This is a genomic window from Streptomyces sp. NPDC060049 (assembly GCF_042736715.1).
In the GTDB taxonomy this organism is placed as follows: domain Bacteria; phylum Actinomycetota; class Actinomycetes; order Streptomycetales; family Streptomycetaceae; genus Streptomyces.
The window spans coordinates 1-55,023 of sequence record NZ_JBHWVV010000030.1; the positions used below are offsets into that span (position 1 = coordinate 1).

Sequence of the window (55,023 nt, forward strand, 5' to 3'; positions counted from 1 at the left end):
CGGGGCCCCCGCCGGTGCCCGGGCCGGGGGCGGCGGCGGGGCCCACCCCCCCCCCCCCCCCGCCCCCGTGGCCCGGGGGCCGGGGGCGCTTCGGCGTAGGCGGTACGGACGACTCCGGGGCCCGGGGCCGGGAAGGGCCCGGGCTTACGGCTTCGGGGTGGACGTCCCGGTCGGAGTCGGAGTCGGAGTCGGGGTCGGGGTCGGGGTCGGCTTCGCGGTGATCGTGAGCTCCAGGAAGAGTTCGACCTTCTCCGAGATCCGGACGCGCAGCGTGTACGTGCCCGGGGCCACGCCCGTCGTGGACAGCTGCGGCAGTGCGATCTTGCCGTCCGCCCCCGTCGCCGCCGGCTCCAGCTCCGTCAGCTTCTTGCCGTCCTTGTCCAGGAAGTACGGCGTCGTACCCGCCGTCGCCGGGTCCGCGGGGACCCACTTCCCGTCCTTGTCCTTGGTCCCGAGCCCGGCCGTGGCCTTCGCCCCGGCGACCGCGTCGCCCTTCGCCGTCGCCAGGAACTGCACGCCCGTGATCGGGGTCCCGGTCTCCGCCACGATCGGCTTTCCGGCGCCCGCGTCGCTACGGACCAGCAGGTCCGCCTCCACGGGTACCGGCGTGGCCGGGGTGACCTTGCCCGTGAGCCTCACGGTGGCCTCGCCCGCGGTGACGTAGCCCGTGCCGCGCAGGACGAACCCGCCCGCCTTGGGGCCCGCCTTGAGCTTCGGGACGCTCAGCAGACCCTGGGCGTCCGTGCGGACCACCGCGAAGTCCTTGCCGTCGGCCTCGAAGACGGTTCCGCCGGTGGTGTCCTCCTCGACCGACAGCACGACGGCCTGGTCGGCGGCCGGCTTGCCGTCGCTGAGCACCGCCTTGATCTGCGGGGTCCGGGCGAAGACGGTCCCGGCCTCGGCCGTGAGCTCGGTGGCGCCGACCACTTCCAGCTTGGCCAGGTGCGGGGCCGGCGGGGTCACCGGCGGTGTCACGGGCGGTGTCACCGGCGGTGTCACCGGCGGCGTAGTCACCGGCGGCTTGGGCGCGGGCGGGGTCGACGGCGTGGGCAGGACGGGCGGGTTCGGGGTCGGGTAGGTGCCGGCGGGCGGGTTCGGCACGGCGGCCGCGCCGTCTCCGGCCTGGTACTGCCGCATGTACCCGAGCACGGTGTTCACGTACTCGCGCGAGTTGTTGTAGCTGAGGACGGCCTTGTCCAGGTGGCTCGCGTCGGAGAGGTTCCGCCCGCCCGCGCAGAGGTAGAGGCCCGCGCCCAGCGCCGCGTCGTAGATGTTGTTCGGGTCGCGCTTGGCGTCGCCGTTGCCGTCGGCGCCCCACGTCGACCAGGTGGAGGGGATGAACTGCATCGGGCCGACCGCGCGGTCGTACACGGCGTCCGCGTCCCACTCGCCCTTGTCGGTGTCCCTGATCTCGGCGAAGCCGTTGCCGTCCAGGCGCGGCCCGCGGATCGGCTTCTCGGTGTACCCGTCCGCCTTGAGCCCGTAGCCGGAGGCGTGTACGGACTCGGTCCTGCCTATGCCCGCGAGCAGCTGCCAGGGCAGCTTGCAGCCGGGCAGCGCGGCGGCCACCGACACCTCGGCGCGCTTGTACGCGTCGAGGGCGGTCATGGGTATGCCGGCGACGGCCCCTTCGGGACTGGCCGCGCCCGGCGGCGGCGCCGGGTCCGCGACGAGGTCGGGCAGGTCCAGCCGGGCGTCACCGCGGTCGGTGGCCTGCGGGCTGTCGGGGGTCGGTTCGGCTTCCCCGGCGCCCGCGATCGGCGTGTTGGTCACGACCGCGGCGGTGGTCAGGCTGGCCGCGAGGGCGGCCGTGCACATGACTTTGCGCGAGGTGTTGACGAGGTGACGGTGAAGTGGCTTCACGGTGCGGCAATCCCCCCAAGGCGGGCGGCCGATCCGGGCCCCCGTAAAACGTGAAAACGTCACATCTGGCTACGCGTACGACCGAAGGGGCCGTGGAGGTTAACTGTCTATCAGGTCTTCGGACCCGACTCACCGTCCCCCCGGGAGATGTCGCCCACCATTCGTCTCGACTTCGCCGGTCACTTGTCCACAAATGAACCAAGGCCCCAAGTCCCCGCCGCATATACCCCAATGGCACACACTTGGCCGTTCTGCGCTCTTGGTCCCGCGGGGTGGTGACCAGCAGGAAGGACCGGCGGCGCGAGGCCCCTACGCGGAACGCGCCCGTTCCAGGTTCACCCTCACCACCTCGGTCGTCGGATGGCCCGCGCCCAGCACTCGCACGCAGCCTTCCAGCGTGCGCTCGAACAGCGGCACCGCGCGGGTCAGGTCCCCCGCCGACTCGTAGGCGCCCGCGAGGTTGTTGCGGGATACCAGCGTGTCCGGGTGGTCGGCGCCCAGCACCCGCTCGCAGTCGTCCAGAGCGCGCTCGAACAGCGGTACGGCGCGGGTCAGGTCTCTCGCCGACCTGTACGCGTACGCGAGGTTGTTGCGGGAGGTCAGTGTGTCGGGGTGGTCGGCGCCCAGCACCCGCTCGCGCTCTTCCAGGGTCCGCACATACAGGGGCACCGCCCGGCCCACGTCCCCGAACGACTCGTACGCGCCCGCGAGGTTGTTGCGGGAGGTCAGCGTGTGGGGGTGGTCGACACCCAGCACCCGCTCCAGGGTGGCGAGGGTGCGCTCGAACAGCGGCACCGCCCGGCCCAGGTCTCCCACGGTCTCGTACGCGCTCGCGAGGTTGTTGCGGGAGAGCAGCGTGTCGGGGTGGTCGGCGCCCAGCAGCCGCTCGCGGTCTTCCAGGGTCCGCTCGTACAGCAGCACCGCCCGGCCCAGGTCCCCTGCCGACAAGTACGCACCCGCCAGGTTGCTGCGGCAGACCAGCGTGTCCGGGTGGTCGGCGCCCAGCAGCCGCACCTGGCTGGCGAGGGTGCGCTCGTACAGCGATACCGCCCGGCCCAGATCCCCTGCCGACTGGTAAGCGTTCGCCAGGTTGTTGCTGGATTTCAGCGTGACCGGGTTGTCGGCGCCCAGCACCCGCTCCCAGGCCGCCAAGGCGCGCTGGAAACCCAGGAGTGCGGGGGAAAGTGCGCCTTGTCCCTCTAGGTAGGTGGCGGCGCGGTCGAGGACGTAGGCGATGTCGACAGTGTCCTGATCGGATGTCCGGTGGCTGGTGAGGGCGTCGATGTGCGGGAGGAGTTCCCGGCAGCGGGGCCAGCCCGCAGGCTGGTTGGCTTCGGCGGGGAAGGCGTGCGCGAGGAGGGCGGCCGCCCGGTCGCGGGCGATGTCGACGGCTTCGGGACGGCGGTGGGGGTCGTCGGGGTCGGGAGTGCGGGCGAGGGCCTGTACCAGGCGGTGCACGGTCAGCGTGCCGTCATGGTTGTCGGTGACCATGCTGTAGGCGACGAGCCTGCCGATCGCGGACACGAGTTCCGGCGCTTCGGCAGCGCCGCCCAGCAGGTAGCGGGGGATGCCGGCCGGGGCGTACCAGGCCAGGATCCTCAGGAGGTCTCCGGCGAGGGGTGTGTCGGCCAGGCGGTCGAGGGTCAGCCGCCAGATCCTCGCGACGGTGCGCTCGGAGTCGCCGCCTTCGGCGGTGGCGGCGAACATCGTGGCGGGCCACCGGGCCAGCATGTCGAGGTAGGCCCGGGGGCCGGTGCCGGTCTCCGCGCAGTACGCGGCGGCCTGCTCCACGGCGAGCGCCAGGTGCCCCAGCTCGGCGCACAGCACGTCGGCGCCCTCGGTGTCCCGCGGCCCGTGGTGGTTCAGGATCCGGGTGAACAGGGCGACGGACTCGGCCGGTTCGAAGACGTCCAGGCAGATGGTGGCGGCGTACCGGTGCCAGCCGGTCGCCCGCCGGGTCGTGACCAGGACCCGGCCCCGGCCCGCGAGCCGGTCGACGACCGCGCCGATGTCGTCGACCCGGTCGACGTTGTCCAGGACGACCAGCCAGTCGTCGTGCGCGGCGAGCCACTGCACCGCGCGCTCGGTCTGGAGCTCGGCCGGCAGCTCCCCCAGCCCCGGCTGGAGCGCACGGGCCAGGGCCGCCAACCCGGCATCGACCGCTTCCGGGCCGTCCGCGGTGATCCACCACCGCACGCGAGCGGTCGCCCGGTGCACGGCCCAGTACGCGGCCAGCGTGGACTTGCCGACCCCGCCCAGCCCGTGGACCGCGTGCAGCACCACTCCGCCCGCACCGTCGGCGAATGCCGCGTCCAACGCGTCCAGTGCCGCGCCGCGACCGACGAACCCCGCCGCTGCCGGGATGTTCGACACCCCCTGCGCCTCGGCGTCCAAGCGGATCGGCGCGTACGCCTCGGCCGGCAGCGCCCGCTCGGCGTTCACCACCACCGAGCCGACCACGCTGCCGCCCGCCGCGATCGCCCCCTGGGAGGCCGTCACTCCCGGCGGTGCCGCGGCGGCGACGGGCGAGCCGGCGGCGCGCCGGCGCCACGGGACCTTCACGGGCCGCGGTGGGCGCTCGCCCCGTCGACGTCCCCGCCCGCAGCGATCGACCCGCCGCTCGCGGAGACCCCGGGCCCGCCCGCCGGAGCGCCCGTACCCGTACCGGGCGCAGTGTCACGCGCTCGCGCGTTGCGGACGTTCCCGCCCGCCGCGACCGACCCGTCCTCCGCGGAAACCGGCACCGGCGCGGGCGCGGGTGCCGTGCTCGCCGCGTTCTGCGCGGTGAGCTTGAGCTGCCACAGCCCGACCCCGAGCGCGGCGACGCCTGCGACCGCCCCGGCGATGCCCCAGCCCTGATCGGACCCCTCCGGGTGCCCCACCGACACCCACACCACCAACCCGACCGCCGCGACGGCCCCGACGACCGCCAATGCCCACCAACACGCCCTCAGCCACCCTGTCATGGCTCCATGCTCGCCCCTACGGCATGATCAAATCCCGGGTTCCACCACACCGCGCACTCGGCGACGAGCTCGTCCCGTACGGGTCCCGGCCGCATCTACTCCACTCGCCATCTACTCCACTCGAAATCCCGAGAACGCAATGACCTTTCGAGTCAAGGAGTGTTCTGGTCCCAGGATTCGAATGTGTTCGTCGAGCGTTTCGCGCCATAGAGGCAGCGAAACGCCGGGAGCTTCTACGCATTCCACCAAGCGTGCTACTTGGCGACGCGTATGAAGGGTGTGGAGGTGGTCGAATCCCAGCACCCTTCTCCTGTCGTCGAAAAGTTTCCGTGCGCGCTCCAGAGCGTCTTCGTGAAACCCCATGGCCGACAGCCAGGCCACCTCCCGCCCGCGAGCGTAGAGAGTATCGGCGTGATCCGCTCCCAGTACGAAGGTGCGCCGCCGCACGAGTTCCTCGGTGAGGCCGAACGCTTCGGCGTATCTTCCGGATTTACCCGTCCACATCGCGATTCTGGCTTCGACATCCAGGGTGTCTATGTGATCGGGACCCAGCTTCGTTCGGAACCTTCCCAGGAGAGAACGACACTGATCCGCGGCATCAGCCGGACGCCCCAGCCTTCCGACGGCGTTCGCGATCTGCAGGTGGGTGTCGAGGGTGTCGGGGTGGTCCGTCCCCAGGTGTGATGCGCGAAGAGGTAGCAGTTCGCGCATCAACTCGAGGGCTTCGGCCGCCCGCCCTTGTTTCAATGTCAGGTACGCCAGCTTGGCGTGTGCGTCCAAGGTGTCCCGGTTGCCCCTCCCGAGAGACCTTTCGCGGGATTCCCAGATCGACCGCAACTCGATCACCGCCTGGTCGATACGACCCGTCTTTCCCAGGATGACCGCCTTCGCCACATCCGCTGCCGCCAGGCCGGCCCGTGCCGCCACCGCAAAGGCCCGTTCCGCGCGATCGTGACGGGAATCGAGAAGCGACACCATGCCCATGTCGAGCGCGTCGCGCGGTCTGGCTCCGTTCAGGATCAGATCCCACGACTCATCCGGAATCACTTCGAGGTTCAGAGTGTCCAGGAAGTAGTCGAAGGCCCGGAGACCGGTACTCGATTCGCCGATCAGCATGCTGGCGCCGGCATGCCCCAGAGGCCGGAGGGTCCACGCGAGCGCAGCCTCCAGCCCTTCCGGCCGCAGCTGAGATCCCCCTCTGTCCCTCAGGTAGATCTCGTGCAGCTGCGTCAGAAGAGCCACGGGTACGGCTTCGTGCATGCCGGCGCGACGCACGTCCACCGCGGCCAGCACGAGCGCCGCCCCTCGCGGATGAGCTCCTGGGGACCAGGCGTTCTTCCACGCTTCGAGGAGCTCCGGGCCGGCGGCCAAAACCTCGGCCACACCAAACGCGTCCGAAGCACTCAGCGCACGGCTGATGCGGCGGTCGCCCCGGTAGTGCTGGGCTCTTTCGCGCTCGGCCGGGGACCACCGGCGCGGAATGCGGATCTTCTTCGCCTGGCGAACCACGTCACGGCCATCACGCCAGACTTCGTAGTCGGTGCTGTCGATGACCGCTTCCGCGTGATCACCGAATCGGTCGTACTCGGGGGTTCGCATGGTGGCGACGATCGTCGATCCGCTTTCCAGCATGCGACTCAGGGCGGAGAGTGTCAGTCCTCCCGAGCCGAGGAACCGTTCCAGATCGTCGAGCCAGATCAGGTACTGCCTCCGCATGTTCAGCGTACCGATCAGGCTGGAAATGCCGTCCCGGTTCCGAGGACTCAGCAAGAAATGGTCCGGTGTCAGCAGTCGTGCGGCCTCGAACGCGGATCGTGTCTTCCCGGCTGTCGATTCTCCCACCAGGAGGATGAAGCCTCCGCTCCGGACCGCCGCGTGCAGCTCTGCCTCGATGTCGCGAGGGACGTAAGGGGGAGCGCTCCAGTATCTTGCCGCGCAATCTCCGTCTTCAGGCCGGTACGGATGGATTCCGACCAGCACCGGATCCTGAACATCCCGAACGCGGAGCAGAGTGCCACGGGAATTCTTCGTCAGGAGGCTGTTCGCGGCACGTTCCCGCTCATGGCGTCTATCGCTCAGCGCGGACTCGTTCCTCGCTGCGGCACCACCGCACAGGGCGAGAAATGTGGCGCCCACCATCCCGGCTTGCGCTGCCGGTAACCACAACCCCGCGACGAGCCCGGCCGCGCTGCCCATGATCGCGAATATCGTGAACTTGAGCCATAGGCCGCATCGAAACCAAAGGTTACGCACGTTCGCAGCCCCCTGTGCTCCACACGTCGTGGCCCCATGCCTACCTCCGGCCGGTGGTCGTTACACCACCGGCCACGGTCACGGGGCCGTCAGGGACGGCGGTACAGGGCTTCGATCTCCTTCGCGTAGTCCCGGGCGATGACGCCCCGCTTCAGTTTCAGCGACGGCGTCAAATGGCCCCGCGCCTCGGTGAAATCACCCGCCAGCACCGTGAACCGCCGTATCGACTCGGCCCTCGACACCAGCCGGTTCGCCTCGTCCACCGCCCGCTGGAGGTCCGCCCGCAGTTCTTCGTCCCCGACCAGCTCCCCGATCGGCACGCGCAGCTTCTTGCGCATCTGCCGCCAGTGCTGCAGGCCTTCGGGCTCCAGGGTGATCAGCGCGGTCACGTACGGCCGGTTGTCGCCGACGACCATGCACTGGCCGACCAGCGGGTGGGCCCGTAGCCAGTCCTCCAGCGGCGCGGGGGCGACGTTCTTGCCGCCGGAGGTGATGATCAGGTCCTTCTTGCGGCCCGTGATGGTCAGGTACCCGTCCGCGTCGAGTTCGCCGATGTCGCCCGTGGCCAGCCACTGGTCCCCGCCGACCGGCGGGCCGTTCCAGTACCCGGCGAACACGTGCGGTCCGCGCAGCAGCACCTCACCGTCGTCCGCGATCCGCACCGCCGTCCCCGGCAGCGGCCACCCCACCGTCCCGAGCCTCGGCCGCTGCGGCGGGGTGAGGGTCGCGGCAGCCGTCGTCTCCGTGAGCCCGTAGCCCTCGAAGACCTCGATGCCCGCGCCCGTGTAGAAGGCGGCGAGGCGCCGCCCGAGCGGGGAGCCACCGCTGAGGATGTACCGCACGCGCCCGCCCAGCGCCGCCCGGATGCGCCGGTAGACGAGCGGGTCGTACAGCGCCCGTGCCGCCCGCAGTCCGAGGCCCGGGGACTTGCCCTCGACGACTTCGCCGAAGGCCCGGGCGATCTTGGCGGCCCGGTCGAAGGAGGAGGCGCGCCCCATCCTCTCGGCCGTCGCCCGCGCGGTGTTGTAGACCTTCTCCAGGACGTAGGGGATCGCCAGCAGGAAGGTCGGCTTGAAGCCGGCGAGGTCCGCGAGCAGGTCCTCGCTGCGGATGCTCGGCGCGTGCCCCAGCTTGACCCGCGCCCGCAGGCACCCGACGGCCACCATCCGCCCGAAGACGTGGGACAGCGGCAGGAAGAGCAGGGTGGAGGCCGGGTCCTTGCTGACCGATTTGAAGACGGGGTGCAGCAGCTCCACCGCGTTGTCCACCTCGGCGAAGAAGTTGGCGTGCGTCAGCACGCACCCCTTGGGCTGCCCGGTGGTCCCGGAGGTGTAGATCAGCGTCGCGACCGACTCCGGCCCGCACCCGGCCAGCCGGTCGCGCACGACCTGGTCGGGCACGTGCCGGCCGGCCTTGACCAGCCGGGCCACCGCGCCGGTGTCGAATTCCCACAGGTGCCGCAGCCAGGGGAGGTTGGACCGTTCCGCGCTGATGATCCGGGCCTGCGCGGTGTCCTCGACCGCACACGCCACCGCTCCCGAGTCGTGGATGATCCAGCGCGCCTGGATCGCGGAGGAGGTCGGGTAGATCGGTACGGTGACCAGCCCGGCAGCCCAGCCGGCGAAGTCCAGGAGCGTCCACTCGTAGGTCGTCCTCGCCATGATGGCCAGCCGGTCGCCCGGCCGCAGGCCCTCGGCGATCAGCCCTTTCGCGACGGCGAGCACCTCGGCGGCGAACTCGGCCGCCGTGACGTCCCGCCAGGTCCCGTCGCGGTCTTTGCGTGCGAGGACCGACTCGTGGGGCGCCTCGCGGGCGTTGTCGAAGGGTATGTCGCCGAGGGAGCCCCGCTGCGGGGGCGCCACGAGTGCCGGTACCCACACCTCGCGCACCCGCCCGTCGATCACGGTCTTGCCGGGCTCGACGGGCTCGACGACTCTCACCAGGCTCGATTCGGCTGTCACGGCGTGCTCTCCTCGGTCGGACGCTGTGTTACCGCCGGTAATCTACTTAGCGGTAACTGCCCTTGAACACCCCTTCGACCGCTTTTTCACCGATGCTCCACGCTGCCCCCTCTCACCGCGGCCACCGGAGAAGCGGCTGGAGAGGGACCACCCGCCCGGCAGACTTGCCGCATGACCATTGCGGATCCCAAGGCCGACCTCCTCTTCTACCTCCAGTCCGCCCGCGACGCCCTGCTGTGGAAGCTCGACGGGCTCTCGGAGTACGACGCCCGCCGCCCCCTGACCCCGACCGGCACCAACCTCCTGGGCCTGGTGAAGCACGCGGCCGGTGTGGAGCTGGGCTACCTCGGCGACACCTTCGGCCGGCCGGCCGGGGAGCCGCTGCCCTGGCTCGAAGACGGCGCCGAGGCCAACGCGGACATGTGGGCCGCCGCCGACGAGTCGCGCGAGGACATCGTGGGGCTCTACCGCCGGGCGTGGGCGCACGCCGACGCGACGGTCGACGCGCTGGCACTGGAGACGGTCGGCACGGTGCCGTGGTGGCCGAAGGACCGGAACGAGGTGACCTTGCACCATGCCGTGGTGCGCGTGATCGCCGATACGCACCGCCACGCCGGGCACGCCGACATCCTCCGCGAACTCGTGGACGGCGCCGTCGGGATGAACGAGGGCAACGACAGCATGGGGCCGGGCGATCCGGCGTGGTGGGAGGACTACCGGAGCCGGCTGGAGCGGGTGGCCCGCGAGGCCGACAGGGACGACGCGTAGCTCATCAGGGGGAGGGGGACGGTTCGGGCAGGGCATTCGCGGTGCAGCGCGGCGTCCGGCACGGCGACCGACCCGGTCCCGCCATCGGGCTCCGGCCTGTCGCGTCCTGGGCGACCGGGCGGGATGCGGCGTCACGGAACGGGCGGGCAGTCGCCGCAGCGGCCCGGCTCCGGGCCGCGGAAGGCCCGGTCGCAGCCGTCGCAGTTCTGGAGCGGGTCCGGCCGCTTGACGGGCCGTACGGGCGTGGCGGCGGGGAGGTGGGGCGGGAGCCAGGCCTTCAGGCGGTAGCCGATGAGGCGCGCCGGATGTCGGAGGTCGTCGGGGATGTCCGAGGCCAGCACGAGGCGTACGGCCTCGGGCTCCGCCCCGCGCTCCAGCCACTCCGCGAGACCGGGCGCCAGCTGCCGCACGTCGCGGTCCGCGAGCAACAGCCGGGGATCTTCGCAGCGCAGCCGCGCGAGCAGCTCGCCGGCCTCCCGCAGCCGTGCCTGCGGCGGTTGTACGACGCCGAGCACGGCCCGGCACTCCGAGGCCGAAGCCTGCCCGCCCTCGGACCCCGCCGCGTGCGCGACCCCCGGCTGCGCGATCGACGCGGGGGCGGGCTCCGGGAACAGCTCCGCCAGGCGTACGAGCCCGGGTGCGGACCCGCGCTCCGAGGGCGACACCTGCACCGCCACGACCACCGGCTCCGCACCGGGTGCGGGCGCGGCCATCACCATCGCCTGCGGCTGCGGCTGCGGCTCAGGGGCGGGTGCGGGTTCGGGTTCGGGCGGGGCCACGGGCCCCAGGAAGGGGCCGGGAACCGTATCGGGGGTGTGCTCCGCCTCCGGCCCGGGCACGACCACGGGCGTCGGCGTCGGCACGGCCGTCGCCTCCGGGGTCGGGGTGCTGCGGGCGGAAGGCCGGTTGTAGGACACCGTTCGGGTGATCACCCGGCCGCTCGCCAGACGGACCCGGCTTCGCTCCAGGTACCCGTGCGACTCCAACTCCCGCAGTGCGTCGGAGATCCGCGCCTCGCCCTCCCGGAACCGGTCCGTCAGCCTCTTGATGCCGATGCGGGCGCCGGAGGGCAGCGACTGGATGTAAGCGGCGAGGCCGATCGCGACCAGCGACAGCGAGCGGTGCTGGGCCAGGTGGTTGCCGATCACCGTGTAGTGGTCGGCGTGCCTGACGTTGACGTGGATGACACCGGATAGGGGGGTCCCGGAGGGAACGCGGGACGAGGCGCACGGGGGCGCGCTAAAGTGCTGAAGAGCCATTGGGAAGGTTGTGCTTCCTGTGTGGTCAGGCCCTCGATCGGGATGCCAGTCCCGGCGGGGGCCGTCTCATGTCTGGTGTTGTGGGCCGAGCATATGCCCCGCAACCGTCCTGAAATCCAGCCCAGTTGGCACAGTTCACTCGTCTGAGTTACGGGGAGCCGGAGGGGTGGGGTGGTTGGATTTACCTCACGGGATTTAAGGGGTTTGACGTCCCGACCCACCGGATCCCGGTTCCCCGCGACCCGGTTCGCCGGGTCCGCCGGACCCTCCCGGCACGTCCAGTTCCGCCCACACCGACTTGCACGGCGGCAGCCCCCGGTCCACGCCCCAGCGGTCCGCGATCGCGTCCACCAGCACCAGCCCCCGCCCGGCCTCCGCGCTCCCACCCGCGTCGCGGATTCCCGGGACCCGGTCGCCGCGCGTGTCCACCACCTCGATCCGCAGCACGCCGCCGGCGAGGGCGAGCCCGAGGCGGAAGCCCCGCCCGGGCACCCGGCCGTGGGTCACCGCGTTGGCGGCCAGTTCGGCCACGATGAGCGCCGGCCCCTCGCAGCACAGGCCCCAGGAGGCGAGTTTCTCGACGGCGAGGCGCCGGGCCTGGCGGGCGCCGCTGGGCGTGGCGGCGAGCTGGGCGGAGAACTGCCCGGCGGAGTCACGGATCTGAAGGTTCACGTGACGGAGCGTGTCGGTCCCCGCGTACCGTGAGAAGCGGCAACGCCCGTACGTCCGGCTTCTGTCCGGCGGCTGTCCGGTGGTGTCCCGGCTGTCCGGCCCAGGCCCCGGGAACAGAGCGTTGAGGAATTCGGTACGGCGGAGGTGGGCGCGCGTGAGCGTGGACAGTGACGGTACGGAAGACGCGGGCTGGGACGTCGACCCCGAGGACGAGCAGGGCGTGGCCGTACTGGCCGCGCTCGGCCGCCAGCTCAAGGCCTGGCGCGAGGAGGCGGGCATCCGGGTCGCCGACTTCGGTACGGAGATCGGTTACGGCGAGGACCTCGTCCGCAAGGTCGAGACGGGCAAGCGCATCCCCCGCCCCGAGTACCTGGACAAGGCCGACGAGCTACTGCGGGCGGGCGGGAAGATCGCCGCGATGAAGGCGGACATGGAGCAGGTCCGCTACCCGAAGAAGGTGCGGGACTTGGCGAAGCTGGAGCGGCAGGCGGTCGAGATCGGCGTCTACAGCACACACGTCATACACGGACTGCTCCAGACGCCGGACCACGCGCGAGCCCTGTTCGAGATGCGGCAGCCCTCGTACTCGCAGGACGAGGTGGAGCGGTACACGGCCGCACGCGTGGCCCGCCAGTCCGTGTTCAGTCGGACACCCGCCCCTGCGATCAGCTTCGTCCACGAGGCATCGGCACTGTGCCGCCCCATCGGAGGCACAATGGTGTGGCGCCATCAGCTCGAACGGCTCTTGGAAATCGGCCAGTTGCGACATGTGTCTCTCCAGGTCATGCCGATCAGCCGAGAGGCACACGCCGGCATGGACGGCGGAATCGAGATCCTCAAGTTCGGGGACGGCACAGCCGTGGGGCGCTCCGAAGGAGCGTTCAACGGCCGCCCGGTCTGCGACCCGAAGCAGCTCCGAGTCCTTGAGCTGCGCTATGGCATCATCCGGGCTGAGGCTCTCCCGCCGCGGGAGTCGCGGGACTTCATCAAGGAACTGCTGGGAGAGACATGACCGACAATCCCGAGCTCGACTGGTTCAAGAGCAGCTACAGCAGCGGCAGCGAGGGCGACTCCTGCGTCGAGGTGGCCAACACTCCCGCCACGATCCACGTCCGCGACTCCAAGGACCTCCGGCAGCCCCACCTCGCCTTCGCCCCCCACGCCTGGGCCGGATTCGTCGCGCACGCCTCCGACAGCTGACGGCGGCGACCGGAGAGGCGGGTCGCCGAACGCCGCAGCCCCCGCCCGGACGGGGCAGGGGCTGCGGCGCGTGTGCGGGTACGGCGTCAGGCGGTGACGAGCACCTTCGCCGGGGCGGCGTCGGCGGCGGCCTCGGTCGGCGCCGGCTCGTCCAGCAGGGAGGAGGACGCGGTCGCGTAGGCGACCTTGTCCAGGATCCCCTCGCGGGCCGCGACGATGACGGGGACCAGCGCCTGCCCGGCCACGTTCGTGGCGGTCCGGATCATGTCCAGGATCGGGTCGATCGCCATCAGCAGGCCCACGCCCTCCAGCGGCAGGCCCAGCGTGGAGAGGGTCAGGGTCAGCATGACCGTGGCGCCGGTGAGACCGGCCGTGGCGGCCGAGCCGACGACCGAGACGAAGGCGATCAGCAGGTAGTCCGTGATGCCGAGCTGCACGTCGAAGATCTGCGCGATGAAGATCGCGGCGAGCGCCGGGTAGATCGCGGCGCAGCCGTCCATCTTCGTGGTCGCACCGAACGGGACGGCGAAGGAGGCGTACTCCTTCGGAACACCCAGCCGCTCGGTGACCTTCTGGGTGACCGGCATGGTGCCGACCGACGAGCGGGAGACGAAGGCCAGCTGGATGGCCGGCCAGGCGCCCTTGAAGAACTGGAGCGGGTTGACCTTGGCGACGGTCCACAGGAGCAGCGGGTAGACGCCGAACATCACGAGCGCGGAGCCGATGTACACGTCGGCCGTGAAGGTCGCGTACTTGCCGAGCAGGTCCCAGCCGTAAGTGGCGATCGCGGTCCCGATGAGGCCGACGGTGCCGAGCGGGGCGAGGCGGATGACCCACCACAGGGCCTTCTGGAGCAGTTCCAGCACGGACTCGGCGAGGTTCAGCACGGGCTGCGCCTTGCTGCCCAGCTGGAGGGCGGCGATACCGGCGACGGCGGCGAGGAAGACGATCTGCAGGACGTTCAGCTCGGTGAACGGCGTGATGATGTCCTTCGGCACGATGCCGGTCAGGAAGTCCAGCCAGGACCCGTGGCGCTTCGGCAGCTTGCCGTCCTGCGGGGTGAGGCCGGTGCCGGAGCCCGGGTTGGTGAGCAGGCCGATGGCGAGGCCGATGGCCACCGCGATCAGCGACGTGATCATGAACCAGAGCAGCGTGCGGGAGGCGAGCCGGGCGGCGTTGTTCACCTTCCGCAGGTTGGTGATCGACACCAGGATGGCGAAGAAGACGAGCGGCGCGACGGCCAGCTTCAGCAGCTGGACGAAGATGTCGCCGATCTGCTCCAGGGTGGTGCCGAGCCAGCTGATCTCCTGGCTGCGGGAGAGCCAGCCGAGCAGCACACCGAGCACGAGGCCGGTGACTATCTGGGCCCAGAAGGGGACTTTGAACGAGGACTTCGCCTGGGCGGGGGCCTGGGCGGCAGGGGTCTGCGGTGACGCGGACACGGACACTCTCCGGGTGGTTCTGCGGTTCTGCGGTGGGGTGGTGGTGCGGTGCGGCAGCACCCGGAAACGAAGAGCCGGGCGGGCGGGACCGCTGCTGTGCCAGGGCTGGTCGCGGGACTCAGCGACAACAGCAACAGGCCGCGGACACGCGGCGGCAGAGGTCGACGTGCAGGCGCGCCACGAGCGGAACGCTCGTGGTCATCAGGTGCGCGGCTGCGGTCGACATGGTGAACACGCTAACACTTCTCCTTTGGGATTCCCAAAGGGTCCCTTTGAGGTGACGCGGAACCGGGTCCCCGCCCCGCTCCCCCACCCGGCCCGCCATGCCCCCTGAAACGCCGAAAGCCCCGGCATCACGGGTGGTTGACCCGATGCTGGGGCGTTTCTGTGTGTGACGCGACCGATGGGACGCGGCCCGCTCCTACCGGCGGGCGCGCTCCTGACTGACGCGCTCCTACTGGCTGACGCGCGCGGCGTCGTCCGCGCCGTCCTCCTGGCTGCGGTTCACGGCGAGCTTCTCCTTGGCGTCCGCGACCCGACCGGAGATGGCCGCGGACATCTCGTCGCGCTGCTTGCGCAGCAGCACGAAGGAGAGCGGGGCGGAGATCACGATGGCGAGCAGCACGATCCAGGCGAAGTTGGCGTCGCCGAGACCGGCGGGCACCCACCGCAGTCGGACCAGACCGGCGACCAGGACGAGGCACCCGACGAAGATCCCCAGACGCATCGCGGTGTATCGGATCGTCGCGCTCGGCTTGAGGGACACGGTGACCCCTGCTCTCTTCTCGTCCGTTCGCCGCTCGTACGTCGGCTCGTGCCCGTCCAGTGAAGCACGTCCGCCCCGGCCTCCAGCCCCTCGGGGTCGCGCCCGCGGCAGCCCCGCAGGTCAGTACAGCGGCAGCACGAGGGTGATGTCGTCGCGGTCGTCGCCGGGGGCCACGCGGATGGCGCCGGGGACGCGGCCGACCTCCCGGTAGCCGCAGGCCTCGTAGAAGCGCTCCAGGCCCGTCCCGCCGCGGCAGCCGAGGCGGATCGCCTCGATGCCCTCGATCGTGCGGGCCGCGTCGGCCACGGCGGCCATCAGGGCGCGGCCGGCGCCGCGGCCCTGGAGGGCGGGGTCGACCATCACGGTGTAGACCCAGACCCAGTGCCGCTGCAGCCGGTGCTGGTTCGGGGCGATGACGGCGGCGGACCGGACCCGGCCGGCCGCGTCGCGCCCGACGAGCAGGCGGCTGCGCCCTTCGGCGGCGGCGGCGAGGTGCTTGTCCAGTTCGGGGCGGATGTCGTCCACGGTGACCGGCGGCACGAAGCCGACGGAGCCGCCCGCGTTGGACACGTCGGTCCACAGCGCGGCGAACTCCTCGATCAGCACGGGCTCGACGATCGGGTCCAGGGTGTAGGCGAGGGCGGCGAGGCCGGTGGGGCCGGTGCGGCCATCAAGGCCAGTAAGGGTCATTGGGAGAGATTAGCCATTACCCCGTGGGTCGGCAACGACCTTTCCCGACGGGACCGGGCCACGCGAGCAGGCCCCGGCCCCCTCACGGGGACCGGGGCCTGCTCACACCACTGCGACGCGACGAGCCGTCAGAGCCGCATCGCCTGCGGCGTCTCGCGCAGGTCCGCGTCCGGGCCGGGGTACTCGCGGATGATCTCGTAGCGCGTGTTGCGCTCGACCGGGCGGAAGCCCGCGTCGCGGATCAGCTCCAGCAGGTCCTCGCGGCCCAGCTTGTTCGGGGTGCCGTAGTTGTCCGCGTCGTGCGTGATCTTGTACTCGACGACCGAGCCGTCCATGTCGTCCGCGCCGTGCTGCAGCGCCAGCTGGGCGGTCTGCACGCCGTGCATCACCCAGAAGACCTTGACGTGCGGCACGTTGTCGAAGAGGAGGCGGGAGACCGCGAAGGTCTTCAGCGCCTCGGCGCCCGTCGCCATCGTCGTGCGCGCCTGGAGCTTGTTGCGGACCTTTCCGTCCTTCATGTCCACGAAGTCGTGCTGGTAGCGCAGCGGGATGAAGACCTGGAAGCCGCCGGTCTCGTCCTGCAGCTCGCGCAGCCGGAGCACGTGGTCCACGCGGTGGCGCGGCTCCTCGATGTGCCCGTAGAGCATGGTCGCCGGGGTCTTGAGACCCTTCTCGTGCGCGAGGCGGTGGATGCGCGACCAGTCTTCCCAGTGGGTGCGGTGGTCGACGATGTGCTGGCGGACCTCCCAGTCGAAGATCTCCGCGCCACCGCCGGTCAGCGACTCCAGGCCGGCTTCGATCAGCTCGTCCAGGATGTCGGAGGCCGACATGCCGGAGATCGTCTCGAAGTGGTGGATCTCCGTGGCCGTGAACGCCTTCAGCGAGACGTTCGGGAGCGCCTTCTTCAGCTCGGAGAGCGAGCGCGGGTAGTAGCGCCACGGAAGGCTGGGGTGCAGGCCGTTGACGATGTGCAGCTCGGTGAGGTTCTCGTTCTCCATGGCCTTGGCCAGGCGCACGGCCTCCTCGATGCGCATCGTGTACGCGTCCTTCTCGCCCGGCTTGCGCTGGAAGGAGCAGTAGGCGCACGACGCGGTGCACACGTTCGTCATGTTGAGGTGACGGTTGACGTTGAAGTGGACGACGTCACCGTTCTTGCGCGTGCGCACCTCGTGGGCGAGGCCGCCGAGCCAGGCCAGGTCGTCCGACTCGTAGAGGGCGATGCCGTCCTCACGGGTCAGCCGCTCGCCGGAGCGAACCTTGCCCTCCAGCTCACGCTTGAGCCCAGCGTCCATGCCCGGTCCTCTCCTCTGTCCTCATGTTTCCGCGCGTCCCGCGGGTACCCGCACCCCTTGGTCCAGGCGCCCCGCGACCGTCCCAACCGTACTCTCAGGCTTCCTCGGGCAGACCCCCGACCCGGTTCTCCCACTTGGTGGAGAGCACGATCGTGGTGCGCGTGCGCGAGACCCCCTTGGTGCCGGAGAGCCTGCGGATGATCTTCTCCAGCCCGTCCACGTCGTTGGCGCGCACCTTCAGCATGAAGGAGTCGTCACCGGCGATGAACCAGCAGTCCTCGATCTCCTGGAGGTCGCGCAGCCGCCGGGCCACGTCCTCGTGGTCCGCGGCGTCCGAGAGGGAGATGCCGATCAGCGCCGTGACGCCGAGGCCGAGCGAGGCCGCGTCGACGGTCGCGCGGTAGCCGGTGATGACTCCGGCCGTCTCCAGCCGGTTGATCCTGTCGGTGACGCTGGGGCCGGAGAGCCCCACGAGCCGGCCCAGCTCCGCGTACGAGGCACGTCCGTTCTCACGAAGTGCCTGGATGAGCTGCCTGTCCACCGCGTCCATATACCTGGAGCCTTCCATTATTCGGCGATCCCTCAAGTTTACGTATAGAATCAAAGGCGCATGGGGTCGACACCCTGTGAATCTTTCAACAGATCATTCGATGATCTGACAATCTTCAGGAGTGGTTCACCGTGTACACGATCGAGATGGCCTACGCGCACATGCGACAGCTCCAGGAGCTGGCCAACCGATCCCGCACCGACCAGCCCGCCGCCGCACACCGCGTCGACAAGACCCGCAAGCCGGGACGCGCCAAGAAGCGCTAGTCACCGCTCGCCTCCCGGGAGCGGGAGCCTCCCAGCTCCCCCTCCCACCGGCGGTACAGCCCGTGCGGCACCTTTGCCGCGTCGAGCACCCGCCCCGCGACGAAGTCCACCAGATCCTGGATGTGCGTCGCACCCGCGTAGAACGCCGGAGAGGCGGGCAGCACCACGGCGCCCGCCTCGTCCAGCGTCACCAGATGCTTCAGCGTCTGCCCGCTCAGCGGGGTCTCCCGTAGCGCGACCACCAGCCGGCGCCGTTCCTTGAGCGTCACGCTCGCCACCCGCTGGAGCAGGTCCTTCGACAGCCCGAGCGCCACGCCGGCCACACAGGCCGTGGACGCGGGCACGATCAGCATCCCCTTCACGGGGTACGAGCCGCTGCTCGGTCCGGCCGCCAGGTCGCCGGCGCCCCAGTAGCGGACCGCGTCCAGTTCCGGCCTCGGATACGTCGCCGGCTTCCCGTCCGCCCCGCGCTCCAGCCATTCGGCCAGATCCGCGCGCCAGTGCGCGTCGCGGAAGGCGATCCCCGTCTCGTCCAGCAGCGTCAGCCTCGATGCCCGGCTCACCACCAGGTCCACGCTCTCGCCCGCCGCCAGCAGCCCGCGGAGCACCGCCGCCGCGTACGGCGTCCCGGACGCCCCGGAAACCCCGACCACCCACGGGGTGCGCTTGCCCTCAGTCATACCTCCGAGACTATCCGGCCACCGCTCATGGGCACTGGCTAAGGTGTCCGCACGTTCAAGGGGTGGACACGAGAGAGCGGGGGGACGGGGCGTCATGAGCGGAAGCGGGAGCCACGACGGCAGCGGGACCGGGACGCGCGCGGGCACGTTCGGCCGGACCGGCCGGGCCAAGGCGGCGGCGAAGCTGATGCTGGGCTGGGTGGCCCTCCTGTGGCTGATCGAGGCCGTCGACCACGCAAGCGGCCACGCGCTCGACGGTTACGGAATCACCGCGCGGGAGGCCGACGGCCTGAGCGCGATACCCCTGGCCCCGTTCCTGCACTTCGGCTTCGACCACGTGGCGTCCAACACCGTCCCGCTGCTGGTGCTCGGCTTCGTCACCGCGCTGAGCGGCATCCGCCGCTTCCTGGCCGTCGCCGCCGCCATCATCGTCGCCGACGGGCTCGCGGTCTGGCTGATATCCCCGTCCCACAGCATCACGGCGGGCGCCTCGGGCCTGATCTTCGGCCTCTTCGGCTACCTGCTGGTCCGCGGCTTCGTGGAGCGCAGCCCGCTGGGCATCACGGTCGCCGTCGTCATAGCGGCGGTCTGGGGCACGACCTTCCTGGCCGGAGCCCTGCCGACGGACTCCGTGGTCAGCTGGCAGGCCCACCTCTTCGGCCTGCTGGCGGGCGCGGCCGTGGCCCTGCTGGCCAGGCCGCGGCCCGAGGTCGCGGGGATCTAGTGCTGTGACCGGGTTACGGGGACAGGCCCCGGAGCACCAGGTCGAGCAGGGCGCAGACGAAGAGGGCCATGCCGATGAAACCGTTCACCGTGAAGAAGGCGCGGTTCAGCCGGGACAGGTCGTGCGGCTTGACGATGGTGTGCTCGTAGAGGAAGGCCCCCGCGACGACCAGCAGACCGAACCAGAACGGCGGGCCGGCGTCCGTCGCGACGGCGTACCAGGCCAGCAGGGCCGTGGTCACGACGTGCGCGCCGCGGGCGCCCCACAGGGCGGCCGGGATGCCGAAGCGGGCCGGAACGGACTTGACGCCCTCCGCGCGGTCGGCGGCCACGTCCTGGCAGGCGAAGATCAGGTCGAAGCCGCCGATCCACACGCCCACCGCGAGCCCGAGGATCACCGCGTCCCACGACCATGCCCCGGTGACCGCGAGCCAGGCTCCGATCGGCCCCATGGCCTGCGCGAGGCCGAGGATCGCGTGCGGGAAGTTCGTGAACCGCTTCCCGTACGGGTACAGCACCATCGGTACGACGGCGACCGGCGCCAGCACCAGGCAGAGCGGGTTCAGCAGCGCCGCGGCGCCGAGGAAGACGACCAGCGCGATCCCGGCCCCGGTCCACGCCGACCGCACGGACACCGCCCCGGTGACAAGCTCCCGCCCCGCGGTACGCGGATTGCGGGCGTCGATCTCCCGGTCGATGATCCGGTTGGCGGCCATCGCGAAGGTCCGCAGCCCCACCATGCAGACGGTGACGAGCAGCAGCTCGGCCCAGTGCACGGTCCTGTCGAGCGTGAACATCGCGGTGAGCGCGGCGATGTAGGCGAAGGGCAGTGCGAAGACCGAGTGCTCGATCATCACGAGCCGCAGGAAGGCCTTGACCTTGCCGGTCGGCTGCGGCGCCGGGCCGGACGAGCCGATCAGTTCGTCCGCGGTCGTCATCATGCGAGGGTTCTCCGGAAGTCTTCGAGGTCGGCCAGGAGCTCCGCCGTGGGGAGCGGGCCGAGCTCCAGGGTCTGGGGGCCCGTGTCGTGGCCCTCGGGCGGGGTGACCCGGGCGGTCAGCAGCCAGCCGCCGGCTCCGGCCGGGCGGGCGTCGAGGTGCAGGAAGTTCCCGGCCTCGGCGGTGAACGGCCCGGCGGCCGAAAGGGCCCGCTCCAACTGCTCCGCGAAGTCGTCCGCCTCGGTGTCCCGTGCGCCGGGCAGCTCGAAGCCGTCGCCCTCGCCGTCCTCCTGGTCCAGCATCAGCGCCCAGACGTTGCCGGGGCCCGCGAACTCCTCGGGGCTCACGCCCGCCTGCTCGGCGGCCTCCCGGACGTCCGGGTCCGCGGGGTCGAGCCGCGGGCGGACCAGAGCCACGTACGTGGTGTCGTTGCCGATGAAGAGGGCCGGGCCGTCCATGCCGAGGGGGCTCACAGTCCGTACTCCTTCCAGCGCCGGTCCACCAGCGCCGCCGTGGCCGGGTCGGACTCCACCATGTCGGGCCAGCCCCCATCGCGGGTGTAGCCCTCCTCGGGAAGCTTCTTCGTGGCGTCGATGCCCGCCTTGCCGCCCCAGAACTGCTGGTACGAGGCGTGGTCCAGGTGGTCCACCGGGCCCTCGACCACCGTCAGGTCGCGGGAGTAGTCGGTGTTGCCGAGCGCCCGCCACGAGACCTCGTGGAGGTCGTGGACGTCGCAGTCCTTGTCGACCACGATGATCAGCTTGGTCAGCGACATCATGTGCGCGCCCCAGATCGCGTGCATGACCTTCTGCGCGTGCTTGGGGTACTTCTTGTCGATCGAGACGATCGCGCAGTTGTGGAAGCCGCCCGACTCGGGAAGGTGGTAGTCCACGATGTCCGGGACGATGATCTTGAGGAGAGGCAGGAAGAAGCGTTCCGTCGCACGCCCCAGCGGGCCGTCCTCGGTCGGCGGCCGGCCGACCACGATCGACTGGATCAGCGGACGCTTGCGCATCGTCACGCAGTCGATCTTCAGCGCGGGGAAGGGCTCCTGGGGGGTGTAGAAGCCGGTGTGGTCGCCGAACGGCCCCTCCGGCAGCGTCTCCCCCGGCTCCAGCCAGCCCTCGATGACGACTTCGGCGTTGGCCGGGACCTGGAGCGGGACCGTCTTGCAGTCCACCATCTCGATCCGCTTGCCCGCCACGAACCCGGCGAAGAGGTACTCGTCGATGTCGCCGGGCAGCGGCGCGGTCGACGCGTACGTCACGGCCGGCGGGCAGCCGAAGGCGATCGCGACCGGCAGCCGCTCGCCCCGCGCGGCGGCGACGGCGTAGTGGTTGCGGCTGTCCTTGTGGATCTGCCAGTGCATGCCGATGGTGCGCTTGTCGTGGCGCTGCAGGCGGTACAGGCCGAGGTTGCGCACGCCCGTCTCGGGGTGCTTGGTGTGCGTCAGGCCGAGGTTGAAGAAGGACCCGCCGTCCTTGGGCCAGGTGAAGAGCGCGGGCAGCTGGTCCAGGTCCACGTCGTCGCCGGTGAGGACGACCTCCTGGACGGGCGCGGAGTCGCCCTTCACCTTCTTCGGCGGCACGTGCACCATCGAGCCGAGCTTGCCGAAGGCCTCGCGGACGCCGATGAACCCCTGCGGGAGCTCCGGCTTCAGCAGGCCGCCGATCTTCTCGCTGATCTCGGCGTACGACTTGAGGCCGAGGGCCTTCAGCAGCCGCCGGTCGGTCCCGAAGACGTTCATGGCCAGCGGCATCGCCGAGCCCTTGACGTTCTCGAAGAGCAGTGCGGGTCCGCCGGCTTTGTTCACTCTGTCGACGATCTCCCCGACCTCTAGGTACGGGTCCACTTCGGCCTTGATGCGCTTGAGGTCGCCCTCCCGCTCCAGGGCCCGGAGCAGCGAGCGGAGATCGTCGTAAGCCATGCGGGCAATTGTGGCATCCCCGCTCAGAGCCCGAACCCCGGCGGGCCCTCTACCCTGGAAGAGTCCCCCGCGGCCCGGCCAGGTCCGCACCGTTCTCCTGGAGGTCGGTCCCACACCGTGCTGCGCTATCTGCCGTTCTTGCTGATCATCGCGCTGACCATCTACGCCTTCATCGACTGTCTGAACACGCCCGAGGAAGAGGTCAAGCACCTCCCCAAGGTCGTCTGGGTGCTCATCATCCTGCTCTTCTCGATCGTCGGCCCCGTGGTGTGGCTGTTCGCCGGCAAGAAGCGCGTCCCCGGCGCCGTCGGCGGCGGCCGGTCGCGGGCGGGCCGCGGCCAGTGGGTTGCGCCGGACGACAACCCGGAGTTCCTGAAGTCCCTGCGGGACGAGCAGGACGGGCGGGACGGCAAGGACGCCGCCAAGGACACCGACAAGGACTGAGAGCCCTTCTGAGAGCCCTTCTACGGGGCCACAGGGCTACGGAGCTACGGGGCTACGGGGCTACGGGGCCGCACCCGGCGGTCAGAGCGCCCACGGCAGGGGCCGGGTGCCTTCGGTGCCCGGGACCGAGACGAGGCCGTCCGCGCGCATGGCGACGTAGACCGTGGTGTCCTCCAGGGCGTGGACGTGGCGCGGGACGTCCGGGGGCAGGACCACGGCCTGGCCGGCGGCGACCTTCTCGGTGCGGCCGTCGCAGGTGACGTCCAGGGCGCCGGCGGTGACCGTCCACACCTGTTCGCGGCTGACGGAGTGTTCGGGGCCGGTGATCCCGGCGGCCATGACGGCGTACCAGGTGCTCAGTTCCGCGCTGCCCCGGCTGGGGGAGGCGAGGCCGGTCATGGTGGCGTTCGGGGTGGTGACGACGTGCTCGGGGGACGTGGTGATGACGCGCAAGGCGGGTCCTTCTCCGTCGGGCCGGCGGTGGGCCGGCGAGTAAAGGAGCTTTACTTGCGTGAGTAAAGCAGCTTGACCCACCCGTGTCACCATGTTTCCGTGACCCACCACCAAAGCGACGACGGCATCGAGCTCGGCTTCCTGCTCGGCCTCGGCTTCCAGCTGCTGCTCGGCGAGTTCACCCGCCGCCTCGAAGAGGCCGGCCACGACGACGGCCTGCGCCCCCTGCACGGCATGGCCTTCCAGGCCCTGGGGGCCCGGGGCGCCACCGCGACCGAGCTCGCCGAACGGCTGGGGGTGACCAAGCAGGCCGCCGGGCAGATCGTCGACGACCTGGAGCGGCGCGGCTACGTACGGCGCGAGCCGCACCCCGAGGGCGGCCGCCGCAAGCTGGTCGTACTGACCGGGGCGGCCCACGGCCACCTGCGCGCCGCCGGGCGGATCCTGCACGAGCTGGAAGCCGAACTGGGGCGGGGCAGCGTCGACCTCGGCACGCTGCGCGCCGAGCTCGGCCTCCTGGTCCGCGCGTTGAACGGCGACGGCCCCCTCCCGGCGCTGCGCCCCGTCTGGTGACCGGGCGACCGGCGCGGCCGCACGGGCGCGCGTCGGGCGCGGCCGGGAACGGGCCCGCAAACGCCGCGGGGGCCGGGCCGCCTCTCGGCCGGCCCGGCCCCCGCGCGTCGTACGACCCGGGTCAGACTCCCGCGTAGGAGTGCTTGCCGCTCAGCAGGATGTTCACGCCGTAGTAGTTCCAGATCCAGCAGGCGAACGCGAAGAGCGCGAGGTACGCGGCCTTGCGGCCCTTCCAGCCGGCGGTGGCGCGGGCGTGCAGGTAGCAGGCGTAGGCGACCCAGGTCACGAAGGACCAGACCTCCTTGGGGTCCCAGCCCCAGTAGCGGCCCCACGCGTCGCCGGCCCAGATCGCGCCCGCGATGATCGTGAAGGTCCACAGCGGGAAGACGGCCGCGTTGATGCGGTACGAGAACTTGTCGAGCGAGGCCGCCGACGGGAAGCGCTCCATGACGGAGGTGGCGAACCTGCCCGGCGTGCCGCCCCGCGCGAGCTTGGCCTCGTAGCTGTCGCGGAAGAGGTACAGGACCGCGCCGGCCGCGCCGATGTAGAAGACCGCGCCGCAGAAGATCGCGGTGGAGACGTGGATCCACAGCCAGTACGAGTGCAGGGCCGGGACCAGCTGGTCGCTGTCGGTGTAGAGGATCGTGGTGGCGATGCCCAGGTCCAGCAGGACCGTGGTGACCAGGAACAGGCCGAGCCAGCGGACGTTCTTCTTCAGCACGAGGAGCGCCAGGTACGCGCCGACGGCCACCGTGGAGAAGGTGATCGAGAACTCGTACATGTTGCCCCAGGGCGCCCGCTCCACCGACAGCGCGCGGGCGACGACCCCGCCCGCCGCGAGGAGGAAGCCCAGGGTGGTCAGCGAGACGGCGATCCGCCCGTACAGGTCGCCCTGGACGGTGCCGCCGGCCGCGCCGGGACCGTCGGGGACGTCACGGGTGCCGGCGGCGCTGCGCGTGACGACCTCGGGCTTGTCGAGGACGGCGGTGCCCCCCTTGCTCCGTACCTGGACGGCGGGGGCGTCGGCCCGCGCCTCGGAACGGGTGAGCGCGGCCGCCGTACGGGCCACCTTGCTGCGGCTGCCGAAGAGCCACTCGGTGATGTGGGCGAAGAAGGCGAGGGTGTAGACCGCCATGGACGCGTAGATCAGGTTGTTGCTGAGATGAGCCAGGTTCTCGTTGGCTGCGGCCGCGAGCTGCATCAGGCGCGCTCCCCTTCGACGTCGGCAGGTGTTTCGGCAAGTGGGGCTTCGACAGGTGGGGTGGGGGCCGGCGCCGCCGTGGGCGCCTGCTGGTGGAGCGCGCCGGCCAGCGCCGACAGCTCCTCGGGGAGCCTGGCGGACTCGCTGCGTCCCAGGCCCGCCATCTCGACGACGGTGACGCCGTCCTTGCCGGTCACCGCCCGGACCCAGATCCGGCGGCGCCGGATGAAGAGGGACCCCGCGAGGCCCGCGATGGCCGCGATCGCGCCGGCGAGCGCGAGGCCGCTGCCCGGCTGGTGGGTGACCGAGAAGGTCGCCCAGCGCTCGATGGACTCGAACTTCACGGTGCCCTGGCCGCCGGGCAGTTCCATGCTCTCCCCGGGCAGCATCCGCTTGGCGAGCGGCTTGCCGTCCTCGGTCTCGAACTGCTTCATCTTGGTGGTGTCCAGCTGGTACACGTTCTGCGGCAGGCCCGAGTCCACGCCGAGGCTGCCGTGCCACGCGTTGAGCGCGAGCGCCGGGAAGTCCAGCTCCGGGAACTGCGAGAACATCGTGCCCTGGCCGGCGCCCGCGAAGGTCGGGACGAACATCGCGGAGAAGCCGAGCTGCGTCGTCTTCCCGTCCTTGTCCTTGAAGCCGTCGGTGACCTTCACCGCTCCGGTGGAGGTGAGGTTTCCGTCCTGCGGCAGCATCGGCACCGCGTCCTTGTAGATCACCTTGCCGGTGGAGTCGGTCACCGAGATGACCGGCGCGTAGCCGTGGCCGAGCAGGTACACCTTGGAGCCGTCCACCTCCAGCGGCTTGTTGACCTGGATCTCGCGCTTCTGCGGCTCGCCGTCCGCGCCCTCGCTGAAGGTGACGTACGCCTTGAAGTCGCGCGGGGTGCCCTTCTGCGGGCCCGTGCGCTCGTACGTGGCGTCGAACTTGTCCAGCGTGAAGGAGAAGCGGGGCAGGTCGTCGGGGTCGAAGAGGCCGCCCGACTTGAAGTCGTCGTACTGCGTGAGCGTGTTGGAGAAGCCCTTGCCGCGCAGGACGAGCTTGCCGCCCTCGGACTTGAAGTACTGGCCCCAGGCGAAGGCGATCAGCATCACGATCAGCGCGACGTGGAAGACCAGGTTCCCGGCCTCGCGCAGATAGCCCTTCTCGGCGGACACCGAATCCCCGCCCGCCTCCGTACGGAAGCGGCGGCGGCCGAGCAGGGCCCGGCCGTACGAGAGCACCTCGTCCGGGGACTTGTCCGTGCGCCACGTCGTGTAGGCGGGCATCCGGTCCAGCCGCCTCGGCGCGCCGGGCGGGCGGCCGGTGAGCTGGCCCACGAACTGCCAGGAACGCGGCAGGATGCAGCCGATCAGCGAGATGAAGAGCAGCAGGTAGATCGCGGAGAACCACACCGAGCTGTAGACGTCGAACAGCTGGAGCTTCTCGGCGACGCCCACCCAGGAGGCGTGCTCCTTCTTCCAGGCGGCGACCTTCATCAGGTCGACCTGGTTCTGCGGGATCAGCGAGCCCGGAATGGACGCGAGGGACAGCAGGAAGAGCAGGATCAGCGCCACCCGCATGGAGGTGAGCTGCCGCCAGAACCAGCGGGCCCAGCCGAACACGCCGATGCCCACGGGGTCTGTGGGGGTGTCCTCCAGGGGGGCGGTGGACAGCTGCGCGCCGGCGGCCGCCTCGGCGGTGGCTTCCGCGGAGGCCCGGGCCTCGGCCCGTGCCTGCGCGTCGGTCCCCGCGTCGGTCCCGGCGGAATCGTTCGGCGCCTCGGAGGGCGCCTTGTCGGTCGTACTCATGTCCGTGTAGTCCTCAGATCCCCACCGTGAAGCCTCGGGTCCAGCTCTGCATGTCGCTGACGATGCTGCTCCACAATCCTGTGACGAGCAGCAGGCCGGTCACGATCAGCATGCCGCCGCCGATGCGCATCACCCACGCGTAGTGCTTCTTCACCCAGCCGAAGGCGCCGAGCGCCTTGCGGAACGCGAGCGCCGTGGCGATGAAGGGCAGCCCCAGTCCCAGGCAGAAGACCACGGTCAGCAGCGCGCCGCGGCCCGCGGTCGCCTGATCGATGGAGAGGGTGCCGACGGCTGCGAGGGTCGGGCCCATGCAGGGTGTCCAGCCGAGGCCGAAGAGCACTCCGAGCACGGGCGCGCCGATCAGGCCGACGGCCGGCTTCTTGTGGAAGCGGAACTCGCGCATCGTCAGGCCGGGGATCGCGCCCATGAAGAACAGGCCGAGCAGGATCACCAGGCCGCCCAGGACCCGGGAGATGACTTCCTTGTTCGCGTCGAGGGTCTGCCCGAAGTAGCCGAAGAGCGCACCGGTCGAGACGAAGACGGAGGTGAAGCCGAGCACGAAGAGGGTGGCGCCGCCCAGCATCCGGCCGCGCCGGGCCTCGGCCAGGTCGGCTCCGCCGACGCCGGTCACGTAGGAGAGGTAGCCGGGGACCAGCGGCAGCACGCAGGGCGAGAAGAAGGAGATCATCCCGGCGAACAGCGAGATCGGCAGCGCCAGCAGCAGGGCGCCGTTCAGGACGGTCGTGTTGACGCCGGTCTGCTCGGCCGCGAGCACGGCCTGGGAGAGGTCGGTGACCACGCGGTCACTGCTCCGCGAGGAGCGGGTCGATCATCGAGCGCAGGTGTTCGTCGTTGATGGCGACCAGGGTGCGCGCGGCGATCTTGCCGTCCTTGTCGAGGACGATCGTGGAGGGGATGGCGTTGGGGTTGAGCGTGCCCTTGGGGAAGCGGAGCATCAGCTTGCCGTCCGGGTCGAAGAGGCTCGGGTAGGTGATCCCGTAGGTCTCTTCGAAGGAGGTGGCGTTCTGCTTGGTGTTGTCCCGGGTGTTGATGCCGACGAAGGCGACGGGCTGCCCGGCGGCTTCCAGCTCCTTGGAGACCTTCGCGAAGTACTTGGCCTCGTCGCGGCACGGCGGGCACCAGGAACCCCAGACGTTGAGGACGACGACCTTGCCCTTGAGGGTGGTGGTGTCCAGCGTCTTGCCGTCGACGGTCTCGCCGTCGAGCTTGGGGGCGTCCTTGCGGTCGCCCTTGGCGACGGTGGAGATCCCGCCGGCCCCCGTCACGTAGTTGCCGCCGGCGGAAGAGGCGGACTTGCCGCCGCCGTCCCCGTCGCTGCACGCCGTGAGGGTCAGGGCGCCGGCGAGTGCCACCGCGGTCAGCAGGACGGCGCGGCCGCTGGTCGAGCGGCGGCTGAGACGAGGGGCACGCGCGCGGCTAAGGCTCATGTGAAAAGTTTCGCATGGGCGGTTCGCGGATCTTCCGCGCCCCCCGAGACTGTGCTAAGCCGCTGGTCAGATGGAACCGGGGACCGGTCGGGCGGCCACGAGGTACGTGCCCTGGCCACCGGTCGGCGGCCTGACGGCCCCCCGGGGGCCGGCGTACGGGCGGGCACGGGCGGCCGGACCCGGCCACCCGCACCGCCCGGACGGGGCCTACGCGCCGAACGCCTTGGACTTGCCCTTCACCGGCTTCGCCCCCGCGAGGAGGTGCGCGGGGACCAGGTCACGGGCCGGCTCGCTGTAGCCCACCGACACCAGCTTGTCGCCCTGGTACGTGAACGAGGTCAGCGAGGCCAGCGTGCACTGGCGGCGGCGCGGGTCGTGCCACAGCCGCCGCTTCTCCGCGAAGCTCCGTACGATCCAGATCGGCAGCTGGTGGCTGACCGCCACCGCCTCGTGGCCGCGGGCCGCGTCGCGGGCGGTCTCGATGGCGCTCACCATCCGCACGACCTGCTCGACGTACGGCTCGCCCCAGGACGGCTTGAACGGGTTCGTCAGGTGCTTCCAGTTCTCCGGCTTGCGCAGCGCGCCGTCGCCGACCCCGAAGGTCTTGCCCTCGAAGACGTTGCCCGCCTCGATGAGGCGGGTGTCGGTCGCCAGGTCCAGCCCGTGCGACTTCGCGATCGGCGCCGCCGTCTCCTGGGCCCGCTCCAGCGGGGACGCCACGACGTGCGTCACGTCCCGGCTCTCCAGGTGTTCGGCCACGCGGTCGGCCATGCGGCGGCCGAGCTCGGAGAGGTGGTAGCCGGCGCGGCGGCCGTAGAGCACGCCGTCCGGGTTCTCGACCTCGCCGTGGCGCACCACGTGGACGACGGTGATCTCGGAGCTGCCGTCGATACGGCCTCGGGTGCTCATGCGGTCGCCTCCGCGGCGGCTCGGGCGGCGGCCGGCAGGGCGGCCGCGATGCGCTCGATCGCCTTCTCGTCGTGCGCGGTGGACACGAACCACGACTCGAACGCCGACGGGGGCAGGTAGACGCCCTGCGACAGCATCGAGTGGAAGAAGCCGTTGAAGCGGAAGGACTCCTGCTTCTTGGCGTCGTCGTAGTTGCGGACCTCGTCCTCGGTGAAGAAGACGGAGAACATGTTGGAGGCGGTCTGCAGCCGGTGCGCGACCCCCTCCTTGGAGAGCGCGCCCGTCACCAGGCCCTGGATCTCCCGGGACACCGCGTCGACCTTCTCGTACGCCGCGTCGTCCAGCAGCCGCAGCTGCGCGAGGCCGGCGGCCGTCGCGATCGGGTTACCGGACAGCGTGCCCGCCTGGTAGACCGGGCCGACCGGCGCGAGGTGGCCCATCACGTCGGCGCGGCCGCCGAACGCCGCCGCCGGGAAGCCGCCGCCCATGACCTTGCCGAAGGTCATCAGGTCGGGCGCGACCCCGTCCACGCCGTACCAGCCGGCGCGGGAGGTACGGAAGCCCGTCATGACCTCGTCGGAGATGTACAGCGCGCCGTTCGCACGGCAGAGGTCGGCCAGCCCCTGGTTGAAGCCCTCGCCCGGGGTCACGACGCCCATGTTGCCGGGCGCCGCCTCGGTGATCACACAGGCGATCTCCCCGGGGTGCGCGGCGAAGGCCGCCCGGACCGCGTCCAGATCGTTATAGGGGAGCACGATCGTGTCCCCGGCCTGCGCGCCCGTCACGCCCGGGGTGTCCGGGAGCGCGAAGGTCGCGAGCCCGGAACCGGCTGCGGCCAGCAGCGCGTCGACGTGCCCGTGGTAGCAGCCGGCGAACTTCACGATCTTGGCGCGGCCGGTGAACCCGCGGGCGAGACGGATCGCGGACATGGTCGCCTCGGTGCCCGAGGACACCAGGCGCACCTGCTCCACGGGCGCGATCCGCGCGACGATCTCCTCGGCGAGCGCGACCTCGCCCTCGCCGGGAGTACCGAAGGACGTGCCGCGGACGACGGCGGCCTGGATGGCCTCCACCACGGCCGGGTGGGCGTGGCCGAGGATCATCGGCCCCCACGAGCAGACCAGGTCGACGTACTCGCGCCCGTCGGCATCGGTCAGGTACGGACCGGTACCGGACACCATGAACCTGGGCGTTCCGCCCACGGCGCGGAAGGCGCGCACGGGAGAGTTCACGCCGCCAGGCGTCACGAGGGACGCGCGGTCAAAGAGAGTCTGCGAGACTTTGGCTTCATACGGGTACGGGTAGCTCACACCAGCCATGGTCTCAGAGGCCGCGACTGACTTGCGGACGGGCGTTTCACCGCGCCGCCCCGGGGGAGGTCACTGCCATGATGATCAGGCTGCGTGGCGGGGGCCGCGGGGCCGGGGCAGGCAAGACCAGTCGGGTGGAGATATGCAACGCGGTGGTGGACCGGGCGAGGGCACGGACGACCTCGATCCGCAGCGCGCCCGCGAACGTCGCCGCGGCAAGCACCGCCGCCGCGCCACGGACGCGGCCGAGCCCGTCCCGGGCCCGCTGCAGGATCCCGACGGCCTCCCCAGAGGGCGTGGCATGGGCGTGACCTACAAGTACTTCGGCGCACCCGACGGTGCCACGGCCGCGCGCGTCCCGGTCACGATGCGGCCGGAGGAGCTGGGCGGCGACGAGCTCGGCATGGGCGGCATGTTCAGCAAGATCAAGCCGGAGACGGTCGCCGCGATGGTCCTGACCGGCATCGAGGGCATACCCCTGCACAAGGTGCCCCCACTGGAGCTGGTCGTCCTCCACCCCGACTACGCCGTCGTGAAACTCCCGATGACGGTCGTCGACCCGCTGCGCGACGTCGGCGAGGAATCGGTGGGCGCGGCCGCCTTCATCTGGTCCACGGTCCCCGACCGCGGCGGCCCGCGCGACGCGTTCAACGTCTACCAGCTGCTCCACGAATGGCAAGATTTCAGCCATCGTCTCCATGAGGCGGGCCACCAGCCGTACTGCCTGGTCTGGCCGTGAGCCGGCCTTTCGCCGACCGCGGCTAACGGCCGGTGGAGCGGCCTGCTCCCCGGCTCCCCGCAGCGTCGCCGGTCCGGTTGCGACCCATCAGCCACGCCCAGGTCGCGAACTCCTTCACCTCGACGGGGATCTGCTCGAACGACTCGGGCGGCAGTCCCGGCAACCCTGTAGCGACCACGTCCTGGTACAGGCTGTCGGAAAGCACCACGGCCACCTCCGACGCCGCCGACGCGGCCAGCTCGGACTTCAGGAGTGCCGAGTCGACCAACCTCGCGACCGAGGTCACCGCCCGTCCGACGTAGCCGTTGGCCGCCGTCCGCACGACGCCGACGTCGAACGCGACCCGCACCTTGATGCGCGTCGATTCCCGCAGCGGTTCGTTGATCCAGTGCACGGCCTCGGTGATCCCCTGGACCAACCGCGGCAGCACGGCCGGCACCGGCAGCCAGGGATCCACCAGGAGGAGACATCCGTCACCCTGGTTCTGACGGACCAACTGGCCCTCGTCCAGCAGGGCGTTCTCCCGCATGCGCTCAAGTGCTTCGACCAGCCACCGCTGCACCCGCTCCTGCTCGGGGAGGGTTCGTTGCCCGTATCCCTGGACGTCGACGAAAAGACAGAGCCGGGACAGGCCGTCCTGGTTCAAGGTGCTGCGTTCCACAACATTCCTTTCCGAGGCTTCTACTCCGGGGCGCCGAGGCTTCCGCTCCGGGGCGCCGATCCCGCAGTGAGCGGGACCTGTTCTGCACGGCTGTCCCTGCGCCCCGTGTGGGCGTCAGGCCGCCGACGTACCGGACCGGCGGGTCTTCCTTCGCTTACCGGCCTTCTGTCCGCTCCAGGCGGCGCCTCCGAAAAGGAGCGTCGCGAGCGCGGCACCGCCTCCGGCCATGGGGCCGTTCTGCGAGACGAAGAACTGCTGGGCAGCCACGAGGAATACGACGGATCCGGCGATTCCTCCCAGCACGGCGAGGAGGACGAATGCGCTGTCGATCGCGCGGTCCAACCTCTCCAGGCGGCGTCGCATCTCGGCGTACTCACGGCGAAAGTATTCCGGGTCCGCGAGTTGCGCGGCATAGGGATCATGGTTCGGCATGCGGTCTCCTGCGCGCGTCGCGAACTCTTTCTGCCCGGTCGGGACAGATTTGGATGGCCGAATCCGCGCCCCGGCTACCCGAGCTCCGCGATCAGTAATTTCCGCAGAGCATGGATATCGGCAAGGTCCTTGGGGCGCATCAACTCGGCTTTGTAGGCCAAGACGTCGTGGAGGTCGGCGAAGCGGACGCCCTCGATCACATCGGCACGGCTGACCAGTCGGTCGAACTGCCATTTTTGGGAGATCCATTGATCGAAGACCTCGATCTCACCGCCCCAGAACTGTATGGACGGCGAGCCCGTCGCCTTCCCGGTCGAGGGATCTCCCAGCTGGTGCGCTCTTTCCCAAGCCTCACCCCTGGCCAGGATGTCCAGGTCTCCCAGTTCTCTGCGGAGCCCGTAGACCATGAGGGGAGCACTGCCGAAGACGAGGAAGTCGTCGCGCTTGAGCCCGAGCGAATTCAGGCGTTCCAAGAGGGGATGGTCAAGGATGCCGGGCTTTCGACTCATTTCCGCCCCCTTGCCCCTTCATGGCGCTCTTCGGGACGATGACGTCGATTTCCCGTCGGCGATTTCCCGGAGCCGCGCCATTTCCGTGACGATGGAGACGTTCCTTCCGGTGTCGACGATTCCGGCATCCTTGAACCCTCGGATCACCTGGACCACCGATTCCCGGGACACTCCCACCAGGCTGGCAAGATCACGCTGACTGAAGCGGAGTTCCATCCCGCGCGATGTGCTGCTACCCAGCCCTTTTTCTATCAACTCGACGAGCGACTTCGCCAGGCGCTGCTCCACACCGAGGTAGGATTCGACGCTCTTCTGAGTCGCTTCGTCGAGCCGTTCGTCCGCGGCGACGAGCTGCGCGTGCATGGCACGGGGATTCTCGTAGAGAAAACGCAGCCAGGACATCGCCGGAATGTAGAGGGCCTCGACCTTCTCCACGGCCACGATGCTCGCGGACCTCGGCTTGCGGCGCACCGCGGCCATTTCGCCGATGATCTCCCCCGGCCCGCGCACCGCCACCGTCCGCGGCGGCCTCCCCACCTGAACCTTCACGTGCCCCACGCGCAGCAGCAGGGCGAAGTCCGTCTCCTCGCCCTCGCCGAACAGGATGCTGCCCGGCGGGTACCGGATCGCGTGACCTTGCTCGGCGAGAGTGGAGAGCTCCTCCTCCGTCAGGAGGGTCATGCCGCTCTCGAACGATGGGTTCATCACCTTCATGAGTGTAGTTCTCCACTCATGAAAGTCAACCGGCCTTCACTTGTACCTAGTTGGCAGACCCGAGCCACATCCGGCCGGCGGCCGCACCGAAGCCGCGACCATTCCCGCGACCGCCGCCGCGAGCTCCGCGGCGAGGGGCCGGGGCCCCGAAAATCCGCCGCCGCGACCCGCCGGGCAGTGGCATGCTGGGCCCGTGAACGGACCCGGCATTGAGCTCACCCTCGCCCCTGAACTGCACGTGTTCGCCGCGCCGGCCCGGCGCGGCGTACGCGTGGCGACCGCGACCGACGGCGTCTCCAGCCTCGGCCACGTCGTCGAATCGACCGGCATCCCGCTCACCGAGGTCGGCCGGATCCTCGTCGACGGCACCGAAACGCCCGTCTCCCACGTCCCGCTGGCCGGGGAATCCGTCGAGGTGTTCGCCGTCGACCGCCCCCAGCGCGTCCCCGGCGTCCCCGACGCGGCCCCGCTGCGCTTCCTCCTCGACGTCCACCTCGGAACCCTCGCCCGCCGCCTGCGCCTGCTCGGCGTCGACGCGGCCTACGAGAACGAGGACATCGGCGACCCGGCCCTCGCCACCCGCTCCGCCACCGAGCGGCGCGTCCTGCTCTCCCGCGACCGCGGACTGCTGCGCCGCCGCGAGCTGTTCGCCGGCGCGTACGTCTACAGCGACAACCCCGACGAGCAGGTCCGCGACGTCCTGGGCCGCTTCGCACCCGCCCTCGCGCCGTGGACACGCTGCACGGCGTGCAACGGCACCCTGCGCGCCGCCGACAAGGACAGCGTCGGCGACCGCCTGGAGCACGGCACGCAGCGCTCGTACGACGTCTTCGCGCAGTGCGTCGACTGCGAGCGCGTCTACTGGCGCGGCGCCCACCACGCCCGCCTGGAGAAGATCGTCGACGAGGCCCTCGCCGAGTTCGCCCCGGGCGCCGAGCACGCTCAGAAGGCGTAGCTGTCGCCCGTCTCCAGGGCCAGCACCACGTGCTCGTTGTTGGTGCGGTTCCGGTCGGCCGCGCCGCCGTCCCACCACGTGTCGACCCGTACCACCACCTCCCGCGCCGGCTCCCTCAGGTCCAGCACCAGCCCGAGGTGCCGACCGCGTCCGTGCGGCGGCAGCGCCCCCGTCTCGCACACCACCTCGCGGCGGCCGACCCGCGCACAGCCTCCCGCCGGCTCCTGCCGGTCCGCGAGGTCGACGGACAGCCGCAGCCGCAGGGTGGCGTTCGCCAGCGCGGCCGGACCCTCGTTCTCCGGGACCAGCAGGATCCGCAGCCGGCCCCGGGCCAGGGCGACCCTGCCGTGGTACGCCACGTCGGCCTCCGGGCCGCCGCCCGAGGCGTGGGCGATCCCGACGCCCCCGGTGCCACCGGCGCCTCCCGTCCCGCCGAGCAGCACCAGCAGCCCGGCCACCACCACACTCCGTACGGCACCTCGGCGCACCGCCACCACCTCCTGGCGCGGACGCTAGCCATCCCGCCCACCCTCCGGTCGGACCATCACACGAATGAGGGCGAGTCCACCCCTCCATCCGCGCGCACACGCCGTGCGCACACGCCGTGCCTGCCGGTGGTCACGGACGCCCCGAGCGGCCGGTGAGTACCGCCCGACCCCCGCCTATGCTGGCGAGTACTCACCCGTACGCACGCACGAGGAGCCAGCTCATGAGCACGGCCACGGCCCCGGCCGCCACCCGAACCGCCGTCGTCACCGGCGCGAGCAGCGGCATCGGCGCGGCCACCGCCCGCCGGCTCGCCGCGGCCGGCTACCACGTCGTCCTCACCGCCCGCCGCAAGGACCGCATCGAGGCCCTCGCCGCCGAGATCACCGCCGCCGGCCACGAAGCCACCGCCCACGCCCTCGACGTCACCGACCGCGCCGCCGTCGACGCCCTCGCCGCCTCGCTCCAGCGCTGCGACGTACTCGTCAACAACGCCGGCGGCGCCATCGGAGCCGAGCCCGTCGCCACCGGCGACCCCGCCGACTGGCGCACGATGTACGAGGTCAACGTCATCGGCACGCTCAACGTCACCCAGGCCCTGCTCCCGGCCCTGACCGACTCCGGCGACGGCACGGTGGTCGTCCTCTCCTCCACCGCCGGCCACTCCACCTACGAGGGCGGCGCCGGCTACGTCGCCGCCAAGAACGGCGCCCGCGTCCTGGCCGAGACCCTCCGCCTGGAGATCGTCGGACAGCCCGTCCGCGTCATCGAGATCGCCCCGGGCATGGTCAAGACCGAGGAGTTCGCCAAGACCCGCTTCCGCGGCGACGCCGACAAGGCGGAGAAGGTCTACGCCGGAGTGGCCGAGCCCCTCTCCGCCGACGACGTGGCCGACACCATCACCTGGGCGGTGACCCGCCCCAGCCACGTCAACATCGACCTCCTGGTGGTCCGCCCCCGCGCCCAGGCCTCGAACACGAAGGTCCACCGCGAGCTGTAGCCCGCGGGGGTGCTCGCGGGGGTGCTCCCACCGGGCCTCCCACGGGACCTCCCACCCGGCCCTTCCACCGGAGCTACGGAACCAGTCCGGCACTCCTCAGGTGCGGCATCAGGGCCGCCGGCTTCAGCCCGGCGGCCCTCGCCGCGTTCAGGGCCCGCTGCAGGTCCGCGCCGAGCGTCGGCGTGAAGTGCAGCAGCACGATGTCGCCGGCGCGCAGTTGCGGCGTCGCGGGCGTCTCGCCCCACGTCGTGAAGTCGTGCGTCCACGTGATCAGCGCCCTGACCCCGCACGCCTTGGCCGCCAGCCGCACGTCGTCGTTCACGGCCCCGTACGGCGGCCGCAGCAGCTTCGGCTCCCGCCCGAAGGTCGCGGCCAGCTGCTCCCCCGCCCCGCACACCTCCGCGTCCTTGCCTGCGGCGTCGAGCGTGGTCAGGTCGGCGTGGTTGACCGTGTGGTTCTCCACGCTCACCCGCCCCTGCTCGGCGAGGTCGGTGAAGTACCGGGCGTCGTACGAGGTCGCGCCCGGCAGGAGGAACAGCGAGACGGGAATCCGCCGGTCGACGAGGGCCTGCGCGACGGCGGTGTCGTGCACCCAGCCGTCGTCGATGGTGATGAACACGACCTTCTCGCCGGTCGGCACGTGCGACACGACGGGCGGCAGCCCGACCCCCCGCCCGTCGACCGAGCCGGCCCGCGCGGCCCCGGCCGCCCCGACGGCATCGGCGGTCCCCGCGGCCGCGAGAGTGAGCGACAACGACGCGAGCGCGGCAAGAAGCACGCGGGATCTCCCCATGCCGCACACCTTGGTCTAGACCAACTCTCCCCGTCAATCCCCTTGCTTGGGCAGTTTCTTCCGCCGAAAGTGGCTACACCTTGAGGGAGTTGGTGGTGACGAACCGCGAGAACTAGACCTTGATCGGCCAGACGACGAGGGTCTTGGCGGTGGCAGCAAGGGCCTTCCCGTCCGGGCTGAAGGCGACGCAGGTGACGGCGCCGTCGGCGCCGGTGGCGCGGACGGCTACGCTCCGCTTGGAGCCGGTGTCCCACAGGGCGACCGCGCCGTCCTTGAAACCCCCCGCGAGGGTGCCGCCCGGACCGAACGCTATGCAGGTGACGCCCGACGATGGGCCCGCGAGCGTTCCGGTGGCCGTGCGCGATCCGACGTCCCACAAGGTGATCAGCCCATCACTGCGGAGGTTCGCCAACGTCCTCCCGTCCGGACTGAACGACAAGGAGTGCACCGGCGAGTTGATGTGGGTCAGGGTGACGATCCTCGTGCGGGACGACGCGTCCCACAGTTGGAGCCGCCCGTCCGAGAGGGTGTTTCCGGGGTTGCCGTTGCCGCTGACGGTGGCCAGCACCCGGCCGTCGGGGCTGAACGCGACCTGGGCGACCCAGCTGGTGTCACCAGTGGGCAGGTTGGCGACGCTGTTCCGGCCGGCGAGGTCCCAGAGCCGAATGGCGGGAGCGTCGTACGTTGCCGCGAGCAGCCCGCCGCGCGGGTCGAAGGACACGGAGCCGAGCGAGCCGTTCCACAGCGCCGGGTCGATGTAGGGCAGGGTCGTCTCGGTGCCGTCCGCGACGTTCCACAAGCTGATCGTCCCGTCCCCGTTGGCAACGGCCAGGACGGCCCCGTCCTGCCGGAAGGACACGGAAAGTCCCGCGGTGAAGCGGGGGGCGAAAGCTGTGATCTCCTCCATCGGCTTCGTCCACGGGTTGACCGCCCGGTGCGCGAGGGTCTTGGCGGACGTCCAGGCCGCCGCATCCCAGAGCCTGACGAGGCCGCCCTCGCCCACACTCGCCAGCAACCTGCCGGACGGCGCGAAAGCCGCCGCGAGCGGTATGCCGTCGGCAGCCCCGTCGACCAGCGTCACCGGGCGGCCGATCTCACCGCCGGCGGCCTGCGAGCTCGAACCGGAGGCGGGGTGCGAACCCTGACCGCGCCTGCCACCCGACGGCGATCGCAGTACCAAGCCCACGGGGATCGCCGCCGCCGTCACCACGCCGAGCCCGGCCAGCACGACGGTGCGCCGACTCGGACGCCACTCGGCGGCGGGCTCATCGTCAGGGGCGTCGTGCGGCCCGGTGACCGGCGCCTCGAGCGTCCGGTCGGACGAGAGCACCTGCGCCGCCGTCTTCGCGTCGGGGCGTTCGTCGGGGTCCTTCGCCAGCAGCGCGAGGATCAGGTCGCCCAGGCGGCCGGCATGGAGCGGTGGAGCCGGCTGCTCCAGAACCACCGCGGACATGATCGCGGCCGCCGTCGCCCGGGCGAACGGCGAGACGCCCTCGGTCGTTTCGTACAGGGTGGCGCCGAGTGCGAAGAGGTCCCCGGCCGGCAGGTCCTTCCCACTGAGTCGCTCGGGGGACATGTACGGCAGGGTGCCGATGAGCACCGCTTGCGTGGTGGCGGTGTGCTCCTTGGCGATGCCGAAGTCGGTCAACAGCACAGCGCCGTCGTCGGCGAGCATGATGTTGGCCGGCTTGACGTCGCGGTGCACGATCTCGGCGGCGTGTGCGGCGCTCAGGGCCGCGAGTACGCCGGATGCGATCCGCCCGGCTTCGTCCGCGTGGAGTCTGCCGCGCGCGCGGATCTCCTGCGCGAGGGTGCGGCCGCGGACCAGCCGCATGACGAGCCACGGTTCCCCGGACGCTGTGACGACGTCGTAGACGGCGACGATGTTGGGGTGGTCACGCAGCCTGGCTGCGTGACGTGCCTCGCTCTCGGCCAGTTCCGCCGCTCGGGCGCGCTCCGCGTCGGTCGCGGACCGGTCGATCCGGACTCGCTTGATGGCCACCTCGACGCCGAGCTTCTCGTCGAAGGCGCGCCACACTTGGCCGAACCCGCCCTCCCCGAGCATGGACAGCAGCCGAAACCGGCCCCCGATCACACGTCCCGCTCCCGTCTGCTCGGCCACGGTCCCCCACTCATATGCGCCGAAAGACTCCATCGGCCTGCCCAGGCGGTCGGCAGGCCGATCAAGTACCGTAACACGATGGGCAGTTGGGGCTACACCGTCAGCCCTTGATGCAGATGACCTGCTTGAGCTTCGCGACGACCTCGACCAAGTCCGTCTGCTGGTCGATGACCTGCTCGATCGACTTGTACGCGCCCGGGATCTCGTCCACGACGCCGGAGTCCTTGCGGCACTCCACGCCCTTGGTCTGCTCGGCCAGGTCCCGCGCCGAGAAGCGCTTCTTGGCAGCTGTTCGGCTCATCTTCCGGCCGGCGCCGTGCGACGCCGAGTTGAAGGACTTCTCGTTGCCGAGGCCCTTCACGATGTACGAGCCCGTGCCCATCGAGCCGGGAATGATCCCGTAGTCCCCACTGCCAGCGCGGATCGCGCCCTTCCGCGTGACCAGCAGGTCCATTCCGTCGTACCGCTCCTCCGCCACGTAGTTGTGGTGGCAGCTGATCTCCTGCTCGAAGGAGACCTTCGCCTTGCGGAACTCCGTGCGGATCACTTCCTTGGACAGACTCATCATCACGGCACGGTTGTACTTGGCGTACTCCTGCGCCCAGAAGAGGTCCTCACGGTAGGCACGCATCTCGGGCGTCGCCGCGAGGAACACGGCGAGGTCCCGGTCGACCAGCCCCTGGTTGTGCGAGAGCCCTCGGGCCACTCCGATGTGGAAGTCGGCCAGCTCGTTGCCGATGTTCCGGGAACCCGAGTGCAGCATGATCCACACCGAACCGGACATATCGAGGCAGAGTTCCCAAAAGTGGTTGCCCCCACCCATTGTTCCCAATTGCCTCATAGCGCGCTCGTGCCGGAACTTTACCGCGTCCGCGAGGTAGTCGAAGCGCTTCCAGAGGTCCTCGTACCCATCGACCGAGAACCCGTACAGCCGCCCCGGATCCACCGCCTCGCGGTGCATCCCCGCCCCCACCGGGATCGCCCGCTCGATCTGCGAGCGCAGCCCCGACAGGTCCCCCGGCAGGTCGTTCGCCGTCAGGGAGGTCTTCACCGCCGACATGCCGCAGCCGATGTCGACACCCACCGCCGCCGGGCAGACCGCGTCCTTCATGGCGATGACCGAGCCGACCGTGGCGCCTTTGCCGTAGTGCACGTCCGGCATGACGGCCAAACCCTTGATCCACGGCAGGCCGGCGGTGTTCTGCAGCTGGCGCATCGCGCTGTCATCGACCGACGCCGGGTCGGTCCACATCCGGATGGGAACCTTCGCCCCGGGCACCTCTACGTACGACATTTTGGCCTCAACACCCCGTTAACCACAGAAAAGTCTGGATACGCAAAAAGCCTCGCTCATGGTCCCAAATACGACAGGAGACCGGCGCCAGCACCAGCGTGTGCGATAGACATTGTGTCCATCCGCGCCCCAGCCGCGGCAACGCATTTTCCCGAAGGGAGCCGGTGGAACGTGCAGCGCAAGACGGTACGTGCAGCCCTGCCAGGCATCGTGGTGCTCACCGCCCTCACCGTCGGCCTCACCGGGTGCACCGACGGCGGCGGAGCCGGGACCACCAGCGACGCGAAGGCGGGCGGAAACGCCGGTACGGTCGCACAGCCCGGCAAGTACCGCAGTCTGCCCATGCCGTGCAAGGCCGTCGACCCGAAGAAGGTCAAGGCGATGCTCCCCGTCGCCGACGCCCTCGCCCCCGAAGCCCGTGAGGCGCTGTACGCCGGCGCAGCCGACGCCTCGTACGACGCCGACCGGCGCGTCGGCTGCCGCTGGACCGCGCAGACGCCGACGGAGACCCGGCTGCTGTCGGTGGGCTTCGAGCGCGTGGTCTCCTACGACCGGGCCACCACCAGCGACGACGACAAGGCGCGGCAGGTCTACATCCGCCAGCTCACCGCGGCCCACCTCCCCGTCCCGGGCCCGGTCAGCACCCCGACACCCACGCCGACACCCACGCCGACGCCCTCGGCCGCGTCCTCTCCCTCGCCCACCGCGACAGCGGGCGGCACGGCCACCGGTCCCGGTGCGGGCGCCGGCCCCTCGCCGTCCTCCTCCGTCCCCGTCGAGCTCGGCTCCCGCGTACTGGAAGGGCTCGGCAACGAGGCGTTCGTCGACGACAAGCTCAGCGCCGCCGGCGCCACCGCCGCCCAGGCGCGGACGGTCCGCATTGTGTTCCGTACCTCGAATGTCATCGTCACCGTCGAGTACAGCGTCCAGCCCGCGCTCCCCGGTGCGGTCCCGTCCAGCGCGGAAACGCAGGACAGGGCACGGCAGTTGGCACAGGCTCTCGTCGAGCGGTTCGACGAGTAGCGGCCCGCACCCCAAGGGGGCGCACGGGCCCGTGGTGACGGCGCGCACAGCAGGCGGGCGCCGGGGCGGGCTACCGTTGCTCGGGTCCCGCGCCCGCCACGGGGCCGCTCGGCCGGCCCGCAAGCAGCCCCACAACGTCTGAAGGAATCATGCACCGATCAGCCTCGCGTCTCACCCGCGTCCTCGCCTGCGCAGCCGTTCCGGTGATCCTCACGGTCGCCGGCTGCTCGTCCGACTCGGGCAAGGACTCGGGCTCCGACAGCGGCAAGACGTCCGATTCGTCCTCGTCCGCCAAGCCCAACTCGAAGGGGTCCGCCGCGCCGGAGAAGGCCGTGTACTCCACGCTGCCTGAGCCGTGCAAGACGGTCGCCGCGAAGACCATCGAGACGATCGTCCCGAAGGCGAAGGACGGCAACGGCACGGCCGCCAAGTCGAACGACCTGGCCAGCCGCGCCAGCTGCTCCTGGAACGGCCTGGAAGAAGCCGGCCTGAAGGGCTCGCAGTACCGCTGGCTCTCGATCTCCCTCGTCCGCTACGACTCCCTCGCGTCGGTCGGCAACGGCAGCAAGCGCGCCGAGGTCGAGTACGCCAAGCAGGTCGAGAAGGCGAAGGTCGTCGAGGGTGCGGAGAACATGAAGCCGGAGGCGGCGGGCGGCATCGGCGACCAGGCCACGTCCTACACCTTCACCACCAAGAAGGACGGCGACTTCTCCAACACGACGGTCATCGCCCGCTCCCACAACGTGATCATCACCCTCGACTACAACGGCGCCGCCTACGAGGGCGCGGACGCTCCCGACCACGCGAAGCTGCTCGCGGACGCGATCGCGGCGGCGAAGGAGACCGTGGCGTCGGTCGAGGCCGCCAACCAGCCGAAGCAGCCGGAGCAGCCGCCCGCGCCGTCGAACTCCTAGGGCGCGTCCCCGGCCGAGAGGTGACCAAGAGGTGACCGGACCGCTGACGTCCGGTCACCCGTACGCGCGTACGCTGTGCCTGCCGTAGCTCGACTGGGGTACATGGGCACAAGGGAAGGGGATCGCGGGTGGCCGCGATGCAGCTGACTCGTACGCACCGGATATTGATCGGTGTCGTGGTCGCCGGAGCCGTCGTCATCGCCGGGATCGGCTTCGCCGGCTCGTACTCCGCGGTGCGCGCGCTCGCCCTGCAGAAAGGTTTCGGCAGCTTCTCGCTCGTCTTCCCGATCGGCATCGACGCCGGCATCTGCGTCCTGCTGGCGCTGGACCTGCTGCTGACGTGGATCCGGATCCCGTTCCCGCTGCTGCGCCAGACGGCGTGGCTGCTGACGGCCGCGACGATCGCCTTCAACGGTGCGGCGGCCTGGCCCGACCCGCTCGGGGTCGGCATGCACGCGGTGATCCCGATCCTGTTCGTGGTCACCGTCGAGGCCGCCCGCCACGCGGTGGGCCGGATCGCGGACATCACCGCGGACCGCCACATGGAGGGGGTCCGCATCACGCGCTGGCTCCTGTCGCCGATCCCCACCTTCAAGCTGTGGCGCCGGATGAAGCTGTGGGAGCTGCGCTCCTACGAGCAGGCCGTCGGCATGGAGCAGGACCGCCTGATCTACCAGGCGCGCCTCCAGGCCCGCTACGGCCGCTTCTGGCGCCGCAAGGCCCCGGTCGGCGCGCTGATGCCGCTGCGCCTGGCCCGCATCGGCGTCCCCCTCTCGCAGACGGCCCCCGAGGGCCTGGCCGCCGCGGGCATCGACCCCTTGCTGCTGCCTCCGGCGGCGGCGGAGGTGGCGGGGATGACGTCCCCGGCCCTGCCGCCCGGCTCCCGGTTCCCCGGGGGCCACGGCCCGGCGGAGGTCGCCGGTGGCGTCGGTGTCGCCGCCGCGCCCGCGGACGGCACGGTCCCCGCGGTCAGCACGGTCCCCGCGGGCAGCACCGCGCCCGCGGACCCGGGCGCCCTCGCCGCGGCCGCGCCGCAGGCCCAGCTGCCCGCGCAGTCCCAGGCGCAGTCCCAGGCGCAGGCCGTCGGCCCCGCGGGCGAAGCCCTGCCCGTGGGCCCGCAGGCCGCGGGCCCGGGCATGCCCGAGCCCGTGGCGCACACGCACTCGGGCCCCCACCCCGGCCCGCAGTGGGAGGGCGAGCCCGGCGGGCCGGGCCCGCAGGGCGTCCACGCCGCCGCCCCCTTCGCGGTGGACCCCACCGCCATGCCCGCCGCGCACAACAGCGCCTGGTTCGCGGCGCCCCGCGCGCCGCAGGCGGCGTACGAGGGCGGCTACAGCCCGCACCTGGTGGAGGGCGTGGAGCCCACCCCGGTGACGCCCCCGACGGGCCCGGAGGCCGCGGACCAGGAGCTTGCGGTACCGGCTTCCCGCCGTGGGCAGGAGTCGGCGGACGCCGGGTTCGAGGCGGTCCCGTTCGACGAAGTCCCCTTCGACGAGGCCCGGTTCGACGAGGTGAAGTTCGCCGAAGCGGCGTACGAGGTCTTCCGCGGGTACATCGAGGAGAACAACCAGGTGCCCACCCCCGAGCAGGTGGACATATACCTCTCGGACCGCCACGGGATCGTGCACCCGCGCAGCGCCTCGATGATCCGCCGCATGATGCCGGACCTGAAGCAGCGCTACCAGCAGGACCTGCAGAACGAGCACATCGCCTAGTGCTGTGGCCGGGAAGGTGTGCCGGGTCGCGGTGTTCGGTGCGGTGCAGCGCAAGGCGGAGGGCCACGGCTCGTACTGGACGTACCGCCGTGGCCCGACAACGCGGCGAGGTGCCGTGCCGGGCGGCGCGACCCGGTGGACCTTCCCGGTCACAGCACTAGACGTCCCGCCCCCACCGCACGTGCGCGAGGGCCCGCACCCCCCGGTCCCCGGGGTGCGGGCCCTCGCGCGTGTCGTGCGGTCGGCTCAGACGGCGAGCAGCTTGCGCACGCGGTCCGCTCCCACCGCGAGGAGCAGCGTGGGCAGGCGCGGCCCGGTCTCGCGCGTCACGAGCAGGCGGTACAGGAGCGCGAAGAACGTCCGCTGCGCGACCTTCAGTTCGGGCGTCGGCTTGGCGTCGGGCTCCAGTCCGGCCATGACCTTCGGGACGCCGTAGACCAGCGTGGTCAGCCCGTCGAGCGACCAGTGCGAGTCGAGGCCGTCCACGAGCCGCCGCAGCGACTCGCGGCCCTCGTCGTCGAGGGACGACAGGAGTTCCACGTCGGCTTCTTCGCGCACGAGCGTCCGCTGGTCGGCGGGCACCTGGGTGGTGATCCAGTTCTCGGCGCGGTCCAGGCGCGGGCGTACCTCGTCGAGGGAGGTCAGCGGGCGCTCCGGCTCCAGGTCGCTCAGGATGCGCAGGGTCTGCTCGTCGTGGCCGGCGGTGATGTCGACGACGGACGCGAGGGTCCGGTACGGCATCGGGCGCGGGGTGCGCGGCAGCTCGTGCGAGGCGACGCGTACGGCGCGGGAGTGGGCGGCGGCGTCGGCGGGCAGGACCGAGCCGTCCTCGACCTTGGCCTCCAGCTTGTCCCACTCGTCGTAGAGCCGCTGGATCTCCTGGTCGAAGGCGATCTTGAAGGACTGGTTGGGGCGGCGGCGCGCGTAGAGCCAGCGCAGCAGCTGGGGTTCCATGATCTTCAGCGCGTCGGCCGGGGTCGGGACCCCGCCCTTCGACGAGGACATCTTGGCCATGCCGCTGATGCCGACGAACGCGTACATCGGTCCGATCGGCTGCTCGCCGCCGAAGATGTGCACGATCTGCCCGCCGACCTGGAAGGAGGAGCCGGGCGAGGAGTGGTCGACGCCCGAGGGCTCGAAGATCACGCCCTCGTAGGCCCAGCGCATCGGCCAGTCGACCTTCCAGACGAGCTTGCCGCGGTTGAACTCGCTGAGCTTGACCGTCTCGGTGAACTCGTCCTCGGTGCAGACGTAGGTCAGTTCGGTCGTGTCGTCGTCGTAGGACGTCACCTTGGTGAAGTCCTTGCCGCACTGGCCGCAGTACGGCTTGTACGGGAAGTACCCGCCCTCGCCGACGCTGCCGTCGTCCTCGGCGGCGGCGCCCGAGCCCTCGGCGGCTTCCAGCTCGGCCTCGTCGACCTGCTTCTGCTGGGGCTTCTTGCCCGCGCCCGGCTTGGCCTTCGTCCGGTACTGGTCGAGTACGGCGTCGATGTCGCCGCGGTGCTTCATCGCGAAAAGGATCTGCTCGCGGTAGACGCCGGTCGTGTACTGCTCGGTCTGGCTGATCGGGTCGTACTCGACGCCCAGTTCGGCCAGGGCCTCGACGAAGACGGCCTTGAAGTGCTCGGCCCAGTTCGGGTACGCGGAGCCGGCCGGGGCGGGCACGGCGGTCAGCGGCTTGCCGATGTGCTGGGCCCACGACTCGTCGATGCCGGGGACGCCGGCCGGGACCTTGCGGTACCGGTCGTAGTCGTCCCAGGAGATGAGGTGGCGGACCTCGATGCCCCGGCGGCGGATCTCGTCCGCGACCAGGTGCGGGGTCATGACCTCGCGGAGGTTGCCCAGGTGGATCGGGCCGGAGGGGGAGAGGCCGGACGCGACGACGACGGTTTTGCCCGGGGCTCGGCGCTCCGCCTCGGCGATGACCTCGTCCGCGAAACGGGAGACCCAGTCGGTCTCGGTGCTGCTCTGGGCGCTCTGAGCCACGACACGTCCTTCTATCTCGAATGCTGGCTGCTGCCATTCTCCCAGACGGAACGGGGAGCTCCGGGGTTGTTTTCTCCCGTGAAAGCGAAGGCACCCGCGTGGGATACTCGGCTCTTGTCGGAACACCCAAGTGCACGCTCAGGCACGACCTCACAGGAACGGCAGCTCATGGCCTCGGTCCCTTCCCTCGCTTCCTCCGTCGATCAGCGCGTCGCCGACGCACTCGCCTCCGCCCTGCCGGACGCCGGTGCGAGCGACCCGCTGCTGCGACGAAGCGACCGGGCCGACTTCCAGGCCAACGGCATCCTGGCGCTCGCGAAGAAGGCCAAGGCCAACCCGCGCGAGCTGGCGACGACCGTGGTCGAGGGCATCGCGACCGGTGACCTGATCCGGGAGATCGAGGTGTCGGGCCCCGGCTTCCTCAACATCACCGTCACCGACCGGGCGATCGTCGAGACCCTGGCCGCGCGTGCCGCCGACGACCGCCTCGGCGTCCCGCTCGCCGCGGCGCCGGGTACGACGGTGATCGACTACGCGCAGCCGAACGTGGCCAAGGAGATGCACGTCGGCCACCTGCGGTCCGCCGTGATCGGCGCCGCGATGGTGGAGATCCTGGAGTTCACGGGCGAGAAGGTGGTCCGCCGTCATCACATCGGCGACTGGGGCACCCAGTTCGGCATGCTCATCCAGTACCTGCTGGAGCACCCGCACGAGCTGGACCACACGTCCGATGACGGCGCCGCCGACGCGGAGGTCTCCGGCGAGGAGGCCATGTCCAATCTCAACCGCTTGTACAAGGCCTCGCGGGTCCTCTTCGACTCCGACGAGGAGTTCAAGACGCGTGCCCGGGCCCGGGTGGTGGACCTCCAGGCCGGCGAGCCGCAGACGCTGGCGTTGTGGCAGCGGTTCGTGGACGAGTCGAAGATCTACTTCTACTCGGTCTTCGACAAGCTGGACATGGACATCCAGGACCCGGATGTCGTCGGCGAGTCCGGCTACAACGACATGCTCGTCGAGACGTGCAAGCTGCTGGAGGAGTCGGGCGTCGCCGTCCGCTCCAACGGCGCGCTCTGCGTCTTCTTCGACGACGTGAAGGGTCCGGACGGCAACCCGACCCCGCTGATCGTCCAGAAGTCCGACGGGGGCTTCGGCTACGCGGCGACCGACCTCTCGGCGATCCGCGACCGCGTGGGCACGCTGGGCGCGACCGAGCTGATCTACGTGGTCGACGCGCGGCAGTCCCTGCACTTCAAGATGGTCTTCGAGACGGCGCGCCGGGCGGGCTGGCTGAACGACGAGGTCAAGGCCGTGCAGCTGGCTTTCGGCACGGTCCTCGGCAAGGACGGCAAGCCGTTCAAAACCCGTGAGGGCGAGACGGTGCGGCTGGTGGACCTGCTGGACGAGGCCGTCGACCGGGCGACGGCCGTGGTGCGGGACAAGGCCGAGAAGATCGGTCTGAGCGAGGCGGAGATCGTCGAGAACGGCCGGTACGTGGGCATCGGCGCCGTGAAGTACGCGGACCTGTCCACCTCGGCCGCGCGTGACTACAAGTTCGACCTGGACCAGATGGTGTCGCTGAACGGCGACACGTCCGTGTACCTGCAGTACGCGTACGCCCGGATCAAGTCGATCCTGCGCAGGGCGGGCGACCGCGAGCCGGTCGCGCACCCGGAGCTGGAGCTGGCGCCGTCCGAGCGTGCGCTGGGCCTGCACCTGGACCACTTCGGCGAGCTCATCGCCGAGGCGGCCGCGGATCACGCCCCGCACAAGGTGGCCGCGTACCTCTACCAGCTGTCCTCGCTGTTCACGACGTTCTACGACCAGTGCCCGGTCGTGAAGCCCGAGCCCGAGCTCGTCGTCGGCGAGAACCGCCTCTTCCTGTGCGAGCTGACCGCCCGCACCCTCACCAAGGGCATGTCCCTCCTGGGCATCCGGACCCCCGAGAAGCTCTGAGGTGTGCGCGGGGGCCGCGGGGAGCACGCTCTGCGTGTTCCCCGCGGCCCCTTCGCGTGTCCGCCGGTCCGCGCGGCAGGGTCCGAAGGAGACGGCTCAGCTGATCGCGCGGATCGTGTTCCAGCCGCTCGGACCGACCGTGGTGCGGGTGCCGTCCACCGGGTTGCCCGCGCCGTTGGTCTCACCGGCGTAGAACATCAGCGTGCCGGTGCCCTCGTTCGTGGTCGCCCACAGGTCCGCGACCCCGTTGCCGTCCGTGTCCCCGGCGCCGGCCAGCAGCGGCCGGTTGACGGTCCCGTAGCCGTGGCCGTACTCGGTGCGCTCGCCGAAGGTGCCGTCGCCGTGGCCCCGGTACAGCCACAGCTTCTCGTCGTTCGCGTCGCGCGCGAACAGGTCGGCGTGGCCGTCGTGGTCGGCGTCACCGGCCGCGCTCAGGCTCATCGGGGACCAGCCGCGCAGGCCGATCTGCACTCCGGACTTCACGCCCGGGTTGGCGGCCGGGTTGCCCGCGTACAGCCACAGCGTGTCGCCGATGGTGGCGATCACGTCCGGGTAGCCGTCGCCGGTGGTGTCGCCGACGCCGACGACCTTGGAGTCCGTGGGGAAGCCGGTGCCGATGCGCACCGGGGAGGCCAGGGTGCCGTCGCCGCGGTTCGGGTAGACGCGCAGTTCGCTGCCGATGCGGGCGACGACGTCCTCGGTGCCGTTGCCGGTCCAGTCGCCGCGGTGGGAGACCGAGGCGCCGGCCCAGCCGCCGCTGCCGATCTCGGCCGGGCTGCCGGTGACGCCGCCGTTGCCCAGGCCGGCGTAGAGGCGGAGCTTGCCCGCGTCGTCGATGGCGACCAGGTCGGACGTGCCGTCGCCGTTCATGTCGCCGGCCGCGGGGGCGCCGCGCAGGACCGCGGTGACGGGGGCGTGGTCGGAGACTCCGTTCGGGGCCGTGCCGGCCTTGTTCGGTGTGGTGTCCATCCGCGCCGCGTCGATGGCGCAGGAGGCGTAGCGGCTCGCGCCGGCCGCCTTGGTGGTGAAGAGGTGGTCGAGCTTGTGCCAGGTGTGGTCGCCCTGGCCGCCGTTGGCCTCGGCGTCCCAGCCGTGGTAGGTGAACCCGTCGATGCAGCTGTCGTAGGCGCTGGTCAGGGGCGCCATCTCGGTCGCGCCGGCGTTGCGGTTGAAGTCGCCGCCGAGGACGAGGCCGCCGGGGGCGTGGGCGTCGGTGAAGGCCTTGACGTTCTTGATCTGTCCGGCGGCGCGGCTCGCGTCCCCGGGGATGATGTGCGTGGTGCAGGGCGTGGTGCTCCAGCCCTCCACCGCCACGCACAGCGCCGCGAGGGTCTGGGCGTCGGCCGGGGAGTCGGGGAGGGTGTCCTCGGCCCACGAGTCGGTGATGGTGCCCTTGACGGCCAGCAGGATGCCGAGTTCACCGGGCAGGCCGGCGCGGCAGTCGGTGCGGCCGTCGGGGCGCGCGCCCTTGGCGTGCCGGATGGACCATTCGGTGCCGAGCCGCTCTTGGAGCAGCGCCATGTGGCTGCCGGGGGCGCCGCCGCAGACCTCCTGCAGCATGACCACGTTGGCCTGCCGCTCGTCGACGACCTTCTTGATCTCGTCGATCTTCGCGGCGGGCTCGTTGCGGTACGGGCAGTAGCCCACGCTTCCCCGGGTGCCGCCGGCCTCTCCGCAGATGTTCCAGGACACGACCCGGATCTCGTTCTGGGCCGGTACCGCGCTTCCCGCGGCCCGGGCCGCGGGCGCCGCGACCAGTGCGGTGCCGAGCGTGGCACCGAGGGCCGCGACGGTCGCCGCCACGGATACGAGCATCCGTACGGATCTCTTCAATTCCCCACCCTTTGATCAGTGTGATGACCGGCGGAACTCCCGCCGGGCGCCCCCATGATCACCGCTCGCCGTCTCCCGGCCGAAGGCGGGGCCCGTGCCGGCCGGTGGCCGTAGGCCTGCGGCTGACGCCCGTGAGCCGCCGGCTTCACCCGTCCGGCCCGCTTGGGGCCCTGGCGCCCGGGTAGGGGACGGCCCGTCCTTCCCCTTCCCACTCCCGGAGGGCCCCGTGCCCGACATGAACAGCCCCTACAAGCCCGGCACCCCCTGCTGGATCGACCTGATGGTCCCCGACCAGCAGGCCGCCCTCGACTTCTACGCCGACCTCTTCGGCTGGCAGGGCGAGATCGGCCCGCCCGAGACCGGCGGGTACTCGGTCTGCACCCTCAAGGGCAAGCCGGTCGCCGGGATCATGAAGGCGATGAACCCGGACGGCACGGTCCCCGACCCGATGCCGCCGACCGTGTGGACCACCTATCTGGCCACCGACGCCATCGACTCCACCCTCAAGTCCGTCACCGACGCGCACGGCGCGGTCGTGATGGGTCCGATGGACGTCATGGACCTCGGCCGGATGGCTGTCGTCACCGACCCGACCGGCGCCGTCTTCGGCCTGTGGCAGGCGGGCACCTTCGACGGCGCGGGCATCGTCAACGAGCACGGCGCCCTCATCTGGAGCGAGCTGAGCACCAGCGACGTCCCCGCCGCGGCCGCGTTCTACACCTCCGTCCTGCCGGTCACCACGGCCGCGTCCGAGATGCCGGGCACCGAGGGGTACACGGAGTTCAAGGTCGGCGGCCGTGCGGTGGGCGGGATGATGGACCTGAAGAACCTCCCGCCGGGCACCCCGCCGAACTGGCTCGCGTACTTCCACGCCGACGACGTGGACGAGGTCCAGGCCGCCGCCGTCCGCGCCGGCGCCTCGGTCCTGATGCCGGCCTTCGACATGGTGGCCGGCCGCATGGCCGTCCTGGCCGACCCGCAGGGCGCGCCCTTCGCGGTGATCACGGCGACGGCGCCGGAGCAGCCCGCCTGACCTTGCCGCCGCACGCGGCGGCAAGGAAGCCCGTCGTGTGACGGGGCCCACAGGGAACGTTTCCCCTGTGGGCCCCCTCCTTGGTGTGCCGGAACGTTCGACCACCGAGGGGGCACACGATGAAGGACACGACACGGCGGCGCACCGGGACGGCGGTCGCCGCGCTGCTCGCCGCCGACGCGACGCTCCACCTGTACTGGGCCACCGGCGCGACCTGGCCCGCCCCGGACGAGCGGGCGCTGTCCCTGGCCGTGCTCGGCTCGGAGGTGTCCTTCGGCCCGGCCGTCGTCCTGCCCCTCGCCGCGATCACCCTCGCCGGCGCGGCCGGCGTCCTCGCCCACACCCGCCGCCTGGGCGGCGCACCCGCGCGCGGGGCCGCCCGCCTGGTCACCGCGGCCGTCGCCGCCGGTCTGGCCGTACGGGGCCTCGCGGGCCTGGGCTGGGCCGCCGGCCTCCTCGACAGCCCGCCCGGCAGCCCCTTCCCCACCCTCAACCTGGCCCTCTACACCCCCGCCTGTCTCGGCTTCGGCTGGGCGGCGGCCCGGCTGGCGCGGGCCCGGTGAGCGCGCCGGGCAGCCCCCTCTCCGGGCCCCTCACCCAGGCCGCCCGCGACCGCGGGGTCGCGCTCGCCCGTGCGGCCCGCGCCGGCGACACCCTGGCCCTGCACGACCTCCTCGACCACCTGACCCCGTACATCGCCCGGATCTGCACCCCGATCGCCCTCGCGGACGGGCCGGACGCCACGCAGGAGGCCCTGCTCCGCGTCTTCCGGTCCCTGCGCTCCCTGCGGGACCCGCGGACCCTATACGGCTGGGTCCGGGCCATCGCGGTCCGCGAGGCCGTCCGCACCGCCCGGCGCGCGGCCCGCGACCGCCCGGCCGAACTGGCCGACGTACCCGGCCGGGGCGATCCGCAGCTGGCCACCGACATCGAGGACGTCCTGGCCCGCCTCTCGCCGGCCCACCGGGCCGTCCTCGTGCTGCGCGACGTCGAAGGCCTGGACGAGGAGTCCGCCGCCGCCCTGCTCGGCGTCCCGCCCGGCACCGCCAAGTCCCGTCTCCACCGGGCCCGTACGAGCTTCCGGAAGGCGTGGTCCTCATGACGTACGCGAACGCGATCGATCCCGTCGCCCGGCTCCGCGTCATGGCGGCCGGCATCCCGGGAGCCCGGGTCGTCGAACGGGTCCTCCCGGCCCCCCTGGAGGCCGTCTGGGCGGTCATGTCCGACCTGGAGGGCGAGTTCGGCCGCTTCCAGCCGGACATGCGCAGCGTCCGCGTGCTCCGGGTCGCCGGCGACCGCGTGGAGGCACTGGCCCGCAGCAAGTACGGCCCGCGGGCCCGCTTCCGCGGCGTCCTGCGCCCGGGCTGGTGCTGGCTCCAGAGCCGCTTCCTGATCATCGGCATGGCCGCCGCCCCGGAACCGGGCGGCGGCACCCGTGTCGCCCTGACGGGCGGCGTACGCGTCCCCGGCCGCGCCTCGATCGTCCCGGTGGGCGCGGAACGCGAACTCCGCGGGGCGATGACCCGCCTGGCGGGGCGCGTCGGCGCGGGCGCAGCCTGAAGCGCTCGCGCCCGGGCCGGGCCGCGGATCTCGGCACCGGCCGCCACCGCCGCCGTAGGACCGCCCGAGTCAGCCGAACTCGCACCACACGACCTTGCCCGGCGCCCGGGGCAGCACGCCCCAGGCACCGGCGAGGCCGCCCACGATCGTCAGCCCCCGCCCGGGCGGCCCTCCCGCGATCCGGGACAGCCCGGGGCCGCTGTCGTGGACCTCGATCCGCAGGGTCCCGTCGAAGGCGAGCAGCCGCAGCAGGTACCCGCGGCCGCGCGGGACGCCGTGCCGCAGGGCATTGGTCGCCAGCTCGCTCACGCAGAGCAACACCTCGCCGTCCCGGTCGTCCCTCCCCCACGTGTGCAAAGTGTCACGTGTGAACTGGCGCGCAGCGGCGACGGTTCGGGGATCGCGCAGGTAGAGCCGCTCCCTCAACAGGGCGGCCTGGGTATGCAGATTCACCAGGCGATCGTCGCGCGCGGTGACTAGCGTGTGACCGAGCACCAACCCGTACTCATTGATGAGTACGGGTGGATGCGGGGTAGTCCACGTGCAGGGGTGGGGAGTTCGCTGTCATGCCACCAAGGAAGCGTCCACGGCCCAACGCGACCACCATGAAGATGGTGGGCCAGCAAGTGGCCGCCGCCCGGATCGCCAAGAACCTGACCCAGAAACAGCTCGCGGAGCTGGTCCGCCAGGACGCGGAGACCATCGCGTCGATCGAGCAGGGCCGGCGCACCCTGATGCCGAATGTCGCCGAGCTAATGGACCACCACCTGGGCCTCCCGGGACTGCTGTCCGTCGCTGCCCACGGGATGCCCGAGAGGGACCCCACCCCCACGTGGTCCGATGAGTACATGGACTTGGAGAAACGGGCCGTCGCCTTCTCCTGGTACGAGGTTGTCGTGCTGCCGGGACTCCTGCAGACCGAGAACTACATGCGGGCCCTGTTCCGCGGTCGGGTCCCGGCCTTCCTTCAGGAGGAGATCGACACCCTGACATCGCGCCGACTGGCTCGGGCCGAACTTCTTCACCGCAAGCGGCCGCCGAGCCTTTCCTTCGTCGTCTCGGAAGGGGCTCTCCGCGACCGGATCGGCGGGAATGCGATTTACGCCGAGCAGGTACGCCACCTGCTGGACTGCACGGAGTTGCCGCACGTCACGCTCCAGGTGCTGCCCTTCGGCCAGACCTCCCACCCCGGCCTGTCCGGTTCATTCATCATGTTGGAAACACCGGATCACGAGCACCTTGCCTACATCGAAGGACAACGCAGCAGCCAGCGCGTCACCCACCCTGACGACATCAGCGTACTGACCCTGCGGTATGCCATGCTGCGGACTCAGGCCCTCAACGCCACAGAAACCGCGGCCTTTTTGGGCCGTCTGCTAGGAGAGCTATGAGCACCACGCCCCAGTGGTTCAAGTCCAGCTACAGCACTGACGAAGGCGACGCATGCGTAGAGGTCGCCACCTGCGCGACCCAGGTCCACGTCCGTGACTCCAAGCTCACCGACGGCCCCGTCCTGGACCTCGCCCCCGCCGCCTGGGCCGCCCTTACGGAGTGGACCGCTCGCTGATCAGCTCGGCCAGGCCGTCCAGCAGGCGGCCCAGCCCGAAGCGGAACTGGAAGTCCGGCTCGTCGGAGCCGGTGAACGCGTCGGACTCCAGCAGCCTGGACACCGCCGGGTGGGTGTCCGGGCCGGTGAGCAGCTGCAGCGTGCGCACGTACTGACCGACGACCTTGTCCGGTGAGACCCCGGACTTCACGATGGCGTCCATCATGTCGGCGGCCATCGTCGCCTCGTTCCGTACGAGGCCGCCGAGGAGGATGATCGTCGAGAGCTTCTCGGATTCCCTCAGGTTGGTGCCGGCCATGGAGGCGAGCCCGCGTTCCATCCAGGCGAGCTGGTTCGGGGTGGCCGGCGGGGCCGTGATCGGGATGCGCAGGATCCACGGCTTGGTCATGAGGAGGGTGCGCTGGGCGTACGCCCAGTGCGACAGGAGCTCCCGCCAACCCAGGCCGTCCGCGTCCGGCGGCAGAGGCGGCGGGGTGCCGACTCCGGCGTCCGACATCAGGATGTACAGCTCTTCCTTCGCCGTGACGTACCGGTAGAGGGACATCGTCGAGACGCCGAGGTCCTTGGCCACCCGGCCCATGGAGACGGCGTCCATCCCCTCCGTGGCGGCGAGCGCGACGGCGGCGTCGACGATCCGCTGGAGGGTGAGGGAGGGGCGCGGGCCCTTACCAGGGCGTTCGCGCAGGCCCCAGGCCATGGCCAGGCTCGCCGGGAGCCCGGTGCCGTCGTCTTCCGTTTCGTTCGCCATCGCCGCCTCCCTCCGTCATGAGTCGTTGACGCACATCCTAGTTCTGTGTATTACTTACGCAATGACGCGTAACCCATACGCAGAAAGCAGAACGGAGACCGGCATGGACGACCTCGGCATCCACGCCACTGCCCTGACCAAGTCCTACGGCGCCCTGCGCGTCCTCGACGGCATCGACCTCGCCGTCCCGCGCGGCAGCGTCCTCGCACTCCTCGGCCCCAACGGCGCCGGGAAGACCACCACCGTCCGGATCCTCTCGACCCTCACCGAAGCCGACTCCGGCACCGCGCGGGTCGCGGGCCACGACACCGCCTCCGAGCGGGCCCTCGTACGCCGCTCCATCAGCCTCACCGGGCAGTTCGCGGCCGTCGACGACCTCCAGACCGGCGCCGAGACCCTCCGCATGATGGGCCGGCTCCGCGGACTGCGGCCGCGCGCCGCCCAGGCGCGGGCCGACGAGCTGTTGGAGCGCTTCGGGCTCGCCGAAGCCGGCGGGCGGACGGCCAAGACGTACTCGGGCGGGATGCGGCGGCGCCTCGACCTCGCCGCGAGCCTCGTTTCCCGACCGGAGGTGCTCTTCCTTGACGAGCCGACGACGGGCCTCGACCCGCGCAGCCGCCACGACCTGTGGGACCTCGTACACGA

Annotated in this window: 56 protein-coding genes (1 of these 56 only partly in view); 21 read left to right on the top strand and 35 right to left on the bottom strand. The window is 71.1% G+C overall.

The window, feature by feature from the left end:
• Positions 1-144 precede the first annotated feature (144 nt).
• The 5 genes from ACFWBY_RS35260 to ACFWBY_RS35280 all read right to left on the bottom strand — a co-directional run bounded on the left by ACFWBY_RS35260 (position 145) and on the right by ACFWBY_RS35280 (position 9,022).
• Positions 145-1,863 carry a hypothetical protein gene (locus ACFWBY_RS35260; protein WP_385337664.1) on the bottom strand — a complete coding sequence of 573 codons (1,719 nt, stop codon included), beginning with the start codon at positions 1,861-1,863 and terminating at the stop codon, positions 145-147.
• A 309-nt stretch (positions 1,864-2,172) separates the two neighbouring features.
• Entirely contained in the window at positions 2,173-4,425 is a 2,253-nt protein-coding gene (fxsT, locus tag ACFWBY_RS35265; protein WP_385337667.1) for an FxSxx-COOH system tetratricopeptide repeat protein, read from the bottom strand.
• Positions 4,422-4,829: a hypothetical protein gene (locus tag ACFWBY_RS35270; RefSeq protein ID WP_385337670.1), complete on the bottom strand. Its 408-nt coding sequence runs from the start codon at positions 4,827-4,829 to the stop codon at positions 4,422-4,424. Before ACFWBY_RS35270 ends, fxsT begins: the two co-directional genes overlap by 4 nt.
• Before the next feature lie 111 nt (positions 4,830-4,940).
• Positions 4,941-7,025, bottom strand: coding sequence for a tetratricopeptide repeat protein (locus tag ACFWBY_RS35275; protein WP_385337673.1), 2,085 nt, complete (start codon positions 7,023-7,025; stop codon positions 4,941-4,943).
• 146 nt (positions 7,026-7,171) lie between these two features.
• On the bottom strand, positions 7,172-9,022 hold the full coding sequence (locus ACFWBY_RS35280; protein ID WP_385337866.1) for an AMP-dependent synthetase/ligase: 1,851 nt from the start codon (positions 9,020-9,022) through the stop codon (positions 7,172-7,174).
• Positions 9,023-9,214: 192 nt separating this feature from the next.
• On the opposite strand from ACFWBY_RS35280, the gene ACFWBY_RS35285 reads away from it, so the two are divergent.
• Positions 9,215-9,811 (top strand): DinB family protein, encoded by a 597-nt coding sequence (locus tag ACFWBY_RS35285; RefSeq protein ID WP_385337676.1) that lies wholly within the window; start codon positions 9,215-9,217, stop codon positions 9,809-9,811.
• Positions 9,812-9,942: 131 nt separating this feature from the next.
• On the opposite strand, the gene ACFWBY_RS35290 is transcribed toward ACFWBY_RS35285, so the two are convergent.
• Positions 9,943-10,959 (bottom strand): helix-turn-helix domain-containing protein, encoded by a 1,017-nt coding sequence (locus ACFWBY_RS35290; protein WP_385337679.1) that lies wholly within the window; start codon positions 10,957-10,959, stop codon positions 9,943-9,945.
• Positions 10,960-11,265: 306 nt separating this feature from the next.
• Positions 11,266-11,742 (bottom strand): ATP-binding protein, encoded by a 477-nt coding sequence (locus ACFWBY_RS35295; RefSeq protein ID WP_385337682.1) that lies wholly within the window; start codon positions 11,740-11,742, stop codon positions 11,266-11,268.
• A 154-nt stretch (positions 11,743-11,896) separates the two neighbouring features.
• Here ACFWBY_RS35295 and ACFWBY_RS35300 point away from each other — a divergent pair, with 154 nt between their 5' ends.
• Both ACFWBY_RS35300 and ACFWBY_RS35305 read left to right on the top strand, forming a co-directional pair.
• A complete protein-coding gene (locus ACFWBY_RS35300; protein ID WP_385337685.1) occupies positions 11,897-12,754 on the top strand; it encodes a helix-turn-helix domain-containing protein in 858 nt (285 codons plus the stop codon).
• Positions 12,751-12,942, top strand: coding sequence for a DUF397 domain-containing protein (locus ACFWBY_RS35305; protein WP_385337688.1), 192 nt, complete (start codon positions 12,751-12,753; stop codon positions 12,940-12,942). Before ACFWBY_RS35300 ends, ACFWBY_RS35305 begins: the two co-directional genes overlap by 4 nt.
• A gap of 86 nt (positions 12,943-13,028) precedes the next feature.
• Here the strand turns inward: ACFWBY_RS35305 and ACFWBY_RS35310 are convergent, their stop codons facing one another.
• The 5 genes from ACFWBY_RS35310 to ACFWBY_RS35330 form a co-directional block, all read right to left on the bottom strand.
• Positions 13,029-14,384, bottom strand: coding sequence for a dicarboxylate/amino acid:cation symporter (locus ACFWBY_RS35310; RefSeq protein WP_385337691.1), 1,356 nt, complete (start codon positions 14,382-14,384; stop codon positions 13,029-13,031).
• 454 nt (positions 14,385-14,838) lie between these two features.
• Positions 14,839-15,150: a DUF4229 domain-containing protein gene (locus ACFWBY_RS35315; RefSeq protein ID WP_385337694.1), complete on the bottom strand. Its 312-nt coding sequence runs from the start codon at positions 15,148-15,150 to the stop codon at positions 14,839-14,841.
• Between the two features lie 120 nt (positions 15,151-15,270).
• Positions 15,271-15,840, bottom strand: coding sequence for a GNAT family N-acetyltransferase (locus tag ACFWBY_RS35320; protein WP_385337697.1), 570 nt, complete (start codon positions 15,838-15,840; stop codon positions 15,271-15,273).
• 128 nt (positions 15,841-15,968) lie between these two features.
• Positions 15,969-17,132 carry an aminofutalosine synthase MqnE gene (gene mqnE, locus ACFWBY_RS35325; protein WP_385337700.1) on the bottom strand — a complete coding sequence of 388 codons (1,164 nt, stop codon included), beginning with the start codon at positions 17,130-17,132 and terminating at the stop codon, positions 15,969-15,971.
• Positions 17,133-17,226: 94 nt separating this feature from the next.
• Entirely contained in the window at positions 17,227-17,682 is a 456-nt protein-coding gene (locus ACFWBY_RS35330) for an Lrp/AsnC family transcriptional regulator (protein WP_214947113.1), read from the bottom strand.
• A gap of 131 nt (positions 17,683-17,813) precedes the next feature.
• Between ACFWBY_RS35330 and ACFWBY_RS35335 the strand changes: the two genes are divergently transcribed.
• Positions 17,814-17,948 carry a hypothetical protein gene (locus ACFWBY_RS35335; protein WP_275431884.1) on the top strand — a complete coding sequence of 45 codons (135 nt, stop codon included), beginning with the start codon at positions 17,814-17,816 and terminating at the stop codon, positions 17,946-17,948.
• Here the strand turns inward: ACFWBY_RS35335 and ACFWBY_RS35340 are convergent.
• Positions 17,945-18,628, bottom strand: coding sequence for a UbiX family flavin prenyltransferase (locus tag ACFWBY_RS35340; RefSeq protein WP_385337704.1), 684 nt, complete (start codon positions 18,626-18,628; stop codon positions 17,945-17,947). The genes ACFWBY_RS35335 and ACFWBY_RS35340 overlap by 4 nt on opposite strands.
• Before the next feature lie 94 nt (positions 18,629-18,722).
• On the opposite strand from ACFWBY_RS35340, the gene ACFWBY_RS35345 reads away from it, so the two are divergent.
• Entirely contained in the window at positions 18,723-19,352 is a 630-nt protein-coding gene (locus ACFWBY_RS35345; RefSeq protein ID WP_385337707.1) for a rhomboid family intramembrane serine protease, read from the top strand.
• A 13-nt stretch (positions 19,353-19,365) separates the two neighbouring features.
• On the opposite strand, the gene mqnP is transcribed toward ACFWBY_RS35345, so the two are convergent.
• From mqnP to ACFWBY_RS35360, 3 genes are read right to left on the bottom strand one after another with little or no spacing between them, the layout of a single operon-like run.
• On the bottom strand, positions 19,366-20,292 hold the full coding sequence (mqnP, locus tag ACFWBY_RS35350) for a menaquinone biosynthesis prenyltransferase MqnP (RefSeq protein WP_385337709.1): 927 nt from the start codon (positions 20,290-20,292) through the stop codon (positions 19,366-19,368).
• Positions 20,289-20,762: a hypothetical protein gene (locus ACFWBY_RS35355; RefSeq protein WP_385337712.1), complete on the bottom strand. Its 474-nt coding sequence runs from the start codon at positions 20,760-20,762 to the stop codon at positions 20,289-20,291. Before ACFWBY_RS35355 ends, mqnP begins: the two co-directional genes overlap by 4 nt.
• Positions 20,759-22,216 (bottom strand): menaquinone biosynthesis decarboxylase, encoded by a 1,458-nt coding sequence (locus ACFWBY_RS35360; RefSeq protein ID WP_214947065.1) that lies wholly within the window; start codon positions 22,214-22,216, stop codon positions 20,759-20,761. Before ACFWBY_RS35360 ends, ACFWBY_RS35355 begins: the two co-directional genes overlap by 4 nt.
• Before the next feature lie 117 nt (positions 22,217-22,333).
• On the opposite strand from ACFWBY_RS35360, the gene ACFWBY_RS35365 reads away from it, so the two are divergent.
• Positions 22,334-22,660, top strand: a complete 327-nt coding sequence (locus tag ACFWBY_RS35365; protein ID WP_385337716.1) for a PLD nuclease N-terminal domain-containing protein — start codon at positions 22,334-22,336, stop codon at positions 22,658-22,660.
• A gap of 81 nt (positions 22,661-22,741) precedes the next feature.
• Here the strand turns inward: ACFWBY_RS35365 and ACFWBY_RS35370 are convergent, their stop codons facing one another.
• Positions 22,742-23,113 carry a cupin domain-containing protein gene (locus ACFWBY_RS35370; RefSeq protein WP_385337719.1) on the bottom strand — a complete coding sequence of 124 codons (372 nt, stop codon included), beginning with the start codon at positions 23,111-23,113 and terminating at the stop codon, positions 22,742-22,744.
• Positions 23,114-23,212: 99 nt separating this feature from the next.
• On the opposite strand from ACFWBY_RS35370, the gene ACFWBY_RS35375 reads away from it, so the two are divergent.
• The gene (locus tag ACFWBY_RS35375; RefSeq protein ID WP_385337722.1) at positions 23,213-23,686 is read left to right on the top strand and encodes a MarR family winged helix-turn-helix transcriptional regulator; all 474 of its coding nucleotides are present in this window, start codon (positions 23,213-23,215) and stop codon (positions 23,684-23,686) included.
• 121 nt (positions 23,687-23,807) lie between these two features.
• Here ACFWBY_RS35375 and ccsB read toward each other — a convergent pair whose 3' ends face one another.
• The 6 genes from ccsB to hemL form a co-directional block, all read right to left on the bottom strand.
• The gene (gene ccsB, locus ACFWBY_RS35380; protein WP_385337725.1) at positions 23,808-24,887 is read right to left on the bottom strand and encodes a c-type cytochrome biogenesis protein CcsB; all 1,080 of its coding nucleotides are present in this window, start codon (positions 24,885-24,887) and stop codon (positions 23,808-23,810) included.
• Positions 24,887-26,674 (bottom strand): cytochrome c biogenesis protein ResB, encoded by a 1,788-nt coding sequence (locus ACFWBY_RS35385; RefSeq protein WP_385337728.1) that lies wholly within the window; start codon positions 26,672-26,674, stop codon positions 24,887-24,889. The genes ccsB and ACFWBY_RS35385 overlap by 1 nt, the downstream gene beginning before the upstream one ends.
• A 13-nt stretch (positions 26,675-26,687) precedes the next feature.
• Entirely contained in the window at positions 26,688-27,473 is a 786-nt protein-coding gene (locus ACFWBY_RS35390) for a cytochrome c biogenesis CcdA family protein (RefSeq protein WP_385337730.1), read from the bottom strand.
• A gap of 4 nt (positions 27,474-27,477) precedes the next feature.
• Positions 27,478-28,122: a TlpA family protein disulfide reductase gene (locus tag ACFWBY_RS35395; protein ID WP_385337733.1), complete on the bottom strand. Its 645-nt coding sequence runs from the start codon at positions 28,120-28,122 to the stop codon at positions 27,478-27,480.
• Between the two features lie 207 nt (positions 28,123-28,329).
• Positions 28,330-29,031: a histidine phosphatase family protein gene (locus tag ACFWBY_RS35400; RefSeq protein WP_385337736.1), complete on the bottom strand. Its 702-nt coding sequence runs from the start codon at positions 29,029-29,031 to the stop codon at positions 28,330-28,332.
• Positions 29,028-30,350: a glutamate-1-semialdehyde 2,1-aminomutase gene (gene hemL / locus ACFWBY_RS35405; protein ID WP_385337739.1), complete on the bottom strand. Its 1,323-nt coding sequence runs from the start codon at positions 30,348-30,350 to the stop codon at positions 29,028-29,030. The genes ACFWBY_RS35400 and hemL overlap by 4 nt, the downstream gene beginning before the upstream one ends.
• Positions 30,351-30,483: 133 nt before the next feature.
• Here hemL and ACFWBY_RS35410 point away from each other — a divergent pair, with 133 nt between their 5' ends.
• The gene (locus ACFWBY_RS35410) at positions 30,484-31,080 is read left to right on the top strand and encodes a hypothetical protein (RefSeq protein ID WP_385337742.1); all 597 of its coding nucleotides are present in this window, start codon (positions 30,484-30,486) and stop codon (positions 31,078-31,080) included.
• 22 nt (positions 31,081-31,102) lie between these two features.
• Here the strand turns inward: ACFWBY_RS35410 and ACFWBY_RS35415 are convergent, their stop codons facing one another.
• The 4 genes from ACFWBY_RS35415 to ACFWBY_RS35430 all read right to left on the bottom strand — a co-directional run bounded on the left by ACFWBY_RS35415 (position 31,103) and on the right by ACFWBY_RS35430 (position 33,396).
• On the bottom strand, positions 31,103-31,741 hold the full coding sequence (locus ACFWBY_RS35415; RefSeq protein WP_385337745.1) for a hypothetical protein: 639 nt from the start codon (positions 31,739-31,741) through the stop codon (positions 31,103-31,105).
• Between the two features lie 114 nt (positions 31,742-31,855).
• Entirely contained in the window at positions 31,856-32,173 is a 318-nt protein-coding gene (locus ACFWBY_RS35420; RefSeq protein WP_385337748.1) for a hypothetical protein, read from the bottom strand.
• 74 nt (positions 32,174-32,247) lie between these two features.
• A complete protein-coding gene (locus tag ACFWBY_RS35425) occupies positions 32,248-32,646 on the bottom strand; it encodes a hypothetical protein (protein ID WP_385337751.1) in 399 nt (132 codons plus the stop codon).
• Between the two features lie 54 nt (positions 32,647-32,700).
• A complete protein-coding gene (locus ACFWBY_RS35430) occupies positions 32,701-33,396 on the bottom strand; it encodes a Crp/Fnr family transcriptional regulator (RefSeq protein ID WP_385337754.1) in 696 nt (231 codons plus the stop codon).
• A 193-nt stretch (positions 33,397-33,589) separates the two neighbouring features.
• On the opposite strand from ACFWBY_RS35430, the gene ACFWBY_RS35435 reads away from it, so the two are divergent.
• On the top strand, positions 33,590-34,351 hold the full coding sequence (locus ACFWBY_RS35435) for a Mut7-C RNAse domain-containing protein (protein WP_385337756.1): 762 nt from the start codon (positions 33,590-33,592) through the stop codon (positions 34,349-34,351).
• Here the strand turns inward: ACFWBY_RS35435 and ACFWBY_RS35440 are convergent.
• Positions 34,339-34,839, bottom strand: coding sequence for a hypothetical protein (locus ACFWBY_RS35440; RefSeq protein ID WP_385337759.1), 501 nt, complete (start codon positions 34,837-34,839; stop codon positions 34,339-34,341). The genes ACFWBY_RS35435 and ACFWBY_RS35440 overlap by 13 nt on opposite strands.
• A gap of 221 nt (positions 34,840-35,060) precedes the next feature.
• Between ACFWBY_RS35440 and ACFWBY_RS35445 the strand changes: the two genes are divergently transcribed.
• On the top strand, positions 35,061-35,837 hold the full coding sequence (locus ACFWBY_RS35445; protein ID WP_385337761.1) for an SDR family NAD(P)-dependent oxidoreductase: 777 nt from the start codon (positions 35,061-35,063) through the stop codon (positions 35,835-35,837).
• A 73-nt stretch (positions 35,838-35,910) separates the two neighbouring features.
• On the opposite strand, the gene ACFWBY_RS35450 is transcribed toward ACFWBY_RS35445, so the two are convergent.
• The 3 genes from ACFWBY_RS35450 to ACFWBY_RS35460 all read right to left on the bottom strand — a co-directional run bounded on the left by ACFWBY_RS35450 (position 35,911) and on the right by ACFWBY_RS35460 (position 40,046).
• Positions 35,911-36,630: a polysaccharide deacetylase family protein gene (locus ACFWBY_RS35450; protein WP_385409750.1), complete on the bottom strand. Its 720-nt coding sequence runs from the start codon at positions 36,628-36,630 to the stop codon at positions 35,911-35,913.
• Between the two features lie 112 nt (positions 36,631-36,742).
• A complete protein-coding gene (locus ACFWBY_RS35455) occupies positions 36,743-38,752 on the bottom strand; it encodes a WD40 repeat domain-containing serine/threonine protein kinase (RefSeq protein WP_385337767.1) in 2,010 nt (669 codons plus the stop codon).
• 100 nt (positions 38,753-38,852) lie between these two features.
• Positions 38,853-40,046, bottom strand: coding sequence for an RtcB family protein (locus ACFWBY_RS35460; RefSeq protein WP_385337770.1), 1,194 nt, complete (start codon positions 40,044-40,046; stop codon positions 38,853-38,855).
• A 171-nt stretch (positions 40,047-40,217) separates the two neighbouring features.
• Here ACFWBY_RS35460 and ACFWBY_RS35465 point away from each other — a divergent pair, with 171 nt between their 5' ends.
• The 3 genes from ACFWBY_RS35465 (at position 40,218) to ACFWBY_RS35475 (ending at position 43,698) form a co-directional block, all read left to right on the top strand.
• Entirely contained in the window at positions 40,218-41,069 is an 852-nt protein-coding gene (locus ACFWBY_RS35465) for a DUF3558 domain-containing protein (protein WP_385337773.1), read from the top strand.
• A gap of 149 nt (positions 41,070-41,218) precedes the next feature.
• The gene (locus ACFWBY_RS35470) at positions 41,219-41,983 is read left to right on the top strand and encodes a DUF3558 domain-containing protein (RefSeq protein WP_385337776.1); all 765 of its coding nucleotides are present in this window, start codon (positions 41,219-41,221) and stop codon (positions 41,981-41,983) included.
• A gap of 128 nt (positions 41,984-42,111) precedes the next feature.
• A complete protein-coding gene (locus ACFWBY_RS35475; RefSeq protein WP_385337778.1) occupies positions 42,112-43,698 on the top strand; it encodes a DUF2637 domain-containing protein in 1,587 nt (528 codons plus the stop codon).
• A gap of 246 nt (positions 43,699-43,944) precedes the next feature.
• On the opposite strand, the gene lysS is transcribed toward ACFWBY_RS35475, so the two are convergent.
• Entirely contained in the window at positions 43,945-45,684 is a 1,740-nt protein-coding gene (gene lysS / locus ACFWBY_RS35480; protein WP_385337780.1) for a lysine--tRNA ligase, read from the bottom strand.
• Positions 45,685-45,852: 168 nt separating this feature from the next.
• On the opposite strand from lysS, the gene argS reads away from it, so the two are divergent.
• Positions 45,853-47,637, top strand: a complete 1,785-nt coding sequence (argS, locus tag ACFWBY_RS35485; RefSeq protein WP_385337783.1) for an arginine--tRNA ligase — start codon at positions 45,853-45,855, stop codon at positions 47,635-47,637.
• Positions 47,638-47,733: 96 nt separating this feature from the next.
• Here argS and ACFWBY_RS35490 read toward each other — a convergent pair whose 3' ends face one another.
• On the bottom strand, positions 47,734-49,470 hold the full coding sequence (locus ACFWBY_RS35490) for an FG-GAP-like repeat-containing protein (RefSeq protein WP_385337786.1): 1,737 nt from the start codon (positions 49,468-49,470) through the stop codon (positions 47,734-47,736).
• Positions 49,471-49,705: 235 nt separating this feature from the next.
• On the opposite strand from ACFWBY_RS35490, the gene ACFWBY_RS35495 reads away from it, so the two are divergent.
• The 4 genes from ACFWBY_RS35495 (at position 49,706) to ACFWBY_RS35510 (ending at position 52,063) form a co-directional block, all read left to right on the top strand.
• On the top strand, positions 49,706-50,503 hold the full coding sequence (locus ACFWBY_RS35495; protein WP_385337869.1) for a VOC family protein: 798 nt from the start codon (positions 49,706-49,708) through the stop codon (positions 50,501-50,503).
• A gap of 119 nt (positions 50,504-50,622) precedes the next feature.
• Positions 50,623-51,066, top strand: a complete 444-nt coding sequence (locus ACFWBY_RS35500; protein ID WP_385337788.1) for a DUF3995 domain-containing protein — start codon at positions 50,623-50,625, stop codon at positions 51,064-51,066.
• On the top strand, positions 51,063-51,605 hold the full coding sequence (locus tag ACFWBY_RS35505; protein WP_385337791.1) for an RNA polymerase sigma factor: 543 nt from the start codon (positions 51,063-51,065) through the stop codon (positions 51,603-51,605). Before ACFWBY_RS35500 ends, ACFWBY_RS35505 begins: the two co-directional genes overlap by 4 nt.
• Positions 51,602-52,063 carry an SRPBCC family protein gene (locus ACFWBY_RS35510; protein WP_385337794.1) on the top strand — a complete coding sequence of 154 codons (462 nt, stop codon included), beginning with the start codon at positions 51,602-51,604 and terminating at the stop codon, positions 52,061-52,063. Before ACFWBY_RS35505 ends, ACFWBY_RS35510 begins: the two co-directional genes overlap by 4 nt.
• Positions 52,064-52,132: 69 nt before the next feature.
• Here ACFWBY_RS35510 and ACFWBY_RS35515 read toward each other — a convergent pair whose 3' ends face one another.
• Entirely contained in the window at positions 52,133-52,516 is a 384-nt protein-coding gene (locus tag ACFWBY_RS35515) for an ATP-binding protein (RefSeq protein ID WP_385337797.1), read from the bottom strand.
• A 152-nt stretch (positions 52,517-52,668) separates the two neighbouring features.
• On the opposite strand from ACFWBY_RS35515, the gene ACFWBY_RS35520 reads away from it, so the two are divergent.
• Together ACFWBY_RS35520 and ACFWBY_RS35525 are read left to right on the top strand one after the other, a co-directional pair.
• The gene (locus tag ACFWBY_RS35520; RefSeq protein WP_385337800.1) at positions 52,669-53,454 is read left to right on the top strand and encodes a Scr1 family TA system antitoxin-like transcriptional regulator; all 786 of its coding nucleotides are present in this window, start codon (positions 52,669-52,671) and stop codon (positions 53,452-53,454) included.
• Positions 53,451-53,630, top strand: coding sequence for a DUF397 domain-containing protein (locus ACFWBY_RS35525; protein ID WP_385337803.1), 180 nt, complete (start codon positions 53,451-53,453; stop codon positions 53,628-53,630). Before ACFWBY_RS35520 ends, ACFWBY_RS35525 begins: the two co-directional genes overlap by 4 nt.
• On the opposite strand, the gene ACFWBY_RS35530 is transcribed toward ACFWBY_RS35525, so the two are convergent.
• Positions 53,608-54,378 (bottom strand): TetR/AcrR family transcriptional regulator, encoded by a 771-nt coding sequence (locus ACFWBY_RS35530; RefSeq protein WP_385337806.1) that lies wholly within the window; start codon positions 54,376-54,378, stop codon positions 53,608-53,610. The genes ACFWBY_RS35525 and ACFWBY_RS35530 overlap by 23 nt on opposite strands.
• Before the next feature lie 61 nt (positions 54,379-54,439).
• Between ACFWBY_RS35530 and ACFWBY_RS35535 the strand changes: the two genes are divergently transcribed.
• Positions 54,440-55,023 carry the 5' portion of an ATP-binding cassette domain-containing protein gene (locus ACFWBY_RS35535; RefSeq protein ID WP_385337809.1) on the top strand. It continues 379 nt past the right edge of the window, so 584 of the gene's 963 nt are visible here — the first part of the coding sequence; its start codon is at positions 54,440-54,442; the stop codon falls past the right edge of the window.

Bases quoted from the DNA above. Each gene is read 5' to 3' on its own strand.
- ACFWBY_RS35270 (WP_385337670.1), bottom strand. From the start codon at position 4,829: ATGACAGGGTGGCTGAGGGCGTGTTGGTGGGCATTGGCGGTCGTCGGG.
- ACFWBY_RS35275 (WP_385337673.1), bottom strand. From the start codon at position 7,025: ATGGGCAGCGCGGCCGGGCTCGTCGCGGGGTTGTGGTTACCGGCAGCG.
- ACFWBY_RS35285 (WP_385337676.1), top strand. From the start codon at position 9,215: ATGACCATTGCGGATCCCAAGGCCGACCTCCTCTTCTACCTCCAGTCC.
- ACFWBY_RS35305 (WP_385337688.1), top strand. From the start codon at position 12,751: ATGACCGACAATCCCGAGCTCGACTGGTTCAAGAGCAGCTACAGCAGC.
- ACFWBY_RS35320 (WP_385337697.1), bottom strand. From the start codon at position 15,840: ATGACCCTTACTGGCCTTGATGGCCGCACCGGCCCCACCGGCCTCGCC.
- mqnE (WP_385337700.1), bottom strand. From the start codon at position 17,132: ATGGACGCTGGGCTCAAGCGTGAGCTGGAGGGCAAGGTTCGCTCCGGC.
- ACFWBY_RS35330 (WP_214947113.1), bottom strand. From the start codon at position 17,682: ATGGACGCGGTGGACAGGCAGCTCATCCAGGCACTTCGTGAGAACGGA.
- ACFWBY_RS35340 (WP_385337704.1), bottom strand. From the start codon at position 18,628: ATGACTGAGGGCAAGCGCACCCCGTGGGTGGTCGGGGTTTCCGGGGCG.
- ACFWBY_RS35345 (WP_385337707.1), top strand. From the start codon at position 18,723: ATGAGCGGAAGCGGGAGCCACGACGGCAGCGGGACCGGGACGCGCGCG.
- mqnP (WP_385337709.1), bottom strand. From the start codon at position 20,292: ATGATGACGACCGCGGACGAACTGATCGGCTCGTCCGGCCCGGCGCCG.
- ACFWBY_RS35360 (WP_214947065.1), bottom strand. From the start codon at position 22,216: ATGGCTTACGACGATCTCCGCTCGCTGCTCCGGGCCCTGGAGCGGGAG.
- ccsB (WP_385337725.1), bottom strand. From the start codon at position 24,887: ATGCAGCTCGCGGCCGCAGCCAACGAGAACCTGGCTCATCTCAGCAAC.
- ACFWBY_RS35385 (WP_385337728.1), bottom strand. From the start codon at position 26,674: ATGAGTACGACCGACAAGGCGCCCTCCGAGGCGCCGAACGATTCCGCC.
- ACFWBY_RS35395 (WP_385337733.1), bottom strand. From the start codon at position 28,122: ATGAGCCTTAGCCGCGCGCGTGCCCCTCGTCTCAGCCGCCGCTCGACC.
- ACFWBY_RS35400 (WP_385337736.1), bottom strand. From the start codon at position 29,031: ATGAGCACCCGAGGCCGTATCGACGGCAGCTCCGAGATCACCGTCGTC.
- hemL (WP_385337739.1), bottom strand. From the start codon at position 30,350: ATGGCTGGTGTGAGCTACCCGTACCCGTATGAAGCCAAAGTCTCGCAG.
- ACFWBY_RS35410 (WP_385337742.1), top strand. From the start codon at position 30,484: ATGCAACGCGGTGGTGGACCGGGCGAGGGCACGGACGACCTCGATCCG.
- ACFWBY_RS35420 (WP_385337748.1), bottom strand. From the start codon at position 32,173: ATGCCGAACCATGATCCCTATGCCGCGCAACTCGCGGACCCGGAATAC.
- ACFWBY_RS35430 (WP_385337754.1), bottom strand. From the start codon at position 33,396: ATGAAGGTGATGAACCCATCGTTCGAGAGCGGCATGACCCTCCTGACG.
- ACFWBY_RS35445 (WP_385337761.1), top strand. From the start codon at position 35,061: ATGAGCACGGCCACGGCCCCGGCCGCCACCCGAACCGCCGTCGTCACC.
- ACFWBY_RS35450 (WP_385409750.1), bottom strand. From the start codon at position 36,630: ATGGGGAGATCCCGCGTGCTTCTTGCCGCGCTCGCGTCGTTGTCGCTC.
- ACFWBY_RS35460 (WP_385337770.1), bottom strand. From the start codon at position 40,046: ATGTCGTACGTAGAGGTGCCCGGGGCGAAGGTTCCCATCCGGATGTGG.
- ACFWBY_RS35470 (WP_385337776.1), top strand. From the start codon at position 41,219: ATGCACCGATCAGCCTCGCGTCTCACCCGCGTCCTCGCCTGCGCAGCC.
- argS (WP_385337783.1), top strand. From the start codon at position 45,853: ATGGCCTCGGTCCCTTCCCTCGCTTCCTCCGTCGATCAGCGCGTCGCC.
- ACFWBY_RS35495 (WP_385337869.1), top strand. From the start codon at position 49,706: ATGAACAGCCCCTACAAGCCCGGCACCCCCTGCTGGATCGACCTGATG.
- ACFWBY_RS35500 (WP_385337788.1), top strand. From the start codon at position 50,623: ATGAAGGACACGACACGGCGGCGCACCGGGACGGCGGTCGCCGCGCTG.
- ACFWBY_RS35510 (WP_385337794.1), top strand. From the start codon at position 51,602: ATGACGTACGCGAACGCGATCGATCCCGTCGCCCGGCTCCGCGTCATG.
- ACFWBY_RS35520 (WP_385337800.1), top strand. From the start codon at position 52,669: ATGAAGATGGTGGGCCAGCAAGTGGCCGCCGCCCGGATCGCCAAGAAC.
- ACFWBY_RS35525 (WP_385337803.1), top strand. From the start codon at position 53,451: ATGAGCACCACGCCCCAGTGGTTCAAGTCCAGCTACAGCACTGACGAA.
- ACFWBY_RS35530 (WP_385337806.1), bottom strand. From the start codon at position 54,378: ATGGCGAACGAAACGGAAGACGACGGCACCGGGCTCCCGGCGAGCCTG.